Here is a 57,671-nt window from a genome sequence, read left to right on the forward strand (position 1 = left end):
GCAAGGTCCTAGGCTGGAAGACGCCATCAGAAGTTTACCTGGGTAAAAAGTTGCACTTGAGTTGACAATTCGTCGTAGAAAAAAAGCCCGCAATTTGCGGGCTTTTTACGTACAATCGCCTCGAAATATTGGTTAAAAATCAAGCAGCTCTACAAATATCTGTGTTCCTAAGGGGGTCGGTATAAAAGTGCTTGTGATGATGACCGGTAAAAATGTTTATGCCGCAGTTGAAAACGGACTCGCATAGTGATAGGCTTTATCCGTTTAGATTTACAGCATCACTAATAAAATCATGCTTGATAGGAATATGGGCGTTTTTGCTTTATCGTAATGAAATCCGAATCAGTAATAGTTACCGCGCTGCTTCAGGCATCATTGCCGCAGTTGGGATTGGAGCAAAATCGGCTCAAGATATATACAAAGCTGTCGCTAAGATGAACTTAGCAAAGGAAGAATACGATATGGCAAAAGTCGCGGGTACAAAGTATTGAAAAAAGGAAAGTTGTTGAAGGCAGGGACTGTTTTTACGGTGAGTGGTATAACGCTTTGGCAAGCGGTTAGCGCTGGAGGCTTTTTCTTTTGGCTATTATTATTTTGTACACTTAATTTTGTGTATGCATGTTACGGTTATGGGAAAACGCGTTAATTTAGCCAAAGTAACATCTTAGTGGATGCCATTGGATTAATTTGGGGACTTGCCTTTGTGCTGTTCTCTTTTTGAATCAGAACAAGCAAACACGACTAAAAAGCCCGCAATTTGCGGGCTTTTTACATACCAAATATTCGTCAGACTCTACTTAGCAGTCCCTGCCAAGAGTCCCTAATCAATCTCCGCTGACAGGGCTTCAATCTCGCGTTCCGTGTCGTCGAGGAACTTGATTGTGTTCCGCAGCGGCGCGTCCGTGGTGATATCCACGCCGGCCAACCGGGCTGCCTCAATTGGTGGCACCGAATCGCCCAAAGTCAGGAAGTTGCGCCAGTTTTGTGCCCCCGCCTTTGGATCCTCGCGCAGCTTGAGGAATGCCTGCGTGGAGATGGTGAGCCCAGCCGAATAGGTGTAGGAATACAGGCCCGCGTAGTAGTGGGTCTGGCGCATCCAGGTCAACTCGGCGCCTGGTTCTAGCTGGACGGCATCGCCCCAGAACTTAGTTAGTACGCCGCGTTTAATTTCATTCAGCTTGGCCGCGTCGAAACTTTCGCCGTTATCAATCAGCGTGTAGACCTCACGCTGGAAGGCGGCCTCGAGCAGGTGGGTGACGAAGTTGTGGAAGTACGTGTCGTTCAGTAGGCGCGACAGGGCGAAGCGGCGCAAGCGTTTGTCACTTGCCGTCCGCAGCAGTTCCTCTGTTGCCAGCAGCTCGTGGAAGGTTGATGGGGATTCGACCGAGTAGTTAGATGGCATCCAGTTGAGGGGCCCTTGTGCCTTGGCCGACAGCTCCATTTGACCTGCGTGCCCCAGTTCGTGCACGAGGGTGTACACGCTCGGCAAGTTCCCCGCCCAGCTCATCATGATGTAGGGGTGAACACCGTACGCCATTGAGGTGAACGCGCCGGATTCCTTCCCGATGTTCGCGGGATAATCCGTCCAGGCTTCCGTGAAGTTGCGGGCAATCAGGTCGCGGTAATCATCACCCAGCACTGACACAGCATTCAGAATCAGGTCCTTGGCCTCGTCGATGGTGAAGTGCGGTGAGTATTCGGGGTCGATGTCAATCTGCAGGTCGGTGTAGCCCGTGTGGTCGAGTCCCCAGAGCTTGCGGACGAACTTCTCGTAGCGGCGCATCACGGGGGCAAGGTCGGTCATGATCACGTCGATTTGGCGGTTAAACATGTCGCGGGTGACTTCCTGGTCGGCCAGCAAGTAATCGATGACCGAATCGTAGCCGCGCATGGTCGCGATGGCTTTTTCTTTGGCCACCTGGTTGTAGTAGCCGGTCGCAATTACGTTCTGGTATTTGGCCAGCGTTGCGTTGAACTGCTTGTAGGCGGCACGGCGGATCTCAGTGTCGGGGTGCTTCTGGTAGGTTTCCTCGTAGCTGACGAAACTCAGCGGGTATTCCTTGCCGTGCGCGGTGAACGTGCCGAAGTCCATGTCGCGGGCGATGGCTTGGGTGCGCATTGACGCGGGTGCGTCCAGTTCCGGTGCGAGCGTGGCCAGGACTTTTTCGGCGGCGGGGTCGAGCGCCGCCGCTTTTTGTGCGCGAATGTGGCGCAAGAACCCGGCGTGCTCGGGGTGGTTGTTGGCCACCTCCTGCAGCGTTGCATCCGGCGTGGTTGACAGAGCGGCCGTGAAGAAGCTGAGCTCGCCATCGATGGTTGCGCTGAGGGTGCTCAGGGCATTCAGGCGGTTGTTGATTGCCGCGTCGGTGCCGTCAGCAGCTTGGGGCAGGAAGGCGTAGTGGCCCAGGCGGTCGGCGAGCACGGTGATGGTCGCGTAATCGTCCAGGGCAGAGGCGATGGCCGGTGCGTCAGTCGGCCACGGCTGGTACTTGGCGGCAAAGTCGGCGGCTAAGCGGGAATACTCGGCGGTTGCCGCTGCGTACGCCTCTTCGTTTGGGTACAGATCGGCCAGGTTCCAGGTTAGGGCTGGGTCGACCTCTTGGCGGGTGGGAATTGCGGGCATGATTTGTGACCTCCATAGTTGTAAGTTGCCGTTAGTATACTATTTTTGGGAAGCGGATGCAGAAATTTTTGCAATTTTGCGAAAACGTTTGCATTTGGCCAGGGCAACCCTGTAATCTAGAATTAAGGGAAGCGTTATGCGCAACCTAAGTAATTAATGATGGGAAGGGGTGAATCTATGACGCCAAAACAACCGCAACGACGGCTAGGCCAGAAACAGGGTGCCGACTACGGCAACTCTGATCTGGCCCCAACATCGAGAGGATGTGTACGACATGAACGGCTTTATCAACTGGCTCAACAAACACATTGTTCCGGTTGCCGCCAAAATCGGGTCGATTCGTTGGCTCGTGGCGCTCCGTGACGCCTTTATCGCAATTATGCCGGCCACGATGGCTGGGGCGGTTGCAACGATTCTGAACGCGTTGCTTCGGGACTTGCCCACGCAATTCGGTTGGACGGGCTTCGTGGAATCGATGCAACCAATAATCGGGATTAACGGTCAAGTATGGACCGGGTCCCTCGCAATTTTAGGCTTAATTTTTGCCTTCACCTTTGGGTACCAGATGGCGGTGCAGTACCGCGTTGAACCAATCACCGCGGGTATTGTGACGCTGGGGACCTTCCTGATGTCCCTGCCGCAAAGCTTCACCGTTAACCTGGGCAAGGCCCTCAGCAAGGGCAGCGTCGAGACACTGACGGCTGCCGGCGCGGCGGTGGACGGCAAGACGGTTTCCGGCTGGGGTTACTTCAACTTCGGCAGTTTCTTCGGCGCTACCGGTTTCTTCACCGTCATGATTATGGGTGGGATTGCCGTTGCGGTGTACATCTGGCTGATGCGCAAGAACATCACCATCAAGATGCCCGATTCAGTGCCACCAGCAATCGCGCGGGCGTTCACCGGGATTATTCCCGCGACCGCAGCGCTGTATGTTTCCGGAATTATCACCTGGGCCTTCAGCAAGGTGGGCGCGGGGACGATTATCGAATTCATTTCTAAGACGATTCAAGAACCACTGCTCGGGATGTCCCAAGGCTACTGGGCGGTACTGCTGATGACGGTGCTGGTTCAGGTGTTCTGGTTCTTCGGTCTGCACGGAACCAACGTGCTCGGGCCGGTGCTCGACTCCATCTGGCTCACAGCGCAGGTGGCCAACATCAACGCCTTTGCGCAGGGACAGAAGCTGCCGTACCTGTGGACCCGTAACGCATTTGACCTGTACGCATGGATTGGGGGCGCGGGGTCAACGCTGCTACTGCTCATCGCCATCCTGATTTTCTCCAAACGCGACGATCAGCGGGCCGTTGCGAAACTGTCGCTGGCACCCGGGGTGTTCAACGTGAACGAACCCGTGATGTTCGGTCTCCCAATCGTGCTTGACCCAATCTACTTCATCCCGTTCATCTTGGCGCCAGTAGTCATGGTTTCCATCGCCTACTTCGCCATCACGCTCGGGTGGGTTGCACCGGTTAAGACCCAAATCGTTTGGTCCATGCCACCAATCGTGAACTCACTGATTGCAACCATGGACTGGCGCGCACCGATTCTGCAGGTGTTCAACATGATTGTCGGGTTCCTGATCTACGTGCCATTCGTTAAGGCAGCAAACAGAATTAAAGTTGAGGCATAGTTAACCAGAAGTTACATCGCCGGGAAGCTGAGCGATGAACCAAAACGGTGAGGTTTGAAATAGCGGAGGTGAACGCCATGCGCGCTGAACTAGACGCCCGCGCCCGCATCGCGCGTGTTTTGGGCAGACAGATTAAGATTCAGGAGGAAGAAGTAATGAAAACAACGAATAAGAGTGCACTCGTGGCCATCAGCGTTGGGCTGCTCCTCCTGATGTTTAGTCCACTGGCACATGGCGGCTTTTACCCAGTTATGCTCAGCGCTGGTCTTGCCGTGACGGTCTTCGGGGCCTTCAGGGTATGGCGTCACGGTAAACGCGCGGGTTAATTACCAGAAGCGGAGGAAGAATTCATGCAGATTAAAATGACGATTGCGGTTCCGGTTGAGTATTATTTCAGCCAAATCATTGAATCCGCCCGCTACGATATCCACGCGCAAACCGGTAAGAACGTGGCGCCGCGCAACCTCAAGGGCTTCACTTATCGCAAGCAGATGGCAAACGGACAGACGGCGCACTGCACCATCACCGACTATGTGCCCGGGCAAGTGTACGCCTACGCGATGCGCACCGGCCGCAACGAGTTCACCGTGCGGTATGAAGTCACGGCGGATGCGGACGGGAACACGCAACTGGTGTACCTTGAAGAAGTCACCGGGGCAACGAAGGGCGTCGACGCGAACAATCGTGCCAGTGGCTTCCTGATGGGTTGGTTTCGCAAGCGCCGCTTCAAGCAGATGGGCCGGGCAATCGAACAGGCGTATCTGGGCAACGGCGCACAGCTAACGAATTGATGATCACTGGCTGGCTGCAATGCGGCATTCAGTTCAGGCGAAAGGAAGATTTATATGAAAAAGACGATTATGCTCGTTTGCTCCGCTGGCATGTCCACGAGCTTGCTGGTGAGCAAGATGCAAAAGGCCGCGGCAGCGCGCAACATGGACGCCGAAATTTTTGCAACAGCCTCGGCGGACGCTGATGATGCGCTGGAACGCACGAATCCGGACGTGTTAATGCTCGGCCCCCAGGTGCGGTACATGTTGCCGACATTTGAGGCGAAGGTGCACATCCCGGTCAAGGTCATTGACATGCGGGATTACGGCCTGATGAACGGCGAGAAGGTGCTGGATGAGGCACTGAATGCCATGAAGGTTGAAGGGTAGGTTGCTTGCTAGCTTAACCGGCGAAAGGTGAAGCCGGTAATCCGCGGCAAACACAGCTACCACAATTAGCAAAAGAGCCACAACCCGGGTAACCGGATTGTGGCTCTTTTGAATGTCTGGTAGACATAGAATTGTTCGCAAAGTGGGTTGTTGCGCTCTGTGTTCTTAGTCGAGCTCCGCCTCACTGCCTTCTCCGCCTGCCAAGTAAAAACACCAAATGGACAAAAACCGTCCATCCGGTGTTTTTACTCAGCAGTGCTCGAAGGCAACCCGTGAGGCTCCGCTTTGTGTATTAGTCGAGCTCCGCCCCGCTGAAGTCTGCGGTCATCCCCAAGCCGGCGCTGACGGGAAAACCGCCCGTCACCGCCAGCTTGCCGATGATCCTCAACTTCAAAACGCGGGGCTCCGCTCTGTTCTATTTTGCATACACCAGCGCCAGTTGGTCTGCTGCCTTCAGGAACCGTTGCGTGTTGGGCTGGACGTTCGCGAGCATGATGACCGCGTTTTGACCGTCTGGTGTGATGCGGACGAAGCCTTCGTAGCCGTACCCGTAGCCTTGCGAACGCATGGAGCCGAAGCGTTGATACAGCCCGCCGGCATAGGTGCTGCGGCTACCGGGCCAGTGCAACACATCACTGGCGCGTCTGCCAATCAGCCGTCCAGAGACGATGGCGGATTCCAGCTTGTACAGGTCGGTGACGCTCGCAAAAATCTGACCAGTACCCAGTTCGTAGTGCTCCATTGTGCTCGTGGCGTTCCACGGCTTTTGTGTGTTAACCTGGGCGTGCTCTTTGTCCCAGTAATAGCCTTGCGCCATCGTGGCCGTTTGGGGCAGGTAGGCGAAACGGGTTTCGGTGAGTCCGAGCGGTTGGGCGATATTTGCCGTGAACAGTTGCTGGTAGGTCTTGCCCGTGATGCTTTCCAGAATTCCGCACAGCAGCACGTAATTGATTGGCTGGTAGTTCCATTGGTTCCACTTGGTGTAGTGGATGTGCGCGATGAACTGCTGGACAACCTGAAAATCACTGTGGTAGGCCGGCTGCTTGAACTTCGTCACCGCCAGCCCGGACGTCATGTCGAGCATTTGCCGGATGGTGATGTGCTCGCTGCCGCGAATCTGCGGGTAGAAGGTGTTTAACGTGGTGTTTAGCGCCAGTTTGCCCGCCTGAATTTGCTTCATGATGAGGATTGCGGTCGACGCCTTTTGAATCGAATCGATTTCGTACATCGTGTGCAGGTTCGTGCTCTGCATGGTGCTGGCGTGCGCATAGCCGTTGCTTTGGTGGGCGATAATCTTGCCGTGACGCACAATCATGGCGGTTCCGGAAAAATGGATTTGGTTAAGTGTGTTCGTCAAATTGGTTTGGGCCGATGCGTCGTTGCTCATTTTGATTGCTGGTGTCGTTGCGGCCTTTGCCGATGTACGGTGCGCGCGCACGGGATCAGTTGTCTTCTTTGGCGTTTCGGCATTCTTGCAGGCGCTCAGGCTCCCCAAAGTGAAAATAGTAAGGGATAATAACACAAATTTTTTCATAAGTAACGGGAGCTCCTAACTACTACTAGTTTGAAATATAAGGGCGGACCACGATGCACCTCACTCCTCATCAGTTAAGGAGGAGAGCTGCTTCGTGGTCCGCTTTTTGCCGCCGCAAATTCGGCGCATGTGCTTGTGGTCTATTCGAATTTTTGCCACGACTTGGTGTAATAATCCTTGTCGATGGTGTAGTGCGGTTTTGGCTGCTTGTTTTCGAGGAACGGCTTAACTGCGCGGTCCACTGCGACCCAGCCGCGCCAGCCGAGGTGGATGGTGTCCTGCATGAAGTAGGGCTTGTTGCCATCGTGCGACAGGTTCAGCACGTGGTTGAAACCCTGAGAGGCCAGCTGAGTTTGAATCTTCGTGACGGATTCCTGGTACATCGACTCGGAAAGTCCGGTGTACTTGGCCCAGCGGGAGTTGACGGGTGGAATAATGAACTGCACGTCAACGTGGTTGCGGGCGAACATGTCCAGCAACAACTCGAAGTCGCTGTATTCGGGTGACTGGCGGTAGTCAAAATTCCGTTGCTTGTTCCGCAGGTGCCGCACCCGGCCATGGCTCAGCCGGTCGGAGAAGAAACGGTTGTCGATGCCGAACTTGTTGTTGGTCGTCTTGCGCGCGGCGATGCGGCCAGCCAAATCGTTCAGCTCGGTGTCGCTGGCCTGATCGGGGAGCCACTTGGCCGCGGCGTTGACCTTGTGGGTATTGGTCCGCACCAGGTTAACGTGACAGAACAAGTCGTCTTCGTTCTGCAGCACCCGGCGCTGTGCATCCAGCAGGTTGCGGGTTTTGCCGAGGGGCTGTCCCGCGGCTACATTCAGCAGCGCGTTGTGAATCAAGACGTTGCTGTGGGTTGCGGGCATTTGGAGCAGGCGCCGCGCCGCGTACCGGTCGGCCATGGTGTCTTTTGCCTGCAGCAGCCAGTCGCTAATCTCAAGGGGCGAGTAGTAGAACGCGAAGGCGTCGGGGCGCTGACCGTGCGGTGTGAACCACTGCGGCGAGACAATCATGACCATTTTGCGTCCAGCCAGCTGGTGCATGGTTGATTGTAAGTTGATGAAATGGGTGAGTGACTGGGTGCCGGCGTTGCCGAGGAGCAGGGGCTGATACGGCCGGTCGTACTTGCGCGCGAGGACGGACGGGTGGAATGGATCCAGCCGTGACAATTCGGACGAACCGACAAACGGCACGTAATTTTCCGTCAGTGCCTGGCGCTTGATGCGGGTGCCGAGCAGGACGTTCGGTGAGAGCGAGACGGCGGCGCTGCGCATCGTTCCCTTTTGCAGGGGGCCAAGGTGCAGCGGTGCAAACAAGATGCCCGCGACAATCAGTCCCGCAGCAAGAACCGGCCCCAGAACTGTCCAGAGTCTTTTTTTCATTTTATTTTAGCTTCTCCACCTGATCGATGATTTGTTGCGGGGTCTTCCAGTCGTCACGGTTGAATTCGGAAACCGGAATCTGCACGTCGAGCTGTTCCTCCAGTTCGAGCACCAGTTGCACCGTGTCCATAGAGTCCAGTAGTGCGGAGTCGAAAAGCTCGGTGTCGAGGTGGCCGGTCAAATCCTCACCGGTGAGGTCTTCGAGAATGTTCAAAACAACGGTTTGTGTATCCATGATTTTTCCTTTCGCAGCGGTTATCGTAACTAAATTGGCGATAACCCCCAATGACGAGACGTTTTTAGTGGAACCAAAGTGTATCTAGGAAACCGGAGAAAATGAGGAACGACAGGCACACGACGTTGAACGTAATTCCAATGGCGAGTGCTTTCGTCCAGCGGTTGCTCGGCAGGTGACTCTTTTTCTTCTTGCGCAGCCACATGTCGTTGATGATGATGGCGCAGGCGTGGAAGAGGCCGTAAACGATGTAATACCAGGTCACCCCGTGCCAGAAACCCATGATGAGGAAGTTGATAAGGTAAGCAACCTGGGAAATGTGCACGCGCTTTTTGATCAGCCGGTGCTTCATGATGTAGAAGGTGACGCGCATGAAGACAAAGTCGCGGAACCAAAAAGACAGGCTCATGTGCCAGCGATTCCAGAAGTCCTTGATGTTCCCGGCTAGGAATGGCTTGTTGAAGTTTTGCGGCGTGCGGATGCCCATCAGGTAGGAAATGCTGACGGCAAAGAGGCTGTAACCGGCAAAGTCGAAGAACAGGTACATGCTGTAGCAGTACATGTAGCCGACCAGCGCCCAAGAGATTCCGGTGCCGCCCATAGCCATCTTCTGGCTCATCGCGGCTTGGGCGACTTGCGGCAAGAGCACGGTGCCGAAGAAGTAACCCAGGATGAACTTGTACAGGAAGCCGAGGAACATGTAGTGAATCCCGGAAGCCACCATGTCGACGTAATCGTTGTGGTCCGGCACGTTCTCGTAGTCTTTTTCAAAACGCCGGTAGCGGTCGATTGGCCCGCTCGAGATGGTCGGCATGAAGAGTAGAAAACGCAGGAACGGCCACACGCGGATGGCTTTGATTGTCCCGTCGCGCAGTTCCATGACGACCTGCACGGATTTGAACGTGAGGTAGCTAATGCCAAGGAAGCCGAGGAGCGATGGGTGGTAGCTGAACACGGGGGTCAGCTTGACGATTGCAAGCGGCGCGATGGCCAGGATGACCGCGGCGTAGAAGGCACCGGTGCGGTTGTGCTGCTGGCGCTCGCGCTGGTAAACCAGCACAATCACGACCTGCCAGATGCAGTACGCGATTAGCGCGATGCCTTCCTGCCACTTGGCGCCGGTGAACATCAGGAAGATGAAGGCGGCGCTGACGATGGTCTCGTAGACTTTGAGGCGCACCCCGCGGGCCAGGGCAATCATGAGCGGCAACAGCATAATGACCAGCACCATGAAGTACATGGGGTTAGCGTATGGCTGCATGTTAGGCATTGTGGTTAACCTCACTTATCAGCGCCTTAACGTCCACCTTGTCGTTGGGCGTTAGGGGCAAATTGTCGCGGTAAATGAACCGCTGGGGCACCATGTATTCCATCATTGCGGAACTGAGCTGGCCACGCAGGGTCTTGGTGAAGTTGAGGGCGTCGGTGACGGGTTCCACCGGGACGGCGAAGGCCACGAGCTGTTTCACCTGGTGGTCGCGGTTGTAGCGCGGCACCGCGACGGCCTGCTTGAGCAGGGGCTGTGCGTTCAGGTAGTGGTTAACTTCTTCAAGCTCGATGCGGAAACCGTTCATCTTGATTTGGAAATCCGTGCGTCCGCGGTAAAACAGCAGGCCGTCATCGTTAACCACGCCGAGGTCGCCCGTTGCATAGGAGCGGGTTGCACCGTTGTCGGTGAAGGCCGCGGCCGTTTTGTCTGGCCGGTTGAGGTAACCCTTGGAGACGCCGGGGCCGGTGATGCTGAGCTCACCGACGATTTGGCCGTCCTCTTCGTGGGTACTGCCAGGCCGGTAATCGATGAAGGTGTCCGACTTGGCGTACCCAATCGGCAGGCGCGGGTACTTACTCAGCAGCTCGTCGTCCACGCGAATCGAGGTGACGGCGACGGTCGTTTCGGTTGGGCCGTACGTGTTGTACATGGCCGCTTCGGGGAACCGCGCCAGAATTTTGCCGGCCAGCTGGTTGGTGAGCTCCTCACCGCAGAAGAAGATGTGACTGAGGTCCGGCTGCGACTGCGCGTTGAAGTTCGGATCGAGCAGACACATGGCCATGAAGGATGGGGTTGATACCCAGACGTTCAGGCGCAGGTCCGGCAGCAGGCGCACCAGAGCACCAAGGTCGCTGGTTGCGTCCTTGGGCAGAACCACGAGCGTGCCGCCAGCGGTCAGGCAGGGGTACAAACTCATGACGGACAGGTCAAACGAGTACGGTGCCTGAGCGAGCATGCGGGGTTTTGCCGGCAGGTCGAAGTCGTCATTCATCCAGTTGACGAAGCTCAGCAGGTTGTCGTGGCTAATCTGCACACCCTTTGGCTGGCCCGTGGTCCCGGACGTGAAGATGATGTAGAAGTTCTCACCGCCAATGACGGGATTAGCACGCGTTGCCGGGTTCGGCGCGGCGGTTTCGGGTGTGGCGAGGAGCCGTCCCAGTTCGTCGGCAGCCATGATTTGACCGGGCAGGTTAATTGGCAGCTCGGACGTTGCGATGGTCATGGCCGGGCGGGCAATCTCACTGATTTGGGTCAGGCGCGTGTTAGGTGAGTGCGTGTCAACGGGGATGTAGGCGTGGCCGGATTTTACGCAGCCGAGGAACGCGGCGATGGTTGCGAAGTGCTGGTCGGCGTAAACCATAATTGGCCGGTCTGCGGGCAGGTTGCGGTCCGCAATTGCGCAGGCAATCGCGTCACTTGCGGCCTTTAACTGGCCGTAAGTGTTGGTTTTGCCGCAGTAATCGTACGCAACCCGGTCTGGATGTAGGGCAGCTTGTTGGTCAATGGCCTGAATAATGTCGGTGATTAAGATGGTAATTATCTCCTTTTACCGGTGCACACGGGTGGAACTTGTGGCAAGCGGTGGAATAGTTTTTGATTCAGTGTGTTCAATCAATAGCTTAGAATTCGTTATAAATAAAATGACTGTTGGTCACGCCACGGTAGCTGTACAGGTATACCAGCGCCAAGATGATGGCGGTGTACAGCAGCGTGCGCAAGATGAATAACGTGACTGGGTGGTGGAAAAATTTTGCCATTGCTCTCCTCCGTGTTGCCAATGAATTGGAATATTCGGCTGTGCGTTTGCCCGGGCAGAAGAACTCGCTGTTGCCGGAAGTTCAAACGTTGTCGTTCATTACAAGGATAGGCATGAGTCACTTTTGCAACTATCTAGTGTTTCTGAGTCAAACCTTAAAAATTTTCAGATTAGCAGCGCAAATGGCGTGTGACCGCGGCGTCGCGGGGTCCAAAATGCGGATTGGGCGGTCGCGGCCAGAGGTTACGATTTTGCTAAAGATGACACGCGGCGCGGTCAAGCCAAAAAAACACACCATCCTCGCTGCCAGAAACGGCGAGGATGGTGTGCAATGTAATGGCTATTTGATAATAGGTAGAATTAAGGAAAAGACGCTCCCCTGCGGCTGGTTATCGCGAACGTGCACCGCGCCGCCATTCAGGTCAGCAAGGCGCGCAACGATGGCCAGTCCGAGGCCCGACCCGTCGATTTTGTGGGACCGCGACGTGTCGGCGCGGTAGAAACGGTCGAAGATGTGCGCCTTGGCGCCATCGGAAATGCCGGGGCCGAGGTCCGCGACCTCAATGACCGCGTGACTGTCCGCGAAGAGGTTGATGGTAATCGGCGTATCCCCCGGTGCGTACTTGTTCGCGTTGTCGATGAGTGCAACCAGCATTTGCGTGATGCTTTCGGCGTGCACCATTGCGTGCACGGGGTGCGGGGCGTTCACCACCAACTCGCGGTTCAGCTGTTCGTGGTAATTATCGGCGACGCGTTGCACGATGTCGTTCAAGAGCACCCGCTGTTTTTCTAATTCAGCGTGGTCCATCCGCGATAGCTGCAACAGGCTGTCAATCAGGTGCTGCATGCGGATTGATTCCGTGTCGATGGTAGAGAGGGACGGCTGCACGATTTCGGGATGGGTGTTCCCGTGGCGGCGAATCAGGTTGATGTGACCGCGAATCGCGGCCAGTGGTGTGCGCAGTTCGTGCGATGCGTCGCTGACGAATTGGTGATCGCGCAGCACTTGGTTGTTCAGCGAGGTGAGCAGCCGGTTGAACTCGATGCTGAGGTCGGTCACTTCCTGGGGCCCGGCCGGCACGGGCAGCGTCTCGTGGTGGGTTGACGTGTCCGCGTCGTTGATTTTCTGCGTGGCGGTCGTCAGGCGTTCCAGCGGGGCGTTGAGCTTGCGGGCAAGAACCGAAATCGCCGAGATTCCGATGAGGAGGCCAAAAGCCATGACGGAAATGACGACCACGATGATGAGCTTGAACAACTCCACCACGTTGTTGAGGCTGAGCCAAATCTCGTAGGTGACCCGTGAATGTTTCCAGCGCTCACTGGTTTTGACGTGGTAAAAAATCCCCTGGTCGGTCTGAATCTGGATGTTCTTCAGCAGCGGCCGGTTCTCGAAGTCATCGCGCAGGAACTTCCGCGTCCGGTGGGAGTAAAAGTGGCGCACTTTCCCGGAATCAGGCACCACGGTCACGCGTACGAAGGTGTTGTGCGGATTAATCGAGGCGGTGTCGCGCCAGTAATCCCAGTCAGGTTTGTAATCGGAAAATGAGGTCTTGAGGACCGTTGTGAGTTGCTCTGCATCGTCGCGCTTGTTGTGGACGAGGTGCAGCCCCACGACGAAGATGGTGGCGAAACTGACAATAATCATCAGGGTGGTTAGCAAAATAATGTACGCGCGCGTAATCTGGGTGGCACTGGAATTATTCTTCTTATTGTTCATCGTCATCAGCCCGCATGACGTAGCCGACCCCACGCACCGTGTGAATTAGCGGTGCAAAATCCGGCAGGTCAATCTTGTTGCGTAAGTAGCGTATGTACACGTCAATGATGTTCACTTGGCCGTCGTAATCCTTGCCCCAGACGCGGTCGAGCATTTCGCTGCGCGTAACGGGGGTGCCGGCGTGTTGCATGAGGAGCACGAGCAGGTCGGTTTCTCGCTGCGTGAGCGTTTCGCACGTGTGGCAGCCCCGCATTGGGGTGCGTGTCCGTACGTCCAGTTGCAAATCACCCACCTGGTAGGTTGCCACGGTGCTTTTGAGTTGGTGTCGGATGACGACGCGGATGCGCGCGAGCAGCTCCTCGATTTCAAACGGCTTGGTGATGTAATCGTCAGCCCCGGCGTCGAGCCCCGCCACCTTGTCGCCCACGTAATCGCGCGCCGTCATCATAATCACCGGCACATCGTCACCCTTCCGAATGCGCCGCAGCACTTCCAGCCCGTCCAGTTCGGGCAGCATCCAGTCGAGCAGAATCACGCCAATTGCGTATTGGTTCTTGCGGTAGGTCGCAAGCGCGCCCAGTCCATCCTCGGCGGTGAGGACGGTGTAACCCTCGAATTCGAGTTCAGTTTTGAGGTAAGTCCGCAGCCCGTCTTCGTCTTCAACCAGCAAAATCGTTTCAGCCATAGTTTCCTCCAATGCCCATTTTCCCAAGTCACTCCGAGAAAAAGTATAGCACGGTGGCTCGCTAGGTAAATCGTTCGTTAGGCTGAATGTGGTCAAATCCTAATAGTTGGCGGCGGTCAGTAACCTCTTTAAAGCTTCCGGTCGCCGAGCAAATTACTCTTGGCCATCTCGGCGTAGTTACTCTTCATCTGGACGAGGTTCTGCTGGTAGGAGCGGGCGTAGACGATGGCAAAGAGCGAATCGAGGATGTATTCGAACGAGACCTGCGACGCGAACGTGCCGACCTTGAAGCGTTCCTGCTCGTTTTGCGTGATAGCGATGGTTTGGCTGGCGTACTGGGCCTGCTCGCTGGCTGGATTACCGGTGATGAGCAGGGCGGGGATTCCGCGACGGTGCAGGAACTGGAGCACTTGGGTGTGCTGCGGGATGTTGCCCCCATAAGATAGGAAGATGGCCAAATCACCTGGCTGCATGGTCGCCGCAATCCACATCATGTCCCCGTATTCATCGGCAATGACGGCGTACTTGTTGATCTTCGTCAGCTTGGTTTGCAGACTGCGAGCGCGAATCTGGGAATCGCCAATGGCAAACAGGAATAAGCGTTGGGCGCTGGCGATGCTGCTGGCGGCCTTGTGGAGCATTGTCTCGTCCAGCTGCAGTTGTGCCCGCCGCACCGCCGCGATGGTTAGATCGGCCATGTTCTTGGCGATGGCCTGCGCGGAGTCGCCGGGGCGGAAAGGAAAGTTGGCGTCCACGTCGTTCAGCTCGATGACGTTCGTGTGCACCGCCTCGGCAACGGCAATGCGGAGCTCGCGGAAGCCGGAGTAGCCGACCTTCTTGGCGAAGCGGACAATGGCGGAATGTGAGGTGTAGGTGGCTGCGGCTAGTTCCTGAATGGACATTTCGGCAACGGCCGGTAGATTGCTCGTGATGTAGGCGGCGATGCGCTGCTCATTGTCGGTCATGTTTGCTGTTTGTTGCAGTTGGTCAGTTAATAGCATGTTGTTTCACTCCCTATGCTTTCACAATACCTGTTTCTGAACCAAATGTTTAGCGGTTACATTAGTTTTGGAACGTTTACCGAAAGTTGTGACCAGATTGATTGGCAAAGCGGGCGGATGCGCTGCCGCGGCGCTACACTGAAGGAGTTGATAAGAAGTCGCGGGCAAGTGTACTGGGGAGTGGTGCTTGCCCGCGCGGTAATGGCCGGCGCGTAATTGCGGCGCCGGCGGGGAGGTTGATTTTGAAACAATTAACCATCGCGTACATCGGCAACGGGAAGAGTGCCAACCGGTACCACTTGCCGTTTGCGTTAAAACTCAGTGACCGGATTCGGGTCAAGACGATCTTTGCCCGGCACCTGCGCGACACCTGGCAGCGCATTGATGGGGTACACTACACGACGGATGTGAATGACATCTATAGCGACCCCGAGATTCAGCTGGTGGTGCTCGCGTTGCCGCCGCAAGTACATTACGAATACGCTAAAGCGGTGCTTGAGTCCGGCAAGAACGTGCTGGTGGAAAAGCCATTCACGGAAACGGAAGCGCAGGCGCGTGAGCTTTTTGCCTTGGGGAAGGCGAAGGGGCTGCTGGTCCAGTGCTACCAGAACCGGCGCTACGACTCAGATTTTCTGACGGTGCAGCAAGTGATTGGCAGTGGCAAGTTGGGGGAACTGCTTGAACTGGAATCAACCTTTGATTACTACCGTCCGGAAGTGCCAACTGCCAATGAGTTTAGTCGTCTCGGCAGCTTCCTGTACGGCCACGGCTGCCACACGCTGGATCAGATCATCTCGTATTTCGGCAAGGCGGATGCGGTACATTACGACGTGCGCCAGCTGCTCGGGCCGCAGAAGATGAACGATTATTTTGACATCGACATGTATTACGGCCGGATGAAGGTTGCGGTTAAGTCCAGCTACTTCCGCGTGGTGCCGCGGCCAAGCTTTGCGGTGTACGGCAAGCGCGGCGTCTTCATTAAGTATGGCACCGACCGGCAGGAGTACGACCTCAAGCACTTTTACATGCCGGACCACGCGGACTTTGGCGTTGACCGGCCGGAAGATTACGGCACGTTGACCTACATTGACGATGCGGGACAGTACCATTCAGAGAAGGTCGTGTCGGCGGTCGGCGATTACAGCCGCGTTTATGCGGGTCTGTATGATGCCATCATCAACGGCGGGCCGAAGACGGTCAAGGATGAGGAAACTATCTACCAGATGCACCTGCTAGAAGAAGGCATCAAGCAGTGCAATGCTGGCGTCGATAATGATGATTAGAAAGCAAATCTAGGGGGATTAACATGAGTAAATTACCAGATGGATTTTTGTGGGGCGGCGCGGTTGCCGCGCACCAACTCGAAGGTGGCTGGCAGGAAGGCGGCAAAGGCGTCTCACTTGCGGACGTGATGACGGCCGGGGACGCTAAGACGCCACGTGAAATCACGGACGGCGTGCTGCCGGGCAAGAACTACCCGAACCACGAGGCGATTGATTTTTACCACCGCTACAAGGGTGACATCAAGTTGTTCGCCGAGATGGGCTTCAAGGCGTTCCGGACCTCCATTGCCTGGAGCCGGATTTTCCCAAACGGGGATGAAAAAGAGCCGAACGAAGCTGGCCTCAAGTTTTACGACGACATGTTCGCCGAATGCAAGAAGTACGGGATCGAACCCGTCATCACGCTCGCTCACTTCGAAATGCCGTACCACCTGATCAAGGAATACGGCGGCTGGGGTGACCGGCGCCTGATTGGCTTCTACCTGAACTTCGCCCGCGTGTGCTTCAACCGGTACAAGGACGTCGTGAAGTACTGGATGACCTTCAACGAAATCGACAACCAGAGCAACTACAACAACGACTTCATGGTTGCCACCGACTCCGGCTTGCTGTTTGAAAAGAACGCAACGCCAAAGGAGCGGGAAGCAGCAATGTACCAGGCTTCCCACTACGAACTCGTGGCCAGCGCCAAGGCGGTGAAGCTCGGTCACGAAATTAACCCGGACTTCAAGATTGGCTCCATGATTAACTTCACCCCGCAATACCCAGCATCCTCCAAACCAGAAGACATCCTGATGGCGGATAAGGCCATGCAGAAGCGGTCATTCTGGAGTGACGTGCAAGTATTCGGCCAATACCCTGGCTACATGAAGGCATTCTGCAAGCGCACCGGCTACATTCCGGACATCACGGATGCGGACTTGGCCGCGCTCAAGGAAGGCAAGGTTGATTACATCGGCTTTTCCTACTACAGCTCTAGCGCTGTGGCGGCCAAGGACGACAACCCACTTTATGACTTCGACGGCACTTCTGAGCAGGTCACCAATCCGCACCTGCCAAAGAGTGACTGGGGCTGGACCATTGACCCCGTTGGCCTGCGCAACAGCTTGAACTGGCTCTACGAACGCTACCGTGTCCCACTGATGATTGTGGAAAATGGTCTTGGCGCTTACGACAAGGTTGAAGCAGACGGCAGCATTCACGATGATTACCGTATTGCCTACCTGCGGGCCCACGTTAAGCAGATGATTAAGGCCGTTGATGAAGACGGCGTTGATTTGCTCGGCTACATGCCATGGGGTTGCATCGACCTTGTGTCTGCCTGTACCGGCCAGATGGACAAGCGGTACGGCTTCATCTACGTCGACAAGAATGACGCCGGTGAGGGCACCCTTGAGCGCAGTCGCAAGGATTCCTTCTACTGGTACAAACAAGTCATTGAATCTAATGGTGAAAAGCTATAACTAACCAAACGCAAAAGGACCAACCACTTCCGGATTGTTGGGGAAGTGGTTGGTCCTTTGCGTTGTTACAGCACCGGCGACAGCAGGCGCGAGAAGCTTTGCTTAATGCGCAGCCATAGCGACCAGCTGGCGATGATTTCCTTGGTGAGGAGCGTGCTGGTGGCCAGGTCATCGTTGAAGATCTGGGCGAGCTCCTTGGTGACTTTGGAGTCGTACATGAAGGTGTTGACCTCGAAGTTGAGTCCGTACGAGCGGAAGTCCTGATTGGCGGAACCAACCGTGCAGATGTCGTCATCCACGAGCATGGTTTTGGCGTGGAGGAACCCGTCTTCGTAGGTGTAAATCTTGATGCCAAAACCCGTCAGCATCTTCGCGTACCACTGCGTTGCGCGGTAGATGAACGGGTGGTCGGGCATGCACGGAATCATGACGCGCACGTCGACCCCGGCCGCCGCGGCCATGCGCAGGGCGGTAATCATGGATTCATCGGGCACCAGGTACGGACTTTGGAGCCACACGCGGTGCTTGGCCGAGTTAATCAGGTTGATGTAGCCAAGCTTGATTTGCTCAGTTGGCGAATCGGGGCCGCTGGTGACCACCTGCATGCTCGTGGTTCCGGAGATTGGCTTGTCTGGCGCCGGGAAGTATTCGGGGGTGTAGGCCAGGTGCTTGTCCTCGGTCACCGAGGCGTTCCAGTCCATCATGAAGCGCATCTGGAGCAGCGAAACGCCGTGGCCAATGATGCGCAGGTGTGTGTCGCGCCAGTAGCCGAACTTCTTGCTGCGGGAAAGGTACTGGTCACCGACGTTGAAGCCACCGGTGTAGCCGATTTTCCCATCAATCACGACAATCTTACGGTGATCGTGGTAGTTGAGGCGGAAGCGCGAGATGGTGTTGGTGGAGGTGACGAACGGCACGGCGCGGCCACCAGCAGCGGTGAGCGGTGCCCAGAACTTGGCGCTGGTCCCGTGTGAGCCGAATGCGTCATAGACCACGCGCACCTCAATGCCGGCAAGTGCCTGGTCCACCAGTGCGTCGCGCAATTCAGTCCCGATGTTGTCGGGGTAAATCGTGTAGTACTCAATGTGAATGCTGAACTTGGCGCGCGCAATATCGGTGAGGAGGGCGGCGAACTTGTCGTTACCATCGGTGAAAATCTTGACGGCGTTGCGCCGCGTCAGTGGGGCGCGGTCGATGCGCCGGAAGAGCTCGACGGTCTGCTGGCGCTCCCGCACAATCCGGTCGGCATCTGTCTGGCCAAAATGCGGTAGCGCGTCTTTTTGTGCGTCGATAACTTCCTGCAGCCCGATGCGGTCTTGCGTGTGCATTCGGAACAGCTTCTCGTGACCCAAGCCGCGGCCGGTGAACATGAAGAGAATGAAACCAAACCCGGGGATGAGCACGAGCACGAGGAGCCACGCCCACGTTGCCGCAATGTTGCGCGGCGTGTGGAAAACCGTGATGATGGCAGCCAGCGCGTTGAGGGCGACTAACCCCGAAATAAACGCTGGTGCGTGCAGGAAAACATAATCAAACATCAGTTACCCTCTTTCCGCGGCACTTCTGCCCTCTCAGCGGGCAGAAATGTGTCGCCCTCGTCATCCAAACCAAGATTGGTGAATAGGTAATGCAGGTCGGTGAGCACGTCGGCGGCCTTGATCTCGATGTCGTTACCGATGTAGTCCGTGAGCACGGACACGAGCATGGCGGCGGCGAAGTGAATCATCCGCTTCGGGTCGGGTGCCTGCCGAATCAGCTTGACAATCTTCGGCAAGCCGTTCGGATTATTGGCCTGAACCGCCTCGTCGAATTCCATGAGAATCTTGGACACAACCCGCACGAGTTCCTGATAGGAAGAAAACTGCTGGTTCTCCACAAGCAAGTTGCGCATGAGCTTGCGGTTGTCCGCGACCCACCAGATAATTGAATCGATTCTGGTGCTCGGGCGCATCCGGTCGAGCTCGGCGAACATCTCCGGAGTGATGAGAACCGGCATGGACGCACTTAACGCCTCGTACTTGTTGTGGAAGTACCGGTAAAATGTGCTCCGGTCGATGCCTGCCTGTAGTGCAATGTCGTCGACAGTGATTTTTTCGAACGGCTTGTGCCGCAGAACTTCGATTAATGCGCGCTCAATTGCGTGGTCTGTTGGTTGCGTCATGTTTTTTCTCCTGGCCTTGCGACACTTTGCGATGATTGTCGTTATAGCAAAAAGTGTAGCGCACTAACGGGGCGCAATCAAGTGACGCGACTTGGCGCGGAATTGGCCAACTCAAGTAGCAATTGATTGGCATCGCGCGGCGTCTTTGCCATAATCTAACGGGTGGCGGACATAAATGCTTGGCTGCCGGATATGCATCGTGGATTGAATATCGGCGGTTATGCTATATTAGTAGGAGCTAAGCACGTGATGAACGCAAAATTAACATTGAAGAAGATAACTGGTGGCACGAATGAATAATGTGCCGTTAGCTGCCCGCATAGCAGGTGCCGATTTGGCCTGCTGCGGCGAGCAGATTTTGGAGGAATTATGAAAACACTTTGGCCATATTTGCGGCGCTTTTGGGGCGTTGAACTAGCCGCAATCGCCGCGACGTTAATGTATGCGTTCGCTAATTTGTGGCAGCCAAAACTATTGCAAGGGGTCATGGAAGCAATCATTAAGGGCGACAAGGGAACAGTTGGTCGCCTCGGCATTGAACTATTGCTGCTGGCACTGCTCGGGATTGCGGCCGGGATTGCCAACACTATTTTTAGTGCGCGCGCTGCTTTGAATATTTCCACCAAGATGCGCGGGGATATCTACCACCACGTGCAGAAGTTTGCCTTCGCCGACATCGAGCAGTTCGCCGCCAGCAATCTAGTTGTGCGGATGACTAACGATATTAACCAGGTGCAGGGGATGGTCATGCAGACGCTGCAAATCGTTGCCCGGGTGCCAATCATGTTCGCCGGTGCATTGATTCTGGCCATCATGACGATTCCGGAGATGTGGTGGCTGATTCTGCTGATGATTGTCATCATTGTCGCGATTGCGTGGTTCGGGATGACCACGATGAGCCATTACTTCGGTGAGGTTCAGGGCTACATCGACCAGGTGAACACCATTGCGCGCGAGAACCTGATGGGTGTGCGCGTGGTGAAGTCGTTCAACCAGGAGGCCAACCAGGAAAAGGAATTCGCTGGGGCGTCCGATAAGATGACCAAGGTCTCCATCAAAATCGGCTACGCATTCTCCATGATGATGCCGGGCTTTTTCACCTTCGCGAACCTGGCAGTTGCCGGCGCGATTTTCCTTGTCGGCCACAACATCACGGATCACCCCGAGAACCTGGCGGCGATTGCCAGTTTCGTTGGGTACATGATGCAGCTACTGATGGCGGTCATTAACGCCGGCTTCATCGCCACCGGCGCGACCCGTGCCTTCGTTTCACTGGGCCGAATCGGCGAAGTATTGCAGCACAAGCCATCGATGCAGTTCAAGGATGTGCCCGAAACCGAGCTTGAGGGTAGCATCGAATTTGACCACGTCACCTTCAGTTATCCGGGTGAGAAAAAGCCGACGCTGCGCGATGTTTCCTTTAAGGTGGCGCCAGGCGAAATGGTCGGGATTGTCGGGGCGACCGGGGCGGGTAAGTCCACGCTGGCCCAACTAATTCCGCGCCTGTTTGATCCCGAAGCGGGGGTCGTGCGGGTCGGTAGTCAGAACGTGAAGGACGTTGCGGCCGCCACCCTGCGCAAAACCATCGGGATGGTGCTCCAGCGCGCGACCCTGTTTTCCGGAACCATTGCCCAGAACTTGCGCCAGGGCAAACCGGACGCAACGGTCACCGACATGCGCTGGGCCGCGGAGGTCGCGCAGTCGGAGGAATTCATTCGCCGACTGGACGGGCAGTTCGATGCGGAAGTGGAAGAGCGGTCCGCGAACTTCTCCGGCGGCCAAAAGCAGCGGCTAGCGATTACCCGCGGGGTGATTGGCAAGCCGAACATCCTGATTATGGACGATTCCACCAGTGCCCTTGATGCCCGCAGCGAGCGCCTCGTGCAAGAGGCACTGGCGCGGGAGCTGCAGGGGATGACGACCGTGATTATTGCCGAGAAGATTTCGTCAATCATCAAGGCCGACCGCATCCTGGTCATGGACAAGGGGCGCGTTGTTGCGAGCGGCACGCACGAGCAGTTGCTGGACAGCAGCCCGATTTATCGGGAAATCTACACGACGCAAAAGGCGCGGGAAGGGAGGACCATCTAATGAAGGATTTACGGATTGCCGGGCGGTTTTACTACCACTATCTGCACCGGTATCACTGGCAGTTTGCCGGGACGTTAGTGTGCCTCATCCTGTTTGCCAGCTTCAACGCGCTTTCCCCAATTTACCTCGGGCGTACGGTTGAGGACCTATCGAATTTCCTGGGTGCCTGGCAGCACGGCGGCGGGGGCAACCTCGGCGTGTTTTACACCGACGTCGCCCTGTACGCGCTGTTCCAGTTGCTCACCGGTGTCGGTGACTTCGGGACGTCGATGTTCCTGTCCTGGATTGGTGGGGTCGCAACTGGCCACATGCGGACGGATTTGTTCGGCAAAATGCAGAAGATGCGCGTTGAGTACTTTGACACGCACAGCGACGGCGACATTCTCGCCCGATTTACGAGTGACCTGGATAACATTTTCAACGCCGTCAACGAAGCCTTCGTGCAGATTTTCTACAGCGTTGCCCAAATCATCGGGGCCATGTACATGATGTTCCACACGAATGGCACCCTGGCGCTGGTAGCAATGTCGACCACGCCGATTGCTATCGTGATTGCGGCGATTAACATTAGTATCGCCAGCAAGGCCGTCAACAAGCAGCAAAACGACATTGGTAAGCTGAACGGTTACGTCAACGAGCAGATTACGGGCCAAAAGGTGATTATCACAAACGGCCTGCAGGAAGACTCGATTAAGGGCTTCGAGCAGCTGAACAACACGGTGAAAAAGACCGCGCTGCGGGGCCAGATCTGGTCCGGGATTCTCCAGCCACTAATGAACGGGATGATGCTGCTGACCTCCGCCATTGTCATCTTCGTGGGCAGCTGGCTCGTGATGCAGGGCGGCATGTCGACCGGCGCGGCGTTGGCACTGATTGTGGTGTTCGTGCAGTACGCACAGTCGTATTTCCAGTGCATCATGCAGGTTACCAGCATGTACTCGCAGATTCAGCTGGCCATCACCGGTGCGCGGCGGGTATCTGAGGTTCACGCCGCACCCAACGAGGTCCGGCCGGCAAACGGCAAGCCGGTGCACGAGGTCAAAGACGAAGTGGTCATCGACAATGTGCGCTTTGGCTACCAGCCGGGCAAGGAGATCCTGCACGGGGTAACGCTGAAGGCCCGGCGCGGGGAAATGGTCGCCCTGGTTGGCCCAACCGGTGCCGGGAAGACGACGGTCATCAACCTGCTCAACCGGTTCTACGATGTTGATTCCGGGGCCATCAAGATTGACGGGGTCGACATTCGGGACATGGATTTGACCCAGCTGCGTGACACCGTGGGCATTGTGCTCCAAGACCCGCAGCTGTTTAGCGGGACGATTGCCGACAACATTTGTTTTGGCAAACCGGACGCAACTCAGGATGAGATGTACGCGGCGGCCGAGCAGGCACACATCCACGACTTCATCATGAGCCTGCCCGCGGGTTACGAGACGAAGATTACGGACGAACAGTCGGTGTTCTCGGCGGGACAAAAGCAGCTCGTCAGCATCGCCCGCACCATTTTGACTAACCCGCAGATACTGATTCTGGATGAGGCCACGAGTAACGTCGACACGGTGACTGAAGAGAAGATTCAGGCGGCGATGGACAACGTGATTGCCGGGCGGACCAGCTTCGTCATTGCCCACCGGCTGAAGACGATTCTGAAGGCCGACGACATCGCGGTTCTGCGCGACGGTCGCATCATCGAAGAGGGCAGCCACGAACAGCTGCTGGCAGAGAAGGGCTTCTACTCGGGGCTATACAAGTCGCAGATGGTGTTTGCGTAAAATGCCCGAATGCACCGACTAGCTGGGCAAATTAGTTAACTGCCGCACTCAATTCTTGCATGGTGCAACAGATTTTACGAAGTGTTGAACGGCGACTTACTAAACGAAAGCAGCACGAATGCCGAGCTGACGGCGATTTGCGCGTGCGGTTTAAAATCATGATGAAAGGGGTGACAAAGTTGGCCATTTTTGGCAGCTTTGTTACCCCTTTCCTAGTTACAGGTGTTAGAATACCGTTATGAACGCGGAAGCAACGTTCACAAAGTTGGGTTTCAATTTGGGCGCAGTGCTAATTGCACACGCCTGTAAAGGAACGGTGAATGTATATGAGTAAGTTGTCAAAGACGCCACAGGAATTGGCCAAGGAGCCTCAGGATGTTGCACTCAAAGAGCTTGAAACATCTCGGGACGGCTTGACCTCCGACGCGGCGGCTGAACGGCTTCGTGAATATGGGCCAAATGAAATTCAAAAGGGGAAAAAGGCATCACAGCTTCTGATGTTCCTCAAGAACTTCACTAGCCTGATGGCCATCTTACTGTGGGTCGGCGGGATTATCGCGATTGTTGCGGGGATGCCGGAACTCGGGATTGCTATCTGGTGCGTGAACCTGATTAACGGGGTCTTCAGCTTCTGGCAGGAATTCGCGGCCCAAAAAGCGACTGACTCGTTGATGAAGATGTTGCCAACCTACGTCCACGTGCGGCGTGACGGTAAGTTGGTCCAGATTGAGACCACCGAACTGGTGCCGGGCGATGTCTTTGCCCTGCAGGCCGGGGACGCGATTTCATCTGACGCGCTGCTTTTGGAAGCAAGTTCCATGCAGGTTGACCAATCAGCTCTGACCGGGGAATCTGTACCCGAAAGCAAGAGTGTGAAGTACGATCCAGGTGAAGGTCAGTTTGCCGAAAGCAACGTGATTTACGCCGGGACAACCGTTGGGGCTGGGACCGGCCTTGCCGTCGCACTGGCGACCGGGATGAACACCGAATTCGGGAAGATTGCTTCCCTGACTCAGGGGCAGACCAAAACGGATGGCCCACTGCAAAAGGAACTTAACCGCCTCACGCAGCAACTGTCCATCATTGCCATCGGTATCGGGATTGCGTTCTTCGTCCTAGCGGTGGCATTTGTCCACTACCCAATGGCCAAGGCGTTCATCTTCGCCTTGGGGATGATTGTGGCCTTCATTCCAGAAGGTTTGCTACCAACCGTAACGCTGTCCCTGGCGCAAGGGGTGCAGCGGATGGCCAAGAAGCACGCCCTGGTTAAGGAACTGTCTAGTGTTGAAACGCTGGGTGAAACCACGGTTATCTGCTCCGATAAAACCGGGACGCTGACGCAGAACCAGATGACTGTGAACCACATCTGGCTACCCCACAAGGAATACCGGGTTACCGGCCAAGGGTTTGTGGCTAACGGTGAAATCAGGTACCGCGGCCACAAAGCCAAGCTGGAAGAACACCCAGAACTAAAACTGTTGCTCCAAATCTCGGCGCTCGACAACGACACGCGTGTTCAGCAGAGCGATGACGGGACCACCAAGCTCCTCGGGACCCCAACCGAAGCCGCAATGATTATCATGGCGGAGAAGGCGGGGATTGACGCCGACGAATTGGTCAAGGAAATGGTGCGCGTGAAGGAACTGACCTTTGATTCCGACCGTAAGCGCATGACCACCATCAACAAGCTGCCCAACGGCGACCTGCGCATCTGCGTGAAGGGCTCACTTGGTGACATGCTCACCCAGTGTGATCGGATTCTCGACAAGAATGGTGTGCGCAAGCTGAACGATACCGATATTGATCGGGCAAGCCGTGCCGAAAGCGACTACGCTGAATCCGGGCTGCGGACACTGGCCGTTGCTTACCGCGACGTTCCAGCTGCCGAAGTTCCTGATTCACTGGATGACTGGGGCATCAAGGAAGTTGAACGTGATTTGATCCTGGTTGGGCAGGCCGCCATGGCTGACCCAGCCCGTCCCGAAATTTACGCTGCCGTTAAGGAATGTCACGATGCCAACATTCGCATCATCATGGTTACTGGTGACAGCCCAGTTGTTGCCCGCAACGTTGCGGCCCAGATTGGGATTGTTTCGAGTAACAAGGCCCGTGTCATTACCGGGACTGAATTGGCAGCGATGAGCGATGAAGATTTGAAGACGGCGTTCAAGGACGAGCTGATTTTTGCCCGCGTTGCGCCAGAACAGAAGTACAAGATTGTGTCCACGCTCCAGTCGATGGGTGAAATCGTTGCGTCTACCGGTGACGGTGTCAACGATGCACCTGCGCTGAAGAAGGCGGACATCGGCGTTGCCATGGGGGTTACCGGGACCGACGTTGCTAAGGACGCGGCCGACATGATTCTCACGGATGACAACTTTGCTTCCATCGTTGCGGCGATTGAAGAAGGCCGTGCCGTATACAGCAACATCCAGAAGTTCCTGATGTACATCCTGAACTCCAACGTTGGGGAAGCAATTCCGTCAGTCCTGTTCCTGTTCAGCCGTGGTTTGATTCCACTGCCACTAACAGTTATGCAGATTCTGACCATTGACCTCGGGACCGACATGCTGCCCGCACTGGGACTTGGTGCCGAACGCGCCGAACCGGGAATCATGCAGATGCCACCGCGTTCCCGTGATGAGCACATTCTGACCAAGAACGTACTCTGGCGGGCCTTTGCCTGGTACGGCATGATTGGTGCGGCTGTATCGACGGCTGGCTACTTCTTCGTCAACCACATGCACGGCTGGCCAGCAATTCCGCTGGCGGCAAGCGGCAGTGTCTACGTTCAGGCAACAACCATGACGCTCGCTGCGGTGGTCTTCACCCAGATGGCCAACGTCATGAACTGCCGGACCCGGACTGCTTCCGTCTTCTCCATTGGGATTTGGAAGAACTTCAAGATTAACGTCGGGATATTCTCCGAGTTCCTGTTGCTTCTGGCCCTCATGTACGTGCCAATTCTTCAGGATGTCTTCGAAACGGGTCCCCTGGGGCTGCCAGAATGGATCTTCCTCGTATGCATTCCAATTCCGGTCTTCCTGGTTGAAGAACTGCGCAAGAAGATTGACCGGCGATTAACGAAGAATAAGCGTGAAGCGGCGATTTAGGAACTAACCGGCGCGCTGCGTAGAACAATTGAATTTGGATAATAATTGAAGAGAAGGTGACTAGCGTAAGTTTGCTAGTCACCTTTTTTATTGCCGGAGTACTGAATGTTTATCAGTCGCGTCGGCTGCACTTCGTTTTCCAAGCGCAGGACGGCAATGAGGCTCACGACCATCAGTAGTATTGTCTCTGTATAATCGCCCGACGCGCTTGGTGTCGGGCGATTTGTGTGTCTGCTATCCGCATCTTGAGGTTGCATCACGGTGCCGACAAAATCATGGAAAAGGTCGTCGCTACCAGCCGATTATTAATTAAGGTGCTTAACAAATAACAAAAACTCGTTAACACTATGAATGAACCGAAATATGTAAATTGGTCCTATGCAATTAATGTTGTTGGTACAAATACCGATAAAACGGCGAATAACGTTATACATTTGCATGAAAAGGGTCGGTTCAAAACACAAAAAATTTTTTATGGTTTTGTGACAAAATAACACCCGACCGGTCTACGAAGTGTTGTTATCGGTGAAAGTTGTTCCGACAATTTTCAGAAGCTGTATATGGGCATTTTCAGGAAGTTTGCAAAGAAAATGCCAGTGTGGTCTAGTTATCTAATGATAATGTCGACGTTATCGTATCCCTATTAAGTCTCACTTTTAGCAGATAAAAAAACAACTGTCAGAAGATAAATGCTTGCTATGGCGGGATTTTACATGGTATAAAGTAGACAAGGTAATTCTGAGGGGGATTGCGAAATCGTTATTAATCGGCTTGATTGAACGTTAAGCTAGTTATCGATAATAGTTGGTTAATTGTGTGATAATAATTATCTGTATAGCCGGGGGAGGCTAGCAGGTGAAATAGGAAAACTCGGTCGCCATGAGTGTAGGTTAAATCTCTCCGAAAGGCAGGATTTGACATATGATTTATGGGACCATTAAGTGGTTTGATCTCAACCGCGGTATTGGCGTTATCACGACTGACGAAGGAACTGACGTGTTTATGCCATATTCTGCTGTTCTTAGTAACGGCCTACGTTATCCAGCGGAGGGACAAACAGTTGCCCTTGAGGTTGAACCAACAACACACAATTACATGAATGCAACGAACGGTTTGCGTGCGCGGTCAGTGGTGGCCGCAGAGCGCACAACCGGCCCTGAGGTATGGACAAAGGCCCAGGTCTTGGCAACGAGAGAGAATTTGTCTTTCGAGGAACAGGCTGGGTAATATTTAGCTGAATAAAAAAAGGGCTGAGACGGTGTCTCGGCCCTTTTTGCGTGCACGGTGAGTCTGTTTTACTTGCGGATGTAGTTGACGTACGCCCAGTAGATGGCCGCGACAATCGCCAGGAAGAGCGCGAGGTGAATGATCATGCCCAGAATCCCGACCACGAATGGTAGTAGGATGAGGGCGACGATGACGATGAGGGCGATGACGAGAATTTGCTTCAATTGTGGGTTCATTTTTTTCCTCCAGAGCCATTCAGCTCGATAATTGCTTTAGATAATAGTGTAGTATAAGCATAACACCACTGACAATTATTATTATGGGCCGTCGCGGGCCGGTGCGCATCGAGCGCATTACCGATTATTTCCTGCGACTTTCGCCCGAGGTGCATTTTGCCCGCAACATTGCTAGAATAGCTGAATTAAGGACAATATCTAACTTACGAATGAAGGATATATAACATGGACATGAAAAAACGACTCGACGCTTTTGCTGACGCGGTCATTGCGATTATTCTCACCATCATGGTTCTGGAGCTGCCGATTGAAACCGTGCATGGACAGTTCGATTACCTTGCGCTCGCGGAGGCCGTTGGGGTCTACGCCGTGAGCTTTTGTTTTGTCGCGAACATCTGGTACCAGCACGCCATCGCGATGGGCGAAGCGGAAACAATTAAGCGGGACACGATTATCTGGGATCTCGTGTTGCTGTTTTTGCTCAGCCTGGTGCCGGCGTCGACGCGTGCGATGACGATGATTGCCAGCAACTACACGGTTATGGTCTACGGGATTTTGTACCTGCTTGTCTCGATTGTTCTACGCGTAATCGTGCGGCACATTGTGCACGAAAAATACACGGAAAAAAGTGACATGGCCAAAATCTACGCGTCGATTTACGGCGACCACAACCTCGAAAGCTGGAGCCTCATTGCCGCCAACATCGTGCTCGCCTATTTCTTCCCGCGCGTGGCGATGGTCTTTTTCATCGTCATCACCGTGCGCTCGTTCTTCGCTAACTCGGGTGAACAATCCGAGCTCGAAGAAGCGGGGGCGATGACCGCAGATGGCCGGCAACACTTCATCGCCATGAGCCCACTGCAAAAGCGGACCTTCATGAATGCACTCCAGCGATACATGAAGCAGGAAGTCCACGACGCGGGTACCCTTGAGCTCGCCGGTGCCAACTGGGACAAGTTCGCCCAGCAGATGCAAAAGCAATTCGGTATTCAGCCGGCCGACCTGAAGAAGTGGCTTGAACAGCGCCGGTTTCGGGGCCATGGCGCGGGCGGCCACAATGGGCCGAGCGACCGGCAGAATCGCGGCGGCTACCACCAGCAATAGCGGCAGCTAAATGCACGTTTACCCGCTTGCAGAGGCGTGGCGCCGGGGTTCATAATTAGGGTTAATAATTTCAATTCAGTAGTAATAACGGGGGTAATGATATGGCGTACATAGAGGTTCGCAACGAGTTCAAACGTTACCAGATGGGCGAAACCGAGATTGTTGCCAACAACGATTTGAGTTTTGACGTGGAGCGCGGCCAACTGACCGTTATCCTCGGGCCTAGTGGTGCGGGGAAGTCCACCGTGCTCAACATTCTGGGCGGGATGGACAGCCCGACAAGCGGGCAAGTAATGGTGGACGGGGTGGATATCGCCCAGTTCAGCGAGCGGCAGCTGACCAGTTACCGGCGCACCGACGTCGGGTTTGTTTTCCAGTTCTACAACCTGATTCCGAACCTGACAACGCTCGAAAACGTCGAAATGGCAACCGCGCTGACGCCAGATGCGCTCGATCCAGCTGACACCCTGAAGGCCGTTGGGCTGGGCGACCGCCTGGATAATTTCCCGGCACAGCTTAGTGGTGGGGAGCAGCAGCGGGTCGCAATTGCCCGCGCGCTGGCCAAGAACCCGAAGCTGCTCCTGTGCGACGAACCGACCGGGGCACTGGATTACGAAACCGGTAAGGCTGTGCTGCGTCTGCTGGCAACTGCCAGTCACGAACGCAACGCAACGGTCATCATCATCACCCACAACGCCGAAATCGCGAAGATGGCCGACCGCGTCATCCACATCAACGACGCCCGCGTGCGGAGCGTCGAAGACAACGATAGTCCACTGCCTGTTGAACAGATTGAATGGTAGGTGGGCAGATGCAAAACAAAATTTTGAACCGCATGCTCGGCCGCACGATTAAGGATACCCGCGGCCGGTTCATTGCCATCACCCTCATCATCATGCTGGGCGTGATGATTTTCGTGGGCGTCAAGGGCATTGGTCCTGGCTACCGCGACACGGCGACGAGCGAACTGACGGCGGCGCACCTGCAGGATATCTCCGTCACCAGCACGGCCGGGTTGACCAGCGGCGACGTTGCCCGGGCCAAGAAGGTAGACGGAATCACCGTTAGCGCCAGCAAGAGTACTTTTGCCCTGGCCAGCAGCGACGATTCGGTTGTGAACGTGTTCGGCTACCGGAATAACCGGGGGCTAAACCGGTTGATGGTCCGCGATGGTCACTTGCCGCGTAAGGGTAACGAGATTGTCCTCGATGCGCGCGCCAAGGATTACGGCGGGTACCGACTGGGCGACACGTATCGGGTGAAAAAAACTAAGAACCTGAAGCGGCGGACCTACAAGATTGTGGGCTTTGCCGATTCACCGCTGTTCATCAATGATAACTATGACCGCGGTAACACGAATATTGGCAGTGGGACCGTGGCGTACTTTGCCTATGTTAAGCAGAGCAACATCAACATGGACGTCTACACCAGCCTCGCGCTGCGGCTGAACAAGCGGCCAGCCGGAGACACGTACGACGCCAGTTACAAGGCGGCGGTGGCGGCCAAGTTGAAGCAGGTCAAAAAGGCGTTCCGGGGTCGGGCCAGTGCGCGGCGCACCGAGCTGATTAACACCGCACTGAAGCCGGTAACGAAGCAGCAAAAGGAACTGGATGCGGCGAAGGCCAAGGTGGCGCTGGGTGAACAGTCCGTAATCAGGGCGACCCGCGGGCAGGTCACCACGACGCCGGAACTGACGGCACAGATTGCCAAGATTACGGCGGCCCAGGAAAAGGTTGATGCGGCCACGCAGAAAGTGCAGCGCGCCATCAGCAAGCCTGATTACAGCTACGGCAAGCGGGCCGATTTGGTCGGCTTCAGCGATTACGGGGCGTCGGCCGACCGCATTGCGGCCATCGGTGACGTGTTCCCCGTCTTCTTCTTCCTGATTGCGGCGCTCATCACGTTCACCACCATCAGCCGGATGATTTCGGAAGACCGGACGCAACTCGGCACGATGAAGGCACTGGGGTACTCCGGGCTGGCGATTGCCCGCAATTACTTCCTGTACGCACTGCTGGCGGCCATCATTGGGATTGTCTTCGGGGTCGTTATCGGCCAGCAGGGGCTGGTCCGGTTCGTGCTCGCCATCAGCAAGACCAACATTTTCACGGCGCAAGTTGTTTTGCCGCAGTGGGGTGACATTGCCTTAGCAGCCCTCATGTCACTGCTTGCGACGATCGGGGCGGTGGCGATTGTGACGCCGACGGAACTGCGCACCAAACCATCGGAGCTCATGTTGCCCAAGGCGCCGAAGAACGGCAAGAAAATTTTGCTGGAACGCATTACACCACTGTGGCAGCACCTTTCCTTTAACGCCAAGGTGTCACTCCGGAACCTCTTCCGGTTTAAGTCACGGATGTTCATGACCATCATCGGGATTGCCGGGGGTGCCGGTCTGATTCTGACCGGGTTCGGGATTCGCGATTCCATCCTGGGCACCGCGCCAACCCAGTTTGGACAGGTGCTTCACTACCAGACCATTGTGCGCATGGCACCGGACGAGAAGCCGGCCAAAGCCCTCGATATTTTGAATGACAACCGGCAATTCAAGCAGGGGCAATCGGCCACGAGCGACACGGTTGAACTGCAGACGCCGGATGATAGTTTGAGCAGTGTCAGCATGATTGTTCCGCAGCATGATACTGGCTTTAACAAGTACGTGAGCCTGAAAACTACTGCCGGTAAGCAAATTAGTTTGCCGAAGCGCGGCATGGTGGTTACCGAAAAGGCGGCGCAGGTGCTGAAGCTGGTCAAGGGCGACAAGGTGCGCGTGAAGGACAGTAACGGGCACAAGGAATATGTCCGCGTGACGGCCATCGTGCAGAACTACACCGGCCACTTTATCTACCTCAGCAAGTCCGCGTACAAGGCGGCCTGGGGCAAGAATGCACCGGCCAACAGTTTGTTGGTGCAGACCAAGACAATGAGCAAGAAGGCAGAACGCCGACTGGCACGCAAACTGCTGAAGGACGGCGGCGCAGTCAACACGACCTTCATGAGCGACTCGCTCAGCACGATTGACGACATGAGCAAGAGTTTGAACGCCGTTGTGGTGATCCTGATCGTTCTGTCGGGGATGCTTTCGTTCGTTGTTCTGTACAACCTGACCAACATTAACGTGTCGGAACGGATGCGCGAACTCTCCACGATTAAGGTGCTCGGTTTTTACGACGGCGAGGTGACGATGTACATCGTCCGCGAAAACATTGCCCTCACGCTCGTTGGTATTCTCTGCAGCTTCGGCGTTGGTCAGGTGCTGACACGGTTCATCCTGCAGCAAGCGGCCACCGACACGATGCTGTTCCCGGTTATTATCGGCTGGGGCGGCTACGTTGCGGCGACGGTACTGACGTTGCTGTTCACGGCCATCGTGATGTACGTGACGCACGTGCGGCTCAAGCGGGGCGACATGCTCGAGGCGCTGGCGGCACGGGAATAAGCAAAATAATTCATCGATTCACTGGATGCGTTGACCGGGAACTGACGGTTGACGCATCTTTTTTTGCGCCGCACGAGCAATTTAGATTTATTTCTAAATAGTGGTTGTATTCGGCGGTGGCAGAACCTATACTCTATTTAGAAATAATTCTAAACTATGGGGGTAACGGCGGATGGCGATGAGTGCAACGCTCAAGGCGATTTCCGATCCAATGCGGCGCTCGATTTTGGAGCTGTTAAAAAAGCAAGCACTGCCGGCGGGCGAAATTGCCCAGCACTATCCCGAGCTGACGCAGGCGACGGTCTCGTATCATCTGAAACTACTCAAGCAGGCGGGGCTGATTACGGAACGCCGTGAGAAGAATTTCATCTACTACGAGCTCAACGCGAGTGTGTTCGAAGAAGTGCTGACGTGGATTTATGGTTTAGGTTTAGGGGGAAAAGACGATGACGATTAAGCAACGGTTCAGATACGTTTTTTGGAGTTTGGTACTGATTTTGGCACCAATTTTGTACGGCATGTCGGTATACGACAAGCTGCCGGCGACCATGGCGATTCACTGGGGTGCGCAGAACCAGGCGAACGGCTTCGTGGCCAAGCCACTGGCCGTGTTCGGGCTGCCGCTCATCATGCTGATGTTCCAGGTAATCTTGATGAGTGTCACCTGGCTCAACAGCATGCGCAAGGGCGCGGCGCAGAAGTTCGAGAAGGTTAGCTTGTCGGTTTTGCCGGTGATTTCCCTTGTGATCTACATCGCAACCATCATGGCTAACCTGAACAAGAACGTGAACATCTGGGCCATTGCCATGACCATCGTTGCGTTCGTCTTCATTGCCATTGGTAACTACCTGCCAACGATTCCGGCCGAATACAACCGTGGGCCGCTGAAGCCGAACTGGCAGGCACACCCCGAAGCGTGGAAAAAGACGAGCCGGCAGATGGGCTTTGTCATGGTCGGCGGCGGGTTTGCCTGCTTGCTGAGCCTGCTCGCTGGTGCGATTGCCTCGGTGGTGGTCCTTGTTGTTGTCGTTGTTGCCGTATTGGTTGTTAGCTACCGCGGATTTGCGGCGGCGAAATAAGTCGGGAGTTTTCCGGCAACAATAAAATAGGAGGTGGTTAGCAGTCTTTGCTAATCACCTCCTATTTTTTAGTGCAATCGTCGCTGCGCCGCGTCTGGGCAATGGCACCTGACCGCAGCGGCGATTCGCGCGCATCTACGCCTTCACCAGGGTTACGACCTTGGCGTTGATGGCGTCGATGAAGTGCTGATCGTGTTCGGTGACCAGCATGGTTGGCTTAACGGTCTGGATCACCTGAATCAACTGGTCCTGGTTGAACACGTCCAGGTAGTTGAGTGGTTCGTCCCAGATGTAAAAGGCGGCCGCGGTGGCCATGCTGGCGGCGAGCTCAACCTTCTTCTGCTGACCGGCCGACATGTCCTCGATGGGCACGTTGAAGACGCTGCGCTCCACGCCGAGCTTGTGCAGGTTGTTGAGCAGGTCCTGGTAGTTGAGGTGGCGCGTCTCGGCGAATTGCGGCAGGAACCCCAGGTTGTCGGGGTAGAGCTGGCGCACCAGGGCGCGGCTGGCGGATTGGGCCAGGTCGATTTCACCCGTGATTTCACCGGCAAAGGGGGCAACGCTTTGACCAGTCACGGTGCCACTTTCTGCTGCCTGCGCCAAAATTGCCGCGATGAGAGAACTCTTGCCGACCCCGTTTGGCCCAACGAGTGCAACCCGCTCGCCGCGTTTGACCTCGAACGTGACGGGCTTAAAGAGCGGCACGCCCGCAAAACTGAGGGTGAGGTTGGTTGCGCGCAGGAGCACTTGGTGGTGGTCCGGCGTGTAGTCGAGGGCGAGGGGGTCGATGTGCTCCACGTTCTTGAGCAGCGCCTCCTTGCTCGTGATTTCCTTGTCCATGCGGTGCTCAAGGTTCTTGGCCTTTTGCATCACGCGGGCCGCCTGTGCACCGATTGCGCCCTTATCGCCGATGCTGCCGCTGCGGAACTTGTGGGCGTCACCCCACTTGTCACTTTCCGTGCTGGCGCTCCACGCACGCTTTTTGACCGCGGTCTGCTTGAGGCGGCCAATATCCTTCTTGAGCTGGGCCTGCTCGCTCGCCTCGGTCTGGTCGCGGCGCTGCTTGGCCTGTTCGTACGCGCCGAAGTTGCCCTGTGTCAGGACCAACTGCTGCTTTTCAATCGTCAGTGTGTGGTCCGTGGCGGCATCGAGGAAGTTCCGGTCGTGGGAAATGACGATGTAGCCTTGCTTCTTGCCGGCCAGATAAGTCGCGACCTGCTTGCGGCCGGCGCGGTCCAGGTGGTTAGTGGGCTCGTCGATGAGCGGGAATGAGTGGTCATCCGCAAACAACACGGCCAGCAGTAACTTGGTTTGTTCTCCGCCAGACAGCGTGGTAAATGGCCGATACAGGACGTCTTCACTCACGCCCAGCAGCGTCAGTTCGCGCTGCACCTGCCACAATTCCGCGTCGGTAATTGCCGCAACGACCTGCCAGGCATCAAGCTGCGCATCCGGGACTGCTTGCGGGAAGTAGGTGAACGTGACGGGCGCACTGATGGTGGTGTTGCTGTCGCCGCGCAGTTTGCCCTGCAGCAAGTTGAGCAGCGTAGTCTTACCGCGACCGTTGCGGCCCGTGAGCCCAAGGTGCCAGCTGGTGTCGAGCTGAATGGACTGCCGGGTGAAAATGTTATCTTGGCCGGGGTAGGCGAAGGAGAGGTTAGTAATAATAATATTCGACATAGATGAATGCCTCCGTTAATAAGCAAACGTCAGGCAGATTGGCACTCACTGGGGTCAAAACAATGCTGCTGGGGACGCAATCAGCGCAGTCAGTGCATAAAAATAGCCCCCGAAATAATCTCCGGGAGCTTGGCCCGCCAGAGAAGATTAAGCGAGTGCCAGAACTGCGCACTACCCCCTAAAGGTGATAGTGACGTAAAGTTCGGGCAACTAGCTTAAATCTTCAATGGACGTGACCTCCGATGTTTTTGATAGTTAATTAATACCATGCACGCAAAACCGTGTCAACCGCGTGCCGGCATTTGCGCCGTTTTTGTCCGCGTGCACGGCCGGTTGCCGGTGGTATCATGATTGTAGAAATGGGGGCATTTTCTATGGCGCAAAGCACAATTCCAGATCATATTCGGGTCCGCGGGGCGCGGGTACATAATTTGCGGAACATTAACGTGGATATTCCGCTACACAAGCTGGTGGCCATCACCGGGCGGTCCGGCTCGGGCAAGTCGTCACTGGCGATGGGCGTTCTCTACGCGGAGGGCATGCGGCGGTACGTGAACGCGCTGTCGACCTATACTAGGCGGCGGCTCGGCCAGACCGGCAAACCGGACGTGGACGAAATTGAACACATTCCGAGCGCCATCGCGTTGCGGCAGCGGCCGGTGGTCCCCGGGGTGCGCTCGACGGTGGGGACCAGCACCGAGGCTTTGAACGTCATCCGGCTGGCCTTCTCCCGTCTGGGGTCACCGCGCTGTCCGAATGGGCACCAGGTGCCACCGACGCTGGCGATTGCCCGCGCGATGGATTTGCCGAACAAACCGGGCAGTGGAATGGGCGAAATTGTGTGCCCAGTTTGCGGCGTGAAGTTCATGGCGTTTGCCGCTGAGGACTTCGCGTTCAACTCAACCGGTGCCTGCCCAACGTGCAACGGGACGGGCAGTGCCCAGACCCTCGCCGAAGACCGACTGATTCCGGATCCCAGCAAGACGATTCGCGACGGCGCGGTGGCCTCGTGGCGGCTGCCGGGGCGCAACTTCATGTACATTGTGGCCCAGCAAATTGGCATCGACATCGACACGCCGTTTGCAGATCTCCCCAAGGAGCAGCAGGAAATGGTGTGGAACGGGCCCCGCAAGAAGTACGCCATCAATATTCCGAGCAAGTCCGGCAAAATTTTCCATATGGACAACGCCGTCTTCGAGAACGCGCACGCGGCTGTGACCGACAGTATGGCCACCACGACCAACGAGCGGGCCATCGCGCGGCTGAATAAGTTCTACCGCTTCGGCACCTGCCCGACTTGCCACGGCACGCGCTTCAAGCCGGCACTGCTCAGCCAGCAGGTGTCCGGCAAGAACATCGCCGAAGTGAGTGACATGACGCTCACCGAACTGAGTGCGTTCATTCCGCAAATCTACGCGTGGCTGCCAGCAGACATGCAGGCACTTGCGCACGATATCTTAAGTGAGCTGGACCAGATTCTCCGGCCCCTGCTGGAACTAGGACTGGGCTACCTCACCTTGGCCCGGGCCGGGGGCAGCTTGTCCACCGGTGAACTTCAGCGCATTCAGCTCAGCCGCACCCTGCGCACGAAAACCACGGGGGTGCTGTACGTGCTGGATGAGCCGTCAATTGGCCTGCATCCAGCCAACGTGCAGGGACTGATTGACGTGATGCGGGGACTCGTGGCCCAGGGGAACTCCGTCATCGTGGTCGACCACGACACGGCCATCATCGAGGCGGCCGATTACGTCCTGGAGATTGGTCCGGACGCCGGGATTCGCGGCGGACAGGTGGTCGATGCGGGGACACCCGCGGAGATTGCCACGCAGTCAACCAGCCTGATCGCGCCATTTTTAAACGGGACGACCAAGTTGCGGGTGCGCCCACAAGCTAGTGCGTCCGCGCTGGCGACGGCCAAGCATTACGGGGTGGCGGTTAGTGACCGGTACAACCTGCACGACCTGGATGTTCAGCTGCCGGTACGCGCATTTTCCGTAATTTCCGGATTCTCCGGTGCGGGCAAATCCACGCTTGTGTTCGACGCGCTCGTGCCAGCGCTGACGGCGACCAAGAAGAACCCGGCGCCGCAGTTCGTTACGGGCGTGCGCCGCGGAACACTGCGCAAGGTGGTGGCAATTGACGCGTCGCCAGTGGGCAAGAATGTCCGCTCGACCGTGGCCACGTACACCGACATCCTGGACCACTTGCGCGCGCTGTTTGCCGCGCAGCCGGAAGCTAAGGCGCGGAATTTCACCGCCAGCCACTTCTCCTACAATGTGGCGGCGGGTGCCTGCCCCACCTGCAACGGCACGGGGCAAATCAGCCTCGATATTCAGTACCTGCCCGATATGCAGCAAACCTGTCCTGATTGCGGCGGGCGGCGTTACAAGCAGGAGGTGCTGGCGGTTTCTTGGCATGGATATTCCATCGCCGACCTGCTGGACATGTCCGTCGATGCGGCGCTCCCGATTTTCGCCGCCACTGATCAAACTAGCATCACGGCGACGCTGCAGACCCTGCACGACATGGGCTTAGGCTATTTGCACCTTGGCGAAAGCACGCCGGCCCTGTCTGGTGGGGAGGCGCAGCGCCTCAAGCTCACGTCGCACATGGGCAAACGCCAAAGTGGCACCCTGTTTGTTTTCGATGAACCATCTGTTGGTCTGCACCCACTTGACGTGCAGGTGCTGCTACAGGTGTTCCAGCAATTGATTGATCAAGGCGGGACGGTGCTTGCCATCGAGCACGACCTCGACGTGATTGCGAACGCGGATTACATCGTGGACATGGGCCCGGGTGGCGGCAGCGAGGGCGGCCAGATTGTGACTGCGGGCACGCCCGAAGAGGTTGCGGCAAGCACGGCGGGGCACACCAGTGGTTTTTTGCGCGCCCACCTGCGCAAGTTCGCACCTGCCAATCAGTAATGTGTGGAGTGAGGGCCACGGCATGTGCTAAGATTAGCAAAGAATGCACGGGAAAGAAGCGAAAATATGGGTAAGAAACGGTCGACATGGCTAATAATCTGCGGGATTCTGTTAGTGGGCGCAAACCTGCGCCTACCAATTACGATGATCCCACCACTCATGTCCAGCCTTGAAAGCCAAATCGGGTTGCCGGCATCGTTATCGGGTATGCTGACGACCATTCCGCTGCTAATGTTTGCGCTAGTCTCCCCGATTATCGGGCGGCTGGGTAGCCGGCGTGGCAACGAAGGGGTGCTGCTAATTGCCCTGGTTGTGCTGGCGGCAGGTAGCTACCTGCGCGTTGTGCCCCACGTATGGGCGCTGCTGCTGGGTACCTGTGGCATCGGCATTGGCATTGCGGGGGGCAACGTGCTTCTGCCCGCAATCATCAAGGACCAGTTCCCGACCAGTGTTGCGGCCAAGACCACGCTGTACACAACCGCGATGGCGCTCGTGGCGTCATTTGGGACGGCCACGTCTGGGGTGATTGCCAAAAACACGTCGTTGACCTGGGCCCTAGCCAGCCTGTCACTCGTCGGCCTGGTTGGCCTGATTGTCTGGGTGCTCGCACTGCCGCAGATGCGCAAGGTGCAGGAGCCGACCGCAGAACATGGACAACCGCAGCGGTCAATGTGGCGCACCCCCAAGGCCTGGATTGTCCTGATCTACTTTGGGCTGCAGTCGATTGCGTACTACTCGCTGGTGACGTGGTTGCCGACGCTCTGGCACGCAGCCGGGTTTTCGCAGGTGGTCGCCGGCAATCTGGCGACGGTCTTTCAGCTCAGCGGGTTGCCGTTATCGATGACGGTGCCGCTGATTGCGGAGCGCAAGTGGGGACTGACGGCCATCAACATGTTTGGTGGCGGCGGGTTCCTCATCGGCGCACTTGGGTTACTTCTGGGCAGCACGAACTTAGTCTTCAACGTGGTGCTGGCCGCGCTAATGGGTGCGGCTTCCGGTGCGGCCTTTAGTATCTGCATTGTGTTCTTCCAGAAACGCACGGACAGCGCCGCCGATACGGCACGCCTGTCGGGGATGGCCCAGTCCGGCGGGTACGTGGTTGCCGCCGTTGGTCCAGTGGCGTTCGGGCTCATCAGTAGCGCGCTGAACTCGTGGACGCCGGTCATCTGGCTACTCATTGTCATCACGGCATTGATGTTCAGCTGCGGGGTGGCCATCATCAAGAGCCGGTCGGTGTTTGACTAACTGAAATAGGATTCGGGTCGCGACAAATTTTGTCGTTCCCCGAATCCTATTTGTTTGCTATTAGTCTCGCGGCGCAATTAGAGAATCTTGTCCAGGTACTGAAGCACACCCTGGTCCTCATTGCTACCGGTGGTCGTGTTCGCTACGGCCAATACGTCTGGCTGGGCGTTGGCCATTGCCACGCCATCGCCGACCTCCCGCAGCATTTCCAGGTCGTTACCGCCATCACCGAATGCAACCATCTCGGCCAAATCAACGCCCAGAATCTGACCCAACTCCTTCAGGCCAGCTGCCTTATTCAGGCCCGGCTGGATGATGTCAATATCGCCGTGGCCGCTGCTGGTGACATCGGCGAGGCCGGATAGCGCACTGCGCAAGTGCTCGACAATCGCATCCGTGCGCGCCGGCGGGCAGGAGATGGCGAACTTCAAAATCCGGTCGTCAATGTCCGCAAAATCATCAATCACCCGCAGCTCGTGGTAGTAATTGCGCATGGTTTGCACGTGCGTCGGGTCGGTGGTTGTGAGCGCGTAGGCATTCGCCTGGCCGCACACCAGTAACTTGATGTCGTCAATCTGGTTGAGGACGGTGAGGATGTCGGCAGTAGCGGCGTCTTTAAAGGAGCTGACGGCGTATACGTGGTCGCGGCTGCGGATGTACGCCCCGTTTTCGGCGACGTAAATCACGTCCGGATACTTGGTGAAGAACGACTGCAGCTGGAAATACTGGTTCCCGCTGGCACAAACAAACTGGATGTTTTGGGCCTGCATGCGCTTCATTAACTCGGCAAATTTGGCCTCGTCGTAGGTCATGTCATCGCGCAAGAATGAGCCGTCCATTTCTGTTGCAATTAATTTGATCATTATTTATCCTCCTCAGCTAACTATCGCTTGGCGTCCCAATACTTGGCCGCTTCTGCATCCCAATAAATTTCGTCCGCCTCGGTGATGGGCCGAATGGGGGTGGCGGGCACACCGGCAGCGAGCACGCCGGACGGAATGTCCTTGGTCACCACGGACCCGGCACCAATCACGACGTTATCGCCGATGGTCACGCCGGGGCAAATCGTCACGCTCCCGCCAATCCAGACGTCGTCACCAATTGTAATCGGGTGGCCGTACTCGAGCCCATCGCGGCGCACCGTGGCACTTAGTGGGTGTCCCGCCGTGTAGAGGCTGGTGCGCGGCCCGATCATCACGTTGTCGCCAATTGAAATTGGGGCCACGTCGAGAAAAATGCTGTCGTAGTTGGCGTAAAAGTTTTTGCCCAGGTGCACGTTTACCCCGTAATCCATGCGGGTTGGGGCCTCAATGTGCGCATCAGTTGCGGGCACGTTTAGCAGTTGTGCCAGTAACTTAGCCCGGTTATTATCATCCTCGGGTGCCGTTCGGTTGTACAGGAACAGTAATTGTTGCGCATGCTTGTGCATCGTGACCAGCTGCGGATCATCCGCGCGGTAAAGCTGGCCGTGCAACATGCGGTTTTTGTCTATACTCATGGTTAATCTCCTTCTGAAGCAATACATCCATTCTAGCATGTACTCGCTTTCACAAAGGGACATTTTTGAAAGCAAATGGCGTCAAAAATAAAAGAGAGCCACATAATTGTGAAGCGCTTCTTCGCTTTACTTGGTCAGGAGACATTTGATTTATAACATAGGTGTTTGGACATTGGTAATTACAACTAAAGTTTGGGAGCTAAAATTAACACATCAACGTATTGGCAAATGATCAGATTATATAAAATGCCCAATGGATTGTTTTTTACATTACATGGTATATAATGACGGAGTTGGGTAATTATAATACTTGGAGGCAAAAGTGAATGAAAATCAGGAAATTGCTTGTAGCGTTTTCAACCATGCTATTGTTGGGCAGTGTAATAGCTGAGCTCATTAGCATCGTAGCCTAAAGGTGGTGATGTCATTTATGGTAACAAAGATATTTAACGTCATCTTTGCTGCTTTAATTGTGGGTGGCATGGTTTTTCTGTTCTTTTGGGGAATTAGTGATGTGCCGGATACTCAGTCTGGAATAATTCGTATACTAGCAGCTGTTTTTTGCGCATGGGTTTATGCAAAAAGACATAAAAGTTAGCCCCAATTAAATGTTTAAGCCAGGGTGTTTAAGCACGCATCGTTCACTGATTTAATAATATTAGACTCAAACCGCTGCACCGGACTTGGCAGTGAAGGCTTAGTACGCAGCAAATGCAAACAAAGGGAGCACACTGTAGTGCTCCCTTTGTTGCGTATATTAAGACTAGGGGCTGTTGCACTCCCAATCATTTAACCGCTGATATCCGGCAAAAAGCTCAACAATTACACAACTAAGAATAGATGCGTTGGGCTAGACAAAAGCTAGAGAAATCTGTGTACGAGAAGCCAAGAGGTGCTTCGTTACAGGCACGATGCGTCCACCCGGTGGTAGCGGGCAAACGCGTGGCGGTAATCACTTGGCGTCATGTGTTTCCAGTCCTTGAAGTTGCGGACGAACGTCTTGTCGCTGGAAAAGCCGCACGCGCTGGCGATGGATTCGAGTGTGTTGTCGGATTCGAGCAGCATCCGCCGCGCGTTGAGCAGACGGACGAAGCGAATGTATTTGTTCACGGGCATCTGCACGTTCGCGTTGAACTGCTGGTTGAGCGTCGTGAGCGAAACGTGGAAGATGCGTGCTAGTTCGCTGCCGCTTAGTGGGCGGTCGAATTCCTGGTTAATTGTGGTCATGACCGCATTGATGAGGCGCGGATTCGGATTGATGTCCTCACTGGCCATGGGGGTGGCGAAGTTTTCACCAAGAGCGACCAGCAGCGCGTAAAAATGACTGAGCACCTGCAAACGGCCGGTTGCGGTCAGGGCGTGCTGCAGCAGATGGTGAATCGCGAGGCCGTGTTCACGAATCTCGGCGTAGGCCTGGGGGATGACCATCCCGGACTGCTTACCCTCGAGGCTGAGGTGCCAGTTCATGCTTTCGGGCAGGCGTGACACCAGGAATTTGTCATCAATGATGAAGCCAAATTCCTGCCAGTCGAGGTTAGAATCACCGGTTGCGCTGTGGACGTCGCGGCGGTTGACGGCCCAGATGTCACCGGGGTGGTATTCCTTGGTGTGCCCGTTCGTCACGAATTTGAGCGCCCCACCGTCGACCAGGAAGTTGAGTTCGATGCCCTGGTGCCAGTGTGGGGCGACGTTGATATCTGTTAGTGGATCATGTGCAAAGTACTTGAATGGCAGTCCAGTTGCCTGCTCCACCTGTTCGTATTGGCCTATCATAAGTTGAAAGTGCCTCCGTAATTAGTAATCTTCCAAATTCTAACACGGAATCGGACAATTTGTTTTGTTTTCTTCTATATTATGGTAAGTGTTTGGTCAAAAAAAGACTCTGCGCCAAAGCGCAAAGCCTTTTTTGAACCTTAGATTAACGAATTACCGCGCGCAGTTCGTTGATGAAGTCGATTGGGTGACGAGTTGGACGGGAAACGTATTTGATGTTGAGCAGGTCGCCGGTGGACAGGTTGTGGGAAATGGAGTTCTTCCCGTAAGTCCCGGTCCCAAGGGTCAGGGATGGGGTGAGGCCGTTGAAGAGGCCTCCAATCCCACCAAGAGAACCTGGGGTGTTAATCAGGATGCGGCAAGCAGGCATTTCGTGGCCGAAGCGGTCAACGATGTCGTTGTCCTGCGTGTGCAGAACCGCCGTGTGCCCAAGGCCGCCGTAGTTTAGCAGGCCAAGGCAGATGGAAAATGCTGCGTCGGTCGTGTTCGCAACGTACATGGACAATGTTGGGCTGAGCTTTTCACCAGAGAATGGGAAGTTCGTGCCGATACCATCGAGCTTGCCGATGAGAAGCTTGGTGCCAGCAGGAACCTTGATGCCGGCAAGTTCAGCAATCTTTTCGGCAGTCTGTCCAGCAACAGGGCCACGGACGGTGTGCCGCTGGGGGTCGATAACGGCGTCGGACAGCTTCTGCAGGTCCTCTTCCGGTACGAAGTAGGCACCCTGCTTGGTGAATTCAGCCTTAACGTCGGCCAGAATGTCGCGGTCAACGACGATACTGTTTTCACTGGCACAAATCATCCCGTTGTCGAACGTCTTGGAGAGCATGATGTCGGTAACGGCAGACTTCACGTTTGCGGTCTTTTCGATGTAGGCTGGGGCGTTACCAGGGCCAACACCAAGTGCGGGCTTTCCGGTGGAGTAAGCGGCCTTCACGAGGCCAGGGCCACCAGTTGCCAGCACGATGTTGACGCCGGGGTGCTGCAGCAGAGCGTTCGAAGCTTCGATGCTAGGCTTTGAGATCCACTGAACGAGATCTGCAGGAGCACCGGCATCAACGGCTGCTTGCGCCATGAGCCGCGCGGTTGCAACCCCACACTGCAAGGCCTGTGGGTGCAAACTGAAGATGATGGCGTTCCGGGTCTTCAAGGCCAGCAGAATCTTGAAGATAACGGTGGACGTTGGGTTGGTTACTGGGGTGACCCCAGCGATGATGCCCAGTGGTTCCGCAATCTTTTCAATCTTCTTCTTTTCGTCAACTTCAATGGTGCCGACGGTCTTGTCGTCCTTAATCTGCTTCCAGATGTACTGGGCAGCGTAGATGTTCTTGATGGTCTTGTCTTCAGCGTTCCCGCGACCAGTTTCCTTGTAAGCCAAGGTTGCTAGTTCTTTGGCGTGAGCAGCTGCGGCTGTTACCATCGCCTGACAGATTGCGTCGACCTGTTCCTGGGTGTACTTCTGGTAAGCATCGAAGGCAAGTTGCGCCTTTGCAACAAGTTCATTGACCTGTGCTTCAGCGGCAGAGGTTTTTGGTTCCAGAGTGGCTGTATCTGGCATTGTTATCTCCCTTTTCCGATTCAATCTACTGTTTACAAACACATAATAAAGCTTAAACGTCGGCGTGTAAATAGCCGCAAACCGCGCGAGAACAACGTTTGTGGCGTGTTTCAACAACAAGTTCTCAAACTTGTTAGCGATTACGTTTCAAGCGTTTAGCGGCTATTGTTCGGAAAACTGTTATAATTTGCACCCGCTGTTTCGTCAATAATGGTACAGAAAATTGTTTTAGGTGAAACAGCTGCTTCACCGTTTGCCCCGGCGCCGGCGGTAGGTTAAACTGAATCTAGTTACTATTAAGAAGGAAGCGCCCCGGAGGTTAAAAATTTGCGTAAACGAATTTTCTATTTTGCCAGTCTCATCCTGATTATGTTCCTGGCAGCGTGCGGTCAAACCAAGCAGCAGGCAACCAGGAGCGACGGGCTCAAGGTTGTCACGAGCCTGCGCGTTTACCAGGAAGCGGCCCAGGCGGTGCTCGGTAAGTACGGCCACGCCACGGCCATCATCGATAACGCCAACATAGACCCGCATGACTTCGAGGCCACAACGGCGACGGGCAAACTTGTCGCTGGCGCCGACGTGGTCATTAATAATGGCCTCGGTTATGACGACTGGCTGACAAAACTGACGGATTCTGGCAACCCCAAAGCAACACAGATTAAGGTGGCAGAGGACGTTATGCACCTGAAGGACGGCGACAATGAGCACGTCTTCTACGACCCGCAGATGATGCCCAAGCTCGCAACCAAACTCGCTGGTCAGTTCGGCAAGCAGGATCCAACAAACGCGGCGGCCTACAAACGTAACGCGCAAAAGTACGTTAAGCAGCTGGCACCACTAGAAGCGTTGCTGAAGAAGTTGCGGAATACGGGTAACCAGAAGTACGCCGCATCGTCCGAGCCCGTGTTTGACTACGGGTTGCAGGCCGCGGGTTACACACTGATTGACAAGGATTTCGCCAAGAGCATTGAAGATGGCACCGACCCGACGCCAAAAGCGCTGACCACGCTGCGCAGTGATTTGCGGTCGGGCAAGATTAGCGTGTTCGTGAATAACGAGCAGTCCGATAGCCCGATTGTGCAGCAGGTGGTCGCAACGGCCAAGAAGGCGGGGGTCAAGGTGGTCAATGTGCGCGAGACGCAGCCGAACCACAAGACCTACCTTGAGTGGATGCTTAGCAACTACCGGCAGTTGCAGTAATCAGCAGGACGCCCGCAGAGCAGTTTGCGTTTTGCAAAGGCGCCCGGCCCCGAGTGCGACTGGATGACGCCAAGCCGGAGATTTGCTGCCCGGCGAGCCATGAGTCAACGCCCGAATGGTGGTTTTTACGCTAATGACACAGGACATATTTTTAAATAGGCGCAGAATTCCGATTTTTGCGCCTATTTAAAAATATGTCCTGTCTCAAATGTGCGAAAACCCCATTTTTGCGTTGTGGGTTAACCCAAATCGCCGATGTGTTGACACTTTTACCAAATGTATGCGGAATCAATTTTTGCAGGCATTCTAACGCCAATTCATATCTGGTAATATATGACTATATGCATAATCACGACAACTAAACCATTAAATTAAATTCTAGGTGACTACAAGCAGGTGCAGGTCAAATTGTCCTGCATTTGCTTCAGTTGCCTAGCAAAGGAGACCAAATGTTAACTGTAAATAATGTCAGCATGACCTTCACCGACCGGACGCTTTACTCCGACGTTAACCTGAAGTTCACGGAAGGTAACTGTTACGGAATTATCGGGGCGAACGGGGCCGGCAAGTCCACCTTTCTGAAGATTCTTGAGGGCAAACTGACGCCTAGTTCAGGGACCGTTACCCTTGGCCCCAACGAACGGATGAGTAGCCTGAAGCAGGACCACTTTGCCTTTGATGATCAGACAGTGCTGAACACCGTTATTCAGGGTTACGTTCGTCTCTACGAAGTGATGCAGGAAAAGGACGCCATTTACGCTAAGGCCGACTTCACCGAAGAAGACGGAATGAAGGCCGCCGAACTCGAAGGCGAATTCGCCGAAATGGACGGGTGGAACGCCGAAAGTGACGCCGCCCAGCTTCTCCAGCAGCTCGGTATTGAGGGTGACAAGCACGACCAGCTGATGGCCGAACTTCCTGAAGGGGAAAAGGTGAAGGTGCTGCTTGCCCAGGCACTGTTCGGTAAGCCGGACGTACTGCTGCTGGACGAACCTACCAACGGGCTCGACACGCAGACCATCTCCTGGCTGGAAAACTTCCTTGCTGACTACGAGAACACCGTCCTGGTTGTTTCCCATGACCGGCACTTCCTGAACGCAGTCTGCACGCAGATGTGTGACGTGGACTTCGGTAAGATTGAATTGTACGTCGGGAACTATGACTTCTGGCGCAAGAGTTCCGAACTGGCCCAGCAGCTCCGCGCCAACGCTAACGCCAAGAAGGAAGAACAGATTAAGCAGCTTCAGGACTTCGTTGCGCGCTTCTCCGCGAACGCAAGTAAGTCCAAGCAGGCAACGTCCCGGAAGAAGCAGCTTGAAAAAATCACACTCGATGACATCAAGCCAAGTACGCGTAAGTACCCGTACATCAAGTTTACCCAGCAGCGCGAGATTGGGAACGACCTGGTCCGCGCCGAGGACCTGTCCCTAGTGATTGACGGACAAACGGCCATCAGTAACGCCGGCTTCATCCTGAACCCCGGCGAAAAGACGGCCATCATCAGCCGCTCCGACGTGACGGCCACCCAGCTGTTGCAACTGCTCGCTGAAGAAGTGCAGCCAACCAGTGGCAGTGTGAAGTGGGGCGTAACCACGAGCCGCGGCTACATGCCCAAGGACCTGAACAGTGCCTTTGGTAGTGGCGATGACTCAATCCTCGACTGGTTGCGGCAGTTCGCACCAAAGGACCAGCAGGACAACACGTTCCTGCGTGGGTTCCTCGGGCGGATGCTGTTCTCTGGGGATGACGTACTCAAGCACCTCTCCGTGCTCTCCGGGGGCGAAAAGGTCCGCAGCATTTTGGCTAAGCTCATGCTTGAAGAACCAAACGTGCTGATTTTGGACGACCCCACCAACCACCTGGACCTCGAATCCATCACCGCACTGAACGATGCGCTCGTGGACTTCCCTGGGGCCGTGATTTTCACCAGTCATGACCACGAATTCATCCAGACGATTGCCGACCACATCATCGAAGTTGGGCCTAAGGGTGTCGTTGACCGTGCCGGCACCACCTACGACGAATTCCTGGAGCACCCAATTGCTCAGGAGCAGGTTAAGGCGATTTACGGCGAATAGAAATCACTTAGCAATTGCTAATGGTCACCAAAATTAATAGACAAGTGAACCCAGGTGCAAATTTGTTGCCAGCTGAAAAGGCCGTTAACAAGGCGTTAACACCGGTGGTTACGTAAAAAAGGTACCAGTCATCCCGCAGCAATTGCGGCGGATGGCTGGCACCTTTTTTACTATAAGTTAGTGATAAATAATATTTTACAAAAATTTCGCGAATGCTTAAAATGAACAATATAAGCATACGCGTTCGAAAAATTGCAGATAAGAATATGCGCATTAGCAAGCGCAGGGTGAAGATGATGCTTGGTGAGAATTTTCGGGAGTTACGCACGGCGCGGGGTATGGCGCTCAAGGATGTTGCTAAGGGCGTTGCGTCCGTTGCGACGGTGTCCAAGTTTGAAAACGGGGTTACCGATTTAGCCGCCGGTAAGGTGACCGCCCTCCTCAAGAACATGGGGGTTAGTTTTCGTGAATTTGCCAGCCTGAGTGACCAGAGTACTGGCCACGCGGGTAGTTTTTTGTTCAAGGCGGTCGCCGCGTACCGGAATGATGATCAGCCGCAGATGCGGGAAATCGTTCTGGAGCAGATGGACCAATACCACAAAACGCGGTCCGAGATTGATTTTAACGACATGATGTCCGCCGCTGGGTTGTACTGCGACATTTCTGGGGAAATTCTGGTCAGCGACAAGGATTTGGCCCAGCTCATGGAGAAGTTGCGCACCATCTCTGAATGGAACGAGAACGAAATCATTCTGTTCGGGAACGCGATGACGCTGCTGCCGGACAACCACATCTTCATGTTCGCCCGCGATTTGCTGGCGCACCTGGATCAGATTAAGAGTTGGAACATGTCACTTTACCGGGATGGCTGGTCGGCCGTGCTCAACGCGGTGGACACCCTGATGCAGCATGAGGTCTCGTACTGTCCAGTGTTGCTGCGGCTATGTAACGCCGAAGAGGTGCCAATCACCATCAGTATCATTCTCTTCCGCCGGCGCTTCCTGACGCTCTGTTACAACGAATTAACCGAGCCCAGTGCGGCAAATCGGCAGAAAATTATTGATTTGCTGGCGATTCTGCAGTTCAACGGGTCCACCAAGCTGTGGGGCCGTTACCGCCGGAGCACGCTCAATTTGGTTGGTAATATTTTCGAAGATGATGAGGCAAAATAATGGGCTTGGGTAAACAATTCAAATACATTCGTGCGCGCAAGAATTTCACCCTCGAAATGGCGGCAACTGGCATTACGACGACCAATGCACTGGCTGCCTTCGAAGCGGGGAAGAAGGATATGCCGCTCGAAAAAATGCAGGAATTGCTGTTGCGTATGGGGGTATCTCTGCGCCAGTTTGCTAATATTTCCGACCGCCTGTCCCAGACCAGTCAGGATGCACGCACGCATATCCATGAACTCTACCTCGCGAGGGACACAGCCAAATTAGCCGATTTGTTTAGCAATCCCATCCCAGTCGCAGCGGGCGATGAGGTGTTGGCCTTCTTGGACCACATGTTGATTGCGGGCAAGTACTATGACCTGACCGGCAAGCAGCTGTGCACCGATGAAGAAGTCGAGAACTTGACAACGATGCTGCTCGAGAACCTGTCCTGGGACGAGGCCGAACTGGACGTCTTATTCTGGACGCTGCGCCTGATGAATGACAACCGGGTGTTCATGCTCAGCCGTGAAGTCCTCAACATTACCGAAAGCCTGCGTGATTGGAACTTTGCCCTTTATGGCGCTGCATGGCGGAGCGTGTTGGAGGGGCTGGCGGTCCTGGTTGAACGCAACAGCAACTTTGCCAGCACGCTGATGCGGCAAATCGATATGGTCGAACCCATGGCGGAAGTGCTGATTGCCAACCGCTCGACCTACATGTTCTTGAAGGCAATCATGGTTGTCCAGAAGGAAGATACGGAAGGAAACCGCGAGCTGGTGGCGGACGTGTATCGGCACATTCTGCCGCTGCACTCGACGGAGCTGGAAGACAACCTGCGTAAGATCAATGTACGAACATTAAACCTAGAGCTTTGAATATTGCGCCGGTAATTCATGCCACGTCCGCGGTTGGACGTGGTTTTTTTTGACCAAAGTTCTATTTTTGACTGAATGTGTGCGTTCTTAAATGCGCCTTTTTCGTTATCTGCACGATGAATATGTGAATGTATCGATAACAAGAATCAGGCTTAAATGTATATGCATATAACGAATGAATATATGCATTTTTTACTGGCGAGCGATTGGTCTAGACTTACACGTGAGATTACAACTGTATGACATGTTAACTATACTGTTTTGCTAAACCAACACCAAAAGTCCTTGATAGCGGCATTTTTCATGACAAGACAAGGTGCGACGGGTTTATTTGCAAATATATTTTCAGCATCAGCGGCGAATATGCAACAAAAGGCATCTTTTTGTCAGAAAAGTGTGTGCAGAATTCCATAACTATTTTTACGATTTTTGCTTGCCATTAAATACCTTATAGTTTATACTTCGAAACGTTATGAAGGTTTTCGGGGGATTGCCTTCTGTTTTTCGGACGGTTCTTTTAGTGACCGCACGAACGGACGCGGGAGTTAGGTTTAGGTACCAGTTTAATTGTTGGTTACCTAAGCTAGAGATGGATGAACAAATCCGTTCAACGAATTTTCCCTATGGATGAGGGAGAGTCCGCTAGCAAGAGTAATCTTGTTGGCGGACTTTTTTATTTGCAATTTATAGTAACCGAGCAAGGGGGTAATGGAGATAAGCCGAGATTTGTCAGAAGCTGTGGGGGCGGCGAATTAGTTAAACGAGTGTGGGTAATGGTGCGAGCAATCAAAGACTTGGAGGAAGTTGTAGATGCGCAGTAGAATATTACGAGTGCTAATGGTATTAGTGCTTGTAATTCCATTAACCCAAGCCATTTTCCCGGCGTTGAATGCAAATGCGGGCGGAAATGGTGACCGTATACCGTTAAGTTACACCACTGATCAGCAAGGAACACGTCCGGCTGATAAAGCAGCCTGGCATCTTGCTGGTGATAACGATGTACTTAACCACATTGGTGGACAAGAAGGAAACAGCTTATTTAAAACTACGGGTATCGAAACAAAGGATAGTGATAGCACATATTTGAAATTCGGCAAGGACAAATCAAATCCTGACTACCAGATTCGCAAGTACGCCACGCAGACGACTACGCCTGGGAAATATCAGGTGCATCTGGATGTGAAGGGTAGTACGCGTCAGACCAAGGACATCAAGCCCCTCGATATTGTCTTCGTGGTGGATATGTCCGGAAGTATGGAGATAAAAGACGGCGATCGTAATGAGACGCAGCGGCCGCACGAAAAGACGGAAATCTATAACGGACGCCAGTACTACAGATCAAGTCAAGATGACGTTGGAGGTTATGAGGCGTACGTTGATCAAAGTCAACGTTATGTGATTTATCGTAATAATGGGAATTGGTACTTGTTGGGACAAGATTGGAATGGGCCTTTTCGAAAACAAATTCAAGTCCAAGAAGCACAAACCTACCAGGATGCCAACACCAAAGCCCAGGCACTCCGTGAGGGGCTCAAAGCCTTCACGGACCAAATTGCCGCTAGTTCACAAGATGTCCAGAAAAACTTAAACGTTGGGTTAGTTGCCTTCTCGAGCAATGGTTATCCTGACAACAATATTAGCTTGGACATGAAGCCAATGGATGGTAATCAGGGCAGTCAGATTAATGCCGCAGTCGACAGAACCTTTGAGGGCGGGACATTTACCCAAGACGGGTTGAAGCGTGGCGAAGAGATGCTCAAAAGTAAGGCTCAAGACGGGCACAAGCAAATCATGATTGTGTTGTCTGACGGTGTGCCAACGTCTTCATACCGAGTAAATAATGCAAAGTATGATTCGGAGGCAGGAATTGCGGTCGGTACTAGCTTTGACAGCCACATTGATGGTCGCGGAAACACCTCATTATTTTTGTGGGGGAATGATTATGTGGCTAATGGTGCGGACACCACTGAGCCATACAACGTAGGCGGTCAATGGATTAAAAGTACTTGGGCTGCAACCATTGGGGAAGCCCGCAACATTCAAGTAGAGGGCACTGACATTCGTGCACTTGGTATTCAACTGACAGATGATGATCCACTGGGTGATAATCAAGGCTTAAGCAAGGATGTTGTTCAACAGCGATTCAGCCAGATTGCCAGCAAGGACGCCACCGGCAAACGACAGTATGAAGATGCCGATACACCGGATGCAATTAAGTCTTACCTGATGAAGGAAGCTGACCAGATTGTTAAGGAAATGAACAACGGGACGGTTGCTGATGGTTCCATCACTGATCCACTTGGTGCTCAGTACAGTTACGCAGACCCAAACAAAAACGTCGAGGTGTCCACAGAGGGTGGTGCTGATAAGCCGACCGCCGAAATCAAGAACAATCAGTTAGATGTTTCCGGCATCAACCTGGGCGCTGGCCAAACGTTGCGCCTAAGTTACAACGTCAAACTGAACACTGACACCGACGATTTTGTCAGTGGTAAGTGGTACCAGATGAACGGTGAAACGACGTTCAAGCCAACGCCAACGGATGACAAAGTTAACTTTGGGATTCCATCCGGCCGGGGGTACGGCGCAACGCTAATGTTTGAGAAATTTGCGCAGGGCGCCCAGTACGGTGGTAACCAGCTGGAGAATGCCGAATTCGAAGTTGATGGACCAAACAATAAAACAACAACACTGAGCGACAAGCAAAAGACGATGCGGTTGCGCGTCGGGAAATATACGGCGCACGAAACCAAGAGCCCAGATGGGTACAAGCTCGACAAAACGCCGATTGCGTTCAGCTACGACGGGCAGAAGGTCACTGTCAATGGCGGCGACGCACCGCAGCTACCAACAAGTGGCACCGCCAAAGATGGCGTTTATCAGGACGGCGCGAAGGCGGAAGCCGACAAACAATTTGTCCTGGTTAAGACCGATAAGTCGGCGCAAATGCATTACAGCTTGCGCCTGAAGAAGATTGACAGTAAGACTGGCAATTTGCTGGCGGGGGCTAAGTTCCAGCTCAAGGGACCGGATGGCACGACCTACAACGGTGAAACTACCACCGATAAGGATGGTATCACCTTTAACGGGCTATCCGAATTAGCACCCGGCGATTACGAGTTAACCGAAACGAGCGCGCCTGACGGGTACGCACGGTTAATCGGGACAGTCAGCTTCCAGATTGATAGTCTGGGCCGGCCGGTTAAGGTTGGTAATGACACCATGGCGTTTCGTGATGGTGGCCACGAAGCCACCACGAACAATTTGAACTTGCTCAAGTATTCTGAGTTCGACATGCCGTATAACAAGCAGGTCGGCGTGAACTTGAGTACTGGTGGCAGTGATGCCACGCACCAAACAATGACAATTACGCTCGCAGATGAGTCGCAACCGAAATTACCGGATTCAGCGCGTCTGCCGATGACAGGTGGTCCGGGGATTCTCCCATACGTACTGCTCACATTGGCACTGGTACTGACGGCAGGCGGACTTTACTGGTACTGGAAAGGAGGTGAGGCGTAATGATCAAAATAATTAAGCGTCTCACCTGGTTCCTGGTGCCGCTGATGCTCCTAGTGGCATCACTGGCACGCGGCGAACCAGTGCACGCAGCAACAACTTCTAGCTTCGAACTGGTTTTGCATAAGCGCCTTTACACCGATGTGAATGCTAAAGTGCAACCTTGGTACCTAAACAATGGTCAAAAGGCGGATGCAGCTGGCGATATCATGACCAAGACGACCGGTCTCAACGGGGTGACCTTCACGGTGTTCGATGCTTCGGCGTTGTTCCAGAAGGCCCACGGTGAGGGGCAGGACGTCCAGACCTTCGCCCGCCAGTTCAGCGCAATGGATTCAACCAGTGCGCTGGCGGCGGTCAAGGCGGACAACCTGACCAAGGTCGCTGAGGTCAGCACGGGCCACGACGATGCGCTGGATGAGGACGGGATTGCCCGTCTGCACCTGGACCGCACACGCGGGGATGACCCGGCACTATACATTGTGGTCGAAACGGATACCAGCAAGTCTGGCATCTCGGTTGACCAGCAACGGGACACGGCGCCGCTGGTTGTATCTGCCAGCATGGCGGATCAGGCCGGACAGAAGCTGAACGTCGTGCACATGTACCCGAAGAATTTGGTTTACGGCCGTGACGCGTACTTCTTCAAGTACGGGGTCACGCTGGACGGCAGCGAAATGCGGCTGGCCGGTGCAAAGTTCGTGTTATTCAAGAAGAATGCTGCGGGGGATAAGCTTTACCTCGCAGCCAAGCAGCCGGACCCGCTGAACTTGCAGTGGGTGGCTGCGACCAACCCGAAGTCGGATGCGAGCGTGGCAAGGTTCACGTCGCAGAAGACCGGGCTGGTCACATTGGGTGGCATCTCGCTACCCGCTGGTAATTATGAGTTCGCAGAAGTTGACGCGCCGGAAGGGTTCCAGAACGATGCCGGCGAAATCAAGGTCAACGTCCCGTCACGCATGTACACGGCTTCGGGGAAGCTGATACCGGTGACGGTCAACGATACGGAATTAGCGCAAACTAGTTCCGGCCAAGTTACCGCAGAAACAATCGCACTGGGGCAGCCTCGCGTGTACAACACCGAGGATCAGCCACCACTGCCAAACACATGGTTCCCGCCGAATCCGGGAACCAAATCGCGGACGCCCAATCCACCTGGAAAAGGCCGCACGCACACGCCCGGACATCCATTATTACCAAGTACGGGCATCTTCCCTCAGTTAGGGGACTTAGGGAATTGGCTATTATCATGTTTAGGTTTTGTTGTCATGTTACTCGTCTTGCACTTCTGGAAAAAACGCGAGCATTCGCAAGCATAATTACGCCTCGCAATCATGGGGCCACAATCAAGGAGAAAAATGATGAAGACAACTCACTCGACAAAACTATGGCACCTGTTCATGGTGCTGACAGTCCTTCTGTCCACACTGGCCAGCTTGGTTAGCGCAACGACGGTTAGGGCGGCTGATGGAGACCCCAGCAATGGAGGCGCCAGCAACGGAGGCACTGTTTCCTTTACGATTAACAAGAAGGCTATCAAGGACAATCAGCTGACTCAGATTCAAAACACTGGGGAAAACAATGGTGACCTCGACGGTCTGACAGGACTACCAGGTGCTGAATTCACGGTTTACAACATTACCCAGGAATTTTACAGCGAGTACGAAGCTCTTCCGGCATCCAGCCCTGAGGAGGCCAAAAAGGCTGCAACGACAGTTGAAACCAACCTGCAGAGCGAACCAGAGTTAGTTCAAAATGATACTAACAAGGTTGCAGACGGCGTAAAGACAACTGGTGACGATGGTAAAGCGGTGTTCACCGGTCTTCCAGCCAAGACAACTGTTAACTCGGATGGTGGTCAGATTGAACGTAACTCTGTTTACGCCTTTGCTGAAACCAAAACACCTGATAACTATGCACCATCTGCACTGCTGATTGTTGCGCTGCCAGCTAAGACCGGCGATGATGGTACGATTAACTTGTACCCAAAGGACGCAATGGTAACTAAGACTGTTTTGGATGCTAAGGCTGATGGACAATACGAAGTCGGTGACACGTTGCAGTACAAAGTAACTACACCAATTCCAAGTGATACTGAAAAGTTACAAACATTTAGTATTGCCGACACGATGAACGAAGTTGGTGCCACCTTTAAGCAAATTGATAGTGTTACTGTTGACGGCGTTTCAGTATATGATTATGCCACAGATAAAGATAAACAGAATGTTTTCACCGATCCTAACGTTTTTACTAATAAGCAAAAAAATCCTAAGACGGATGCAAGTTCGTGGAGTATGACTTTTGGTGTTAAAGACCAGCCTGATGTCACCACTTCTTACGGTGTCAAAGCAATTGACGCACTAAAGCCATACGCAGGCAAGGTTGCTGTTATCACATACACGGTTCAATTGAATGAGAATGCTATTCCTGCGCAGACACTGGATAACAATTTGAACGTGACGTTTGGTCACACGCCAATTACTTTGCACACCGACAAGAAGATTACTCCATTCGGTGGTCACAAGTTCGTCAAGGAAGATTCCAAGACCGGTGAAAAGCTGGGCGGTGCGGAATTTGTACTCACGAAGAGTGAAAAGAATGGTGACACGGCTGTTGTTAAGTTCGCAAAGCTCACTGGCGTCGACAACATCACTGATGGGAACTACAACCCAACCAAAATTGAATGGGTAGATAACCAAGATGATGCAACAAAGCTGACCACTGCCGCTGACGGTAACCTGACCATTAGTGGATTCAAGTACGGCGAATACTCACTGATTGAAACTAAGGCTCCTGAAGGTTACGCACTTCCTGGTAACAAAGTAACGCCATTCACCATTGATGGTACTGACTGGAAGACCAGTAAGATTCAGTCCATCAAGAACACCAAGGAACCTGGTACCATCCTGCCAATGACTGGTGGTATGGGGTTCATCCTCTTTGCCATTGCCGGCATTGCGCTGATTGGTGCAGGCTTTATCGTGATGAAGCGCGGCAAGAAGGCTAACGCTTAGTCACTGATTGATAATTCATAGCAACCGCAGCTTAAATGCTGGTTGCAGCAACAAAAACGTAAGGGTGCGGTGGTGACACGATTAATCGGGTTAGTAGCCACATCCTTACGAATACATAGGGGGGAAATAACGTGCGCGGGAAAATACGCCAAATTATCATGATTTTGCTGTTTGGCGCCGGGCTGGTTGTTTTCACCTATCCGTTCATGCAGATGGCGGTTAACCATTTTACGTTGCAGCACAACATGGCGCAAACATATGCGGCCAACCAGAAGGAAGCCAAACGCATTAAAGCGCTGCAAGCAAAAAAGGGTGATCAGATTGGCGATAGCTTTTCCGCCAACAACCTGAACCGCGATGAACGGGCCCACCTGCTGGGCACCATCAGCATCCCCAGCATCAAGTTGAACCTGCCCGTCTTCGATATTGCGACGGAGGCATCGCTCCAACTGGGTGCGGGCGTGGTGCGTGGCACCGACATGCCGGTCGGTGGGCTTGACCGGCACACCGCAATTTCTGCCCACAGCGGCTTGCCCACGAAGGTGTTCTTCACCAATTTACACCTGGTGAAAAAGGGTGACGTGTTCGTCATCACCGTTGGCGGCAAGCACCGGGCCTACAAGGTTTACAAGAAGCAGGTGGTCTTGCCCACCAACGTGAAGCCGCTGGCCCGCCAAGCCGGCCGCGACCTGGCGACGCTTATCACGTGTACCCCGTACATGATTAACACGCACCGGCTGCTGGTTACGGGCCACCGCGTGCCATACACGCAGAAGGTAGCGGCGGCGGTGCGGCACTCGCAGCAAGCCGCCACGGCCTACACCGTCATTTTCATCATCGCTGTGATTTTTGCCTTCCTGACCCTGATTTTCTACACCATCTGGCGTCTGCGCTGGAAGAAAAACGGGCCGGTAAGACAGTAAGAAGATTCGTTATTATCGCTGAGAGGAGACTCGCCCATGTTACGCAAAAAAATTATGCATATGCTCATGGTCCTGGTACTGATTACACCATTATGCCAATTTTTGGTGGGCGGGCAGGTCGCCGATGCGGGAACCGCTGACGATAAGCCGGACCAGGCGCTCATCATTGATCCGGATGCGGAGTCGGAGGTAACGATTACTTCTAACTATTATCGTGATGGTAAAGCCAAGATTACCGACTTCAATGGGGCTAATCGAGTTGGCGA

Annotated in this window: 44 protein-coding genes (1 of these 44 running past the window's edge); 26 read left to right on the plus strand and 18 right to left on the minus strand. The window is 54.6% G+C overall.

Annotation, left to right across the window (positions count from 1 at the left end; translation table 11 throughout):
• Positions 1-820 precede the first annotated feature (820 nt).
• Positions 821-2,623: an oligoendopeptidase F gene (pepF, locus tag EKN00_RS05000; protein WP_127849053.1), complete on the minus strand. Its 1,803-nt coding sequence runs from the start codon at positions 2,621-2,623 to the stop codon at positions 821-823.
• Positions 2,624-2,897: 274 nt separating this feature from the next.
• Here pepF and EKN00_RS05005 point away from each other — a divergent pair, with 274 nt between their 5' ends.
• The 4 genes from EKN00_RS05005 (at position 2,898) to EKN00_RS05020 (ending at position 5,413) form a co-directional block, all read left to right on the plus strand.
• Complete coding sequence (locus tag EKN00_RS05005; protein ID WP_127849054.1) at positions 2,898-4,253, plus strand: PTS sugar transporter subunit IIC; 1,356 nt, start codon at positions 2,898-2,900, stop codon at positions 4,251-4,253.
• A gap of 77 nt (positions 4,254-4,330) precedes the next feature.
• Positions 4,331-4,579, plus strand: coding sequence for a hypothetical protein (locus tag EKN00_RS05010; protein ID WP_127849055.1), 249 nt, complete (start codon positions 4,331-4,333; stop codon positions 4,577-4,579).
• A 24-nt stretch (positions 4,580-4,603) separates the two neighbouring features.
• Positions 4,604-5,044: a DUF3284 domain-containing protein gene (locus EKN00_RS05015; protein ID WP_127849056.1), complete on the plus strand. Its 441-nt coding sequence runs from the start codon at positions 4,604-4,606 to the stop codon at positions 5,042-5,044.
• A 54-nt stretch (positions 5,045-5,098) separates the two neighbouring features.
• Positions 5,099-5,413: a PTS sugar transporter subunit IIB gene (locus EKN00_RS05020; RefSeq protein WP_127849057.1), complete on the plus strand. Its 315-nt coding sequence runs from the start codon at positions 5,099-5,101 to the stop codon at positions 5,411-5,413.
• A gap of 415 nt (positions 5,414-5,828) precedes the next feature.
• Here EKN00_RS05020 and EKN00_RS05025 read toward each other — a convergent pair whose 3' ends face one another.
• From EKN00_RS05025 to EKN00_RS05065, 9 genes are all read right to left on the minus strand, one after another.
• Positions 5,829-6,947: a serine hydrolase domain-containing protein gene (locus EKN00_RS05025; protein WP_127849058.1), complete on the minus strand. Its 1,119-nt coding sequence runs from the start codon at positions 6,945-6,947 to the stop codon at positions 5,829-5,831.
• 140 nt (positions 6,948-7,087) lie between these two features.
• A complete protein-coding gene (gene dltD / locus EKN00_RS05030) occupies positions 7,088-8,329 on the minus strand; it encodes a D-alanyl-lipoteichoic acid biosynthesis protein DltD (RefSeq protein WP_127849059.1) in 1,242 nt (413 codons plus the stop codon).
• 1 nt (position 8,330) lies between these two features.
• The gene (gene dltC / locus EKN00_RS05035) at positions 8,331-8,564 is read right to left on the minus strand and encodes a D-alanine--poly(phosphoribitol) ligase subunit DltC (RefSeq protein ID WP_127849060.1); all 234 of its coding nucleotides are present in this window, start codon (positions 8,562-8,564) and stop codon (positions 8,331-8,333) included.
• Positions 8,565-8,628: 64 nt separating this feature from the next.
• The gene (gene dltB, locus EKN00_RS05040; RefSeq protein WP_127849061.1) at positions 8,629-9,834 is read right to left on the minus strand and encodes a D-alanyl-lipoteichoic acid biosynthesis protein DltB; all 1,206 of its coding nucleotides are present in this window, start codon (positions 9,832-9,834) and stop codon (positions 8,629-8,631) included.
• Positions 9,827-11,365, minus strand: a complete 1,539-nt coding sequence (dltA, locus tag EKN00_RS05045; RefSeq protein WP_127849062.1) for a D-alanine--poly(phosphoribitol) ligase subunit DltA — start codon at positions 11,363-11,365, stop codon at positions 9,827-9,829. The genes dltB and dltA overlap by 8 nt, the downstream gene beginning before the upstream one ends.
• 88 nt (positions 11,366-11,453) lie before the next feature.
• Entirely contained in the window at positions 11,454-11,591 is a 138-nt protein-coding gene (locus EKN00_RS05050; protein WP_127849063.1) for a teichoic acid D-Ala incorporation-associated protein DltX, read from the minus strand.
• A gap of 339 nt (positions 11,592-11,930) precedes the next feature.
• Positions 11,931-13,307, minus strand: coding sequence for a sensor histidine kinase (locus EKN00_RS05055; RefSeq protein WP_127849064.1), 1,377 nt, complete (start codon positions 13,305-13,307; stop codon positions 11,931-11,933).
• Positions 13,297-13,992: a response regulator transcription factor gene (locus EKN00_RS05060; protein WP_127849065.1), complete on the minus strand. Its 696-nt coding sequence runs from the start codon at positions 13,990-13,992 to the stop codon at positions 13,297-13,299. The genes EKN00_RS05055 and EKN00_RS05060 overlap by 11 nt, the downstream gene beginning before the upstream one ends.
• 128 nt (positions 13,993-14,120) lie before the next feature.
• The gene (locus EKN00_RS05065; RefSeq protein ID WP_127849066.1) at positions 14,121-14,993 is read right to left on the minus strand and encodes a MurR/RpiR family transcriptional regulator; all 873 of its coding nucleotides are present in this window, start codon (positions 14,991-14,993) and stop codon (positions 14,121-14,123) included.
• A gap of 242 nt (positions 14,994-15,235) precedes the next feature.
• Here EKN00_RS05065 and EKN00_RS05070 point away from each other — a divergent pair, with 242 nt between their 5' ends.
• Together EKN00_RS05070 and EKN00_RS05075 are read left to right on the plus strand one after the other, a co-directional pair.
• Positions 15,236-16,276, plus strand: coding sequence for an oxidoreductase (locus tag EKN00_RS05070; RefSeq protein WP_127849067.1), 1,041 nt, complete (start codon positions 15,236-15,238; stop codon positions 16,274-16,276).
• Positions 16,277-16,299: 23 nt separating this feature from the next.
• Positions 16,300-17,739, plus strand: coding sequence for a 6-phospho-beta-glucosidase (locus EKN00_RS05075; protein ID WP_127849068.1), 1,440 nt, complete (start codon positions 16,300-16,302; stop codon positions 17,737-17,739).
• 65 nt (positions 17,740-17,804) lie between these two features.
• Here EKN00_RS05075 and cls read toward each other — a convergent pair whose 3' ends face one another.
• Together cls and EKN00_RS05085 are read right to left on the minus strand one after the other, a co-directional pair.
• Complete coding sequence (gene cls / locus EKN00_RS05080; protein WP_127849069.1) at positions 17,805-19,277, minus strand: cardiolipin synthase; 1,473 nt, start codon at positions 19,275-19,277, stop codon at positions 17,805-17,807.
• Positions 19,277-19,900 (minus strand): TetR/AcrR family transcriptional regulator, encoded by a 624-nt coding sequence (locus tag EKN00_RS05085; protein ID WP_127849070.1) that lies wholly within the window; start codon positions 19,898-19,900, stop codon positions 19,277-19,279. Before EKN00_RS05085 ends, cls begins: the two co-directional genes overlap by 1 nt.
• A gap of 369 nt (positions 19,901-20,269) precedes the next feature.
• On the opposite strand from EKN00_RS05085, the gene EKN00_RS05090 reads away from it, so the two are divergent.
• The 4 genes from EKN00_RS05090 to EKN00_RS05105 all read left to right on the plus strand — a co-directional run bounded on the left by EKN00_RS05090 (position 20,270) and on the right by EKN00_RS05105 (position 28,103).
• The gene (locus tag EKN00_RS05090) at positions 20,270-21,991 is read left to right on the plus strand and encodes an ABC transporter ATP-binding protein (protein WP_127849071.1); all 1,722 of its coding nucleotides are present in this window, start codon (positions 20,270-20,272) and stop codon (positions 21,989-21,991) included.
• Positions 21,991-23,763: an ABC transporter ATP-binding protein gene (locus EKN00_RS05095; RefSeq protein ID WP_127849072.1), complete on the plus strand. Its 1,773-nt coding sequence runs from the start codon at positions 21,991-21,993 to the stop codon at positions 23,761-23,763. The genes EKN00_RS05090 and EKN00_RS05095 overlap by 1 nt, the downstream gene beginning before the upstream one ends.
• A 326-nt stretch (positions 23,764-24,089) precedes the next feature.
• Positions 24,090-26,876 carry a cation-translocating P-type ATPase gene (locus EKN00_RS05100; RefSeq protein ID WP_127849073.1) on the plus strand — a complete coding sequence of 929 codons (2,787 nt, stop codon included), beginning with the start codon at positions 24,090-24,092 and terminating at the stop codon, positions 26,874-26,876.
• Positions 26,877-27,797: 921 nt separating this feature from the next.
• Entirely contained in the window at positions 27,798-28,103 is a 306-nt protein-coding gene (locus tag EKN00_RS05105; RefSeq protein WP_127849074.1) for a cold-shock protein, read from the plus strand.
• A 68-nt stretch (positions 28,104-28,171) separates the two neighbouring features.
• On the opposite strand, the gene EKN00_RS10810 is transcribed toward EKN00_RS05105, so the two are convergent.
• On the minus strand, positions 28,172-28,339 hold the full coding sequence (locus EKN00_RS10810; RefSeq protein ID WP_164848028.1) for a hypothetical protein: 168 nt from the start codon (positions 28,337-28,339) through the stop codon (positions 28,172-28,174).
• Between the two features lie 225 nt (positions 28,340-28,564).
• Between EKN00_RS10810 and EKN00_RS05110 the strand changes: the two genes are divergently transcribed.
• The 5 genes from EKN00_RS05110 (at position 28,565) to EKN00_RS05130 (ending at position 33,961) form a co-directional block, all read left to right on the plus strand.
• On the plus strand, positions 28,565-29,443 hold the full coding sequence (locus EKN00_RS05110; RefSeq protein ID WP_127849075.1) for a TMEM175 family protein: 879 nt from the start codon (positions 28,565-28,567) through the stop codon (positions 29,441-29,443).
• 101 nt (positions 29,444-29,544) lie between these two features.
• The gene (locus tag EKN00_RS05115) at positions 29,545-30,246 is read left to right on the plus strand and encodes an ABC transporter ATP-binding protein (protein WP_127849076.1); all 702 of its coding nucleotides are present in this window, start codon (positions 29,545-29,547) and stop codon (positions 30,244-30,246) included.
• Positions 30,247-30,254: 8 nt separating this feature from the next.
• Positions 30,255-32,882 carry an ABC transporter permease gene (locus EKN00_RS05120; protein ID WP_164848029.1) on the plus strand — a complete coding sequence of 876 codons (2,628 nt, stop codon included), beginning with the start codon at positions 30,255-30,257 and terminating at the stop codon, positions 32,880-32,882.
• Between the two features lie 172 nt (positions 32,883-33,054).
• Positions 33,055-33,339: an autorepressor SdpR family transcription factor gene (locus tag EKN00_RS05125; protein ID WP_127849078.1), complete on the plus strand. Its 285-nt coding sequence runs from the start codon at positions 33,055-33,057 to the stop codon at positions 33,337-33,339.
• Positions 33,329-33,961, plus strand: coding sequence for a DUF1648 domain-containing protein (locus EKN00_RS05130; RefSeq protein ID WP_127849079.1), 633 nt, complete (start codon positions 33,329-33,331; stop codon positions 33,959-33,961). Before EKN00_RS05125 ends, EKN00_RS05130 begins: the two co-directional genes overlap by 11 nt.
• 135 nt (positions 33,962-34,096) lie before the next feature.
• Here the strand turns inward: EKN00_RS05130 and abc-f are convergent, their stop codons facing one another.
• A complete protein-coding gene (abc-f, locus tag EKN00_RS05135) occupies positions 34,097-35,641 on the minus strand; it encodes a ribosomal protection-like ABC-F family protein (protein ID WP_127849080.1) in 1,545 nt (514 codons plus the stop codon).
• Positions 35,642-36,015: 374 nt separating this feature from the next.
• Here abc-f and EKN00_RS05140 point away from each other — a divergent pair, with 374 nt between their 5' ends.
• Positions 36,016-38,565, plus strand: a complete 2,550-nt coding sequence (locus EKN00_RS05140; RefSeq protein ID WP_127849081.1) for an excinuclease ABC subunit UvrA — start codon at positions 36,016-36,018, stop codon at positions 38,563-38,565.
• Between the two features lie 66 nt (positions 38,566-38,631).
• Positions 38,632-39,810 carry an MFS transporter gene (locus EKN00_RS05145; RefSeq protein ID WP_127849082.1) on the plus strand — a complete coding sequence of 393 codons (1,179 nt, stop codon included), beginning with the start codon at positions 38,632-38,634 and terminating at the stop codon, positions 39,808-39,810.
• Between the two features lie 77 nt (positions 39,811-39,887).
• Here EKN00_RS05145 and EKN00_RS05150 read toward each other — a convergent pair whose 3' ends face one another.
• From EKN00_RS05150 to EKN00_RS05165, 4 genes are all read right to left on the minus strand, one after another.
• A complete protein-coding gene (locus EKN00_RS05150; protein WP_127849083.1) occupies positions 39,888-40,673 on the minus strand; it encodes a Cof-type HAD-IIB family hydrolase in 786 nt (261 codons plus the stop codon).
• A gap of 20 nt (positions 40,674-40,693) precedes the next feature.
• Positions 40,694-41,308: a sugar O-acetyltransferase gene (locus tag EKN00_RS05155; protein ID WP_127849084.1), complete on the minus strand. Its 615-nt coding sequence runs from the start codon at positions 41,306-41,308 to the stop codon at positions 40,694-40,696.
• A 900-nt stretch (positions 41,309-42,208) separates the two neighbouring features.
• A complete protein-coding gene (locus EKN00_RS05160) occupies positions 42,209-43,081 on the minus strand; it encodes an AraC family transcriptional regulator (RefSeq protein WP_127849085.1) in 873 nt (290 codons plus the stop codon).
• A gap of 145 nt (positions 43,082-43,226) precedes the next feature.
• A complete protein-coding gene (locus tag EKN00_RS05165; RefSeq protein ID WP_127849086.1) occupies positions 43,227-44,639 on the minus strand; it encodes an aldehyde dehydrogenase family protein in 1,413 nt (470 codons plus the stop codon).
• 327 nt (positions 44,640-44,966) lie between these two features.
• Here EKN00_RS05165 and EKN00_RS05170 point away from each other — a divergent pair, with 327 nt between their 5' ends.
• From EKN00_RS05170 to EKN00_RS05210, 9 genes are all read left to right on the plus strand, one after another.
• Positions 44,967-45,839, plus strand: coding sequence for a metal ABC transporter solute-binding protein, Zn/Mn family (locus EKN00_RS05170; protein WP_127849087.1), 873 nt, complete (start codon positions 44,967-44,969; stop codon positions 45,837-45,839).
• A 449-nt stretch (positions 45,840-46,288) separates the two neighbouring features.
• Complete coding sequence (locus EKN00_RS05175; protein ID WP_164848030.1) at positions 46,289-47,917, plus strand: ABC-F family ATP-binding cassette domain-containing protein; 1,629 nt, start codon at positions 46,289-46,291, stop codon at positions 47,915-47,917.
• 266 nt (positions 47,918-48,183) lie between these two features.
• Positions 48,184-49,089: a helix-turn-helix domain-containing protein gene (locus tag EKN00_RS05180; RefSeq protein ID WP_164848031.1), complete on the plus strand. Its 906-nt coding sequence runs from the start codon at positions 48,184-48,186 to the stop codon at positions 49,087-49,089.
• Positions 49,089-49,949 (plus strand): helix-turn-helix transcriptional regulator, encoded by an 861-nt coding sequence (locus EKN00_RS05185; protein WP_127849089.1) that lies wholly within the window; start codon positions 49,089-49,091, stop codon positions 49,947-49,949. Before EKN00_RS05180 ends, EKN00_RS05185 begins: the two co-directional genes overlap by 1 nt.
• Before the next feature lie 837 nt (positions 49,950-50,786).
• Positions 50,787-53,471, plus strand: coding sequence for a vWA domain-containing protein (locus tag EKN00_RS05190; RefSeq protein ID WP_127849090.1), 2,685 nt, complete (start codon positions 50,787-50,789; stop codon positions 53,469-53,471).
• Positions 53,471-54,787, plus strand: a complete 1,317-nt coding sequence (locus tag EKN00_RS05195; RefSeq protein WP_127849091.1) for a pilin N-terminal domain-containing protein — start codon at positions 53,471-53,473, stop codon at positions 54,785-54,787. Before EKN00_RS05190 ends, EKN00_RS05195 begins: the two co-directional genes overlap by 1 nt.
• A gap of 39 nt (positions 54,788-54,826) precedes the next feature.
• Positions 54,827-56,482: a SpaH/EbpB family LPXTG-anchored major pilin gene (locus tag EKN00_RS05200; RefSeq protein ID WP_164848032.1), complete on the plus strand. Its 1,656-nt coding sequence runs from the start codon at positions 54,827-54,829 to the stop codon at positions 56,480-56,482.
• 131 nt (positions 56,483-56,613) lie between these two features.
• The gene (locus EKN00_RS05205; protein ID WP_127849093.1) at positions 56,614-57,405 is read left to right on the plus strand and encodes a class C sortase; all 792 of its coding nucleotides are present in this window, start codon (positions 56,614-56,616) and stop codon (positions 57,403-57,405) included.
• 36 nt (positions 57,406-57,441) lie between these two features.
• Positions 57,442-57,671, plus strand: the 5' portion of a protein-coding gene (locus EKN00_RS05210; protein WP_127849094.1) for an MSCRAMM family protein. The gene runs 2,728 nt beyond the window's last position; 230 of the gene's 2,958 nt are visible here — the first part of the coding sequence; it begins with the start codon at positions 57,442-57,444; the stop codon falls past the right edge of the window.

It is taken from the genome of Lacticaseibacillus hulanensis, from assembly GCF_004010095.1.
GTDB lineage: Bacteria > Bacillota > Bacilli > Lactobacillales > Lactobacillaceae > Lacticaseibacillus > Lacticaseibacillus hulanensis.

Coding starts and splice junctions, on each gene's coding strand:
- EKN00_RS05185 (WP_127849089.1), top strand. CDS start 49,089: ATGGGCTTGGGTAAACAATTCAAATACATTCGTGCGCGCAAGAATTTC.
- EKN00_RS05075 (WP_127849068.1), top strand. CDS start 16,300: ATGAGTAAATTACCAGATGGATTTTTGTGGGGCGGCGCGGTTGCCGCG.
- EKN00_RS05125 (WP_127849078.1), top strand. CDS start 33,055: ATGGCGATGAGTGCAACGCTCAAGGCGATTTCCGATCCAATGCGGCGC.
- EKN00_RS05105 (WP_127849074.1), top strand. CDS start 27,798: ATGATTTATGGGACCATTAAGTGGTTTGATCTCAACCGCGGTATTGGC.
- EKN00_RS05190 (WP_127849090.1), top strand. CDS start 50,787: ATGGTATTAGTGCTTGTAATTCCATTAACCCAAGCCATTTTCCCGGCG.
- cls (WP_127849069.1), bottom strand. CDS start 19,277: ATGTTTGATTATGTTTTCCTGCACGCACCAGCGTTTATTTCGGGGTTA.
- EKN00_RS05165 (WP_127849086.1), bottom strand. CDS start 44,639: ATGCCAGATACAGCCACTCTGGAACCAAAAACCTCTGCCGCTGAAGCA.
- EKN00_RS05055 (WP_127849064.1), bottom strand. CDS start 13,307: ATGAACAATAAGAAGAATAATTCCAGTGCCACCCAGATTACGCGCGCG.
- EKN00_RS05005 (WP_127849054.1), top strand. CDS start 2,898: ATGAACGGCTTTATCAACTGGCTCAACAAACACATTGTTCCGGTTGCC.
- EKN00_RS05145 (WP_127849082.1), top strand. CDS start 38,632: ATGGGTAAGAAACGGTCGACATGGCTAATAATCTGCGGGATTCTGTTA.
- EKN00_RS05085 (WP_127849070.1), bottom strand. CDS start 19,900: ATGACGCAACCAACAGACCACGCAATTGAGCGCGCATTAATCGAAGTT.
- EKN00_RS05110 (WP_127849075.1), top strand. CDS start 28,565: ATGGACATGAAAAAACGACTCGACGCTTTTGCTGACGCGGTCATTGCG.
- EKN00_RS05010 (WP_127849055.1), top strand. CDS start 4,331: ATGCGCGCTGAACTAGACGCCCGCGCCCGCATCGCGCGTGTTTTGGGC.
- abc-f (WP_127849080.1), bottom strand. CDS start 35,641: ATGTCGAATATTATTATTACTAACCTCTCCTTCGCCTACCCCGGCCAA.
- EKN00_RS05050 (WP_127849063.1), bottom strand. CDS start 11,591: ATGGCAAAATTTTTCCACCACCCAGTCACGTTATTCATCTTGCGCACG.
- dltB (WP_127849061.1), bottom strand. CDS start 9,834: ATGCCTAACATGCAGCCATACGCTAACCCCATGTACTTCATGGTGCTG.
- EKN00_RS05015 (WP_127849056.1), top strand. CDS start 4,604: ATGCAGATTAAAATGACGATTGCGGTTCCGGTTGAGTATTATTTCAGC.
- dltD (WP_127849059.1), bottom strand. CDS start 8,329: ATGAAAAAAAGACTCTGGACAGTTCTGGGGCCGGTTCTTGCTGCGGGA.
- EKN00_RS05025 (WP_127849058.1), bottom strand. CDS start 6,947: ATGAAAAAATTTGTGTTATTATCCCTTACTATTTTCACTTTGGGGAGC.
- pepF (WP_127849053.1), bottom strand. CDS start 2,623: ATGCCCGCAATTCCCACCCGCCAAGAGGTCGACCCAGCCCTAACCTGG.
- EKN00_RS05065 (WP_127849066.1), bottom strand. CDS start 14,993: ATGCTATTAACTGACCAACTGCAACAAACAGCAAACATGACCGACAAT.
- EKN00_RS05130 (WP_127849079.1), top strand. CDS start 33,329: ATGACGATTAAGCAACGGTTCAGATACGTTTTTTGGAGTTTGGTACTG.
- EKN00_RS05140 (WP_127849081.1), top strand. CDS start 36,016: ATGGCGCAAAGCACAATTCCAGATCATATTCGGGTCCGCGGGGCGCGG.
- EKN00_RS05155 (WP_127849084.1), bottom strand. CDS start 41,308: ATGAGTATAGACAAAAACCGCATGTTGCACGGCCAGCTTTACCGCGCG.
- EKN00_RS05090 (WP_127849071.1), top strand. CDS start 20,270: ATGAAAACACTTTGGCCATATTTGCGGCGCTTTTGGGGCGTTGAACTA.
- EKN00_RS05160 (WP_127849085.1), bottom strand. CDS start 43,081: ATGATAGGCCAATACGAACAGGTGGAGCAGGCAACTGGACTGCCATTC.
- EKN00_RS05200 (WP_164848032.1), top strand. CDS start 54,827: ATGATGAAGACAACTCACTCGACAAAACTATGGCACCTGTTCATGGTG.
- EKN00_RS05115 (WP_127849076.1), top strand. CDS start 29,545: ATGGCGTACATAGAGGTTCGCAACGAGTTCAAACGTTACCAGATGGGC.
- EKN00_RS05095 (WP_127849072.1), top strand. CDS start 21,991: ATGAAGGATTTACGGATTGCCGGGCGGTTTTACTACCACTATCTGCAC.
- dltC (WP_127849060.1), bottom strand. CDS start 8,564: ATGGATACACAAACCGTTGTTTTGAACATTCTCGAAGACCTCACCGGT.
- EKN00_RS05150 (WP_127849083.1), bottom strand. CDS start 40,673: ATGATCAAATTAATTGCAACAGAAATGGACGGCTCATTCTTGCGCGAT.
- EKN00_RS05020 (WP_127849057.1), top strand. CDS start 5,099: ATGAAAAAGACGATTATGCTCGTTTGCTCCGCTGGCATGTCCACGAGC.
- EKN00_RS05060 (WP_127849065.1), bottom strand. CDS start 13,992: ATGGCTGAAACGATTTTGCTGGTTGAAGACGAAGACGGGCTGCGGACT.
- EKN00_RS05180 (WP_164848031.1), top strand. CDS start 48,184: ATGCGCATTAGCAAGCGCAGGGTGAAGATGATGCTTGGTGAGAATTTT.
- EKN00_RS10810 (WP_164848028.1), bottom strand. CDS start 28,339: ATGAACCCACAATTGAAGCAAATTCTCGTCATCGCCCTCATCGTCATC.
- EKN00_RS05100 (WP_127849073.1), top strand. CDS start 24,090: ATGAGTAAGTTGTCAAAGACGCCACAGGAATTGGCCAAGGAGCCTCAG.
- EKN00_RS05195 (WP_127849091.1), top strand. CDS start 53,471: ATGATCAAAATAATTAAGCGTCTCACCTGGTTCCTGGTGCCGCTGATG.
- EKN00_RS05175 (WP_164848030.1), top strand. CDS start 46,289: ATGTTAACTGTAAATAATGTCAGCATGACCTTCACCGACCGGACGCTT.
- EKN00_RS05120 (WP_164848029.1), top strand. CDS start 30,255: ATGCAAAACAAAATTTTGAACCGCATGCTCGGCCGCACGATTAAGGAT.